Here is a 57,671-nt window from a genome sequence, read left to right as displayed (position 1 = left end):
GACGGGGCCGACTCGGGCGCGAGCCGCATCACCACCGGCAGTAGCGGATCCCCGCCCGGCCTGAAGCCCAGGACGCCGGCCTGCGCCGGGGCGTCCTCGGGGGCGACCCGGCCCTCCGCGAGATCCGTGAGGAAGTCACCGCGCCCCCGCGCCGCCACCTCGTCCTCCTGGCGGGCCTGCATCAGCACGACCGCCAGGATGCCCGCCGCCCGCTCGGCGGCCATCCGGTGCACCGGCACCAGCGGGCCGGACACCGCGAGCAGCACCAGCCGGGCCCGTACGGAACCCGCCCCGTGGCCGCCGCCCGGCACCTCCACCAGGACCGCGTCGGCCGGTGGCGCCTCGCGGGCCGCACGCGCCCCGCGCAGCCCCTCCCAGACCTGCAGCGGATCGGCGCCCACCGGCCCGGTGCCGCTCCCCGCGGCGAACAGCAGCCGGCCGTCCGGAGTCTCCAGGAACACCGGGTTCGCGGCGAAGTCCGCCAGGATCCCCAGGACCTGCGGCACCCCGCCGCCGCCGAGCACCGCCTCCGTGCAGCGCCGGTGGACCTCCTCCGCCCGCTGGAGCAGGGCGTAGTGGCCGTTGACGATCTCGGTGTGGATCTCCTCGGTCACCGCCACGAACGGCACCTCACGGTGCAGCTGCACCAGCGGCAGCCCCGCCGTCCTGGCCGCCTCCACGATCGCCGCCGGCAGCCGGTCGAAGCGCGGGCCGAGCTCCACGACCAGGGCGGCGATGCCCCGGTCGGCCAGCTTGCGGACGAAGGCGCGCTGCTCGGCGGGGCGGGAGCCCAGGCCGAGCCCCGTCGTGAGCAGCAGCTCCCCGCCCTTGAGGAGGGCCGGGATGTTCGGCGCCTCACCGGCGTGCACCCAGCGCACCACCCGGTCCAGCCGGTCCGCGCAGGTCAGTACCTCCGGGAGCCCGCCGCGCAGCCCCGGCAGCTCCAGCGCCCGCCGCACGGTGATCCCGCCCTCTGTCTCCACCGGCTCCGGCCTCGTGCTTCCGTGTCCGCGCGTCCGCGCTCGTGTCCCGTGTACGGGGGACGCGTGACGGCCCCCGTCAGGAAGTTACCGGCACCCGCCCGGGCACGTCACACCACGGCCACGGCCGGCTTGACGTTGTGGTTCAGGTGGAACACGTTCTCCGGGTCGTAGTCCGCCTTGACGCGGGACAGCCGTTCGTAGGCGTGCTCCCCGAAGCCCGAGACCACCCGCTCCTGGCCCTCCCGCCCGATGAAGTTGAGATAGACCGCACCGCTCGCCCACGGCATGACCGCGCCGCGCACCCGGCGCACCCACTCCCTGGTCCGCTCGTCGTCCTCCTCGCTCTCCCAGACGCCGAACGGATGCACGGCCCAGGGGGAGGAACGCCAGGGCAGCGGATAGTCGGCGCCGCCCCGGGCCACCTCACCGCCCATCGGGAACAGCACGTGCTGCGTACCCGAGGGGACGGGCATCGTGGCGGCGCCGGAGCAGTAAGCGGCCACGGCCTCGTCGGGAAGGCCGTCCAGGTACTCCGCCGACCAGTAGTTCCGCATGCCGGGCGGGTCGTCGAGCATGCACTGCAGGTCCGCGTACGGGATCTCGGTGATCACGTCCGCCTCGCGCTCCAGCGCCAGCAGCGGAGCCGCCACGTCGCGCAGCTCCGCCTCCGTGCCGGCGTAGGTGACCAGGACCCCGCAGACGAGCCGGCCCACCAGGGACTCCGGCACCCACTCCTCGGGCGGCCCGGTGATGTAGATGCAGGCACCGCCCGCCGCGTCCGGGGCGGACTCCATCACGTCCCGGTACGTACGGACCGCTTCCGGGCCGTTCTCGGGGCGGAGGAGGAGCAGCGCGATGCTCATCGCCGGCAGCTCGTGCAGCCTCAGCGTCAGGGAGGTGACCACGCCGAAGTTGCCGCCACCGCCGTGCAGGGCCCAGAAGAGCTCCGGGTTCTCGTCCGCGCTCGTGTGTACGGTGCTGCCGTCGGCCGTCACCACGTCGGCGGCCAGCAGGTTGTCACAGGCCAGTCCGAAGGCCCGCTCCAGCCACCCGGATCCGCCGCCCAGCGTGAAGCCTCCGACGCCGGTGGTGGAGACCCGGCCGCCCGTCGTCGCCAGGGCGTAAGGCTGGGTCGCGCGGTCCAGGTCGCTCATGACGGCTCCACCGCCGACCCGGGCCGACCGGGCGTCCGGGTCGACCTCCACGGTGCTCATGCGGCGCAGGTCGATCACCAGGCCGCCCTCGCTCAGCGCCATGCCCGCCACGCTGTGCCCGCCGCCGCGCACGGCGACCTCCAGGTCCTGCTCGCGTGCGAGCCGCAGCGCCCGCGCGACGTCCGTCCCGGAGGCACACTGCGCCACCACCGCGGGTCTGCGGTCGATCATGCCGTTGAAGACGGTGCGGGCCTCGTCGTAACCCGGGTCGCCGGGGACATGGATGTCACCGGTGAACTCGGAGCGGAAGCCGGTCGGAACGGCCTCCGTCGCAGGGGTGCGGGTCGTCATGACGACCCCCTTCGCAGGGCGTGACAGGTCCCTTCCATCGTAGGTCCGGCCGCCGGCGTCGGCCGTTCCGCGGAGGTCCTGTCACGCCCGGCGCGTCAGCCGACGTACGCCCCGCTGGCCGTCAGCCGCAGCGCCGTGTCGATCAGCGGCACATGGCTGAACGCCTGCGGGAAGTTGCCCACCTGGCGCTGGAGCCCGGAGTCCCACTCCTCGGCCAGCAGGCCCAGGTCGTTGCGGAGGGACAGCAGCTTCTCGAAGAGCCTGCGGGCCTCGTCGACCCGGCCGATCATCGCCAGGTCGTCCGCCAGCCAGAACGAGCAGGCCAGGAATGCGCCCTCGTCGCCCTCCAGACCGTCGACGCCCGCGTCGTCGCCCTCGGTGGGGTAGCGCAGGACGAAGCCGTCCTCCGTGGACAGCTCCCGCTGGATCGCCTCGATCGTCCCGATGACGCGCTTGTCGTCGGGCGGGAGGAAACCCATCTGCGGGATCAGCAGCAGGGACGCGTCCAGCTCCTGGGACCCGTAGGACTGGGTGAAGGTGTTGCGCTCCTTGTCGTAGCCGCGCTCGCAGACATCGCGGTGGATGTCGTCACGCAGCTGGAGCCACCGCTCCAGCGGTCCCTCCGCGTCCCCGGACTCGATCAGCTTGATCGTGCGGTCGACGGCGACCCAGGCCATCACCTTGGAGTGGACGAAGTGCCGGCGCGGCCCGCGCACCTCCCAGATGCCCTCGTCCGGCTCGTCCCAGTGCTTCTCCAGATAGCTGATCAGCTTCAGCTGGAGGCCCATGGCGTAGTCGTTGCGGGTCAGACCCGTCATGTGCGCCAGGTGCAGCGCCTCGGTGACCTCGCCGTACACATCGAGCTGGAGCTGGTTCGCCGCGCCGTTGCCGACCCGGACCGGGCCGGAGTTCTCGTACCCCGGAAGCCAGTCCAGCTCCGCCTCGCCGAGCTCACGCTCGCCCGCGATGCCGTACATGATCTGGAGGTTCTCCGGGTCGCCCGCGACGGCCCGCAGCAGCCACTCGCGCCAGGCCCGGGCCTCCTCGCGGTACCCCGTGCGCAGCAGGGACGAGAGCGTGATCGCCGCGTCCCGCAGCCAGGTGTAGCGGTAGTCCCAGTTCCGCGAGCCGCCGATGTCCTCCGGCAGGGAGGTGGTCGGCGCCGCCACGATGCCGCCCGTCGGCGCGTAGGTGAGCGCCTTCAGCGTGATCAGGGAACGGACGACGGCCTCCCGGTAGGGGCCGTGGTACGTGCACTGCTCGACCCACTCGCGCCAGAAGTTCTCCGTGGCCTCCAGGGAGGCCTCGGGCTCCGGCATGGCGGGCGGCTCGTGGTGGGAGGGCTGCCAGCTGATGGTGAAGGCGATCCGGTCGCCGGGGGCCACCGTGAAGTCGGAGTACGTCGTCAGGTTCTGGCCGTACGTCTCCGCGTCCGTGTCCAGCCACACCGAGTCCGGGCCCGCGACGGCGACCGTGCGGCCGTCGACCTTGTGGACCCAGGGGGTGACCCGCCCGTAACTGAAACGCATCCGCAGCTCGGAGCGCATCGGCACCCGGCCGCTCACGCCCTCCACGATGCGGATCAGCTGGGGGGCGCCGTCACGCGGCGGCATGAAATCGGTCACGCGGACGGTGCCGCGGGGGGTGTCCCACTCCGATTCGAGGACGAGGGAGTCGCCGCGGTAGCGCCGCCGGTCCGCCGCCAGAGGCTCGGCCCCCTCGGGACGGGCGGGTCCCAGCCGCCAGAAACCGTGCTCCTCGGTGCCGAGGAGCCCGGCGAAAATCGCGTGCGAGTCGAAGCGGGGGAGGCACAGCCAGTCCGCTGTGCCGTCCCGGCAGACCAGGGCTGCGGTCTGCATGTCTCCGATGAGTGCGTAATCCTCGATGCGCCCGGCCACGTGCGTCTCCAGTCGAACGGCCATGTCGCCCCGCAGGGCGCTTACTGCTGGTCAAGGGGTCGTTGTAATAGAACCGACGAGCTCTTGCACGGGTGAGCGGGCTGGGGTGGAGCCGCTGGGCCGGCCAACTCGGCAGCGAGTGTCCGAGCAGGATACGACGCACCTGGGGGTTCCGCGCGACTGTCCGCCAGTTGTCCGCCGCCTGTCACGGGCGAATGGGTGGGACCTGAAACGGACGTGGTGATCTTGTGTCCGTACCGGAGGAGGCATGGCCGGAAGCGGCCTCCCTTCGTCGCTGTTACCCTGGTAGCCCGTGGACCGGTGGTCGTCCCGACAGTGGACGAGGCCCCCGAACCGCAGCGACGGCACCTGAAGAAAATCTTCGTAGGCACGCCGGTACGCACCTCACGATCGCGACCACGGGAGCCCCCTTTGGCTATGCAGCCCACATCCACGACGACCAAGCACATCTTCGTCACCGGGGGTGTCGCCTCCTCCCTCGGCAAGGGTCTGACTGCCTCCAGCCTGGGTGCCCTGCTGAAGGCACGTGGCCTGCGGGTCACCATGCAGAAGCTCGACCCCTATCTCAACGTCGACCCCGGCACGATGAACCCCTTCCAGCACGGTGAGGTGTTCGTCACCAACGACGGCGCCGAGACCGACCTGGACATCGGCCACTACGAGCGTTTCCTCGACGTGGACCTCGACGGCTCGGCCAACGTCACGACCGGCCAGGTCTACAACACCGTGATCGCCAAGGAGCGGCGCGGCGAGTACCTCGGCGACACCGTCCAGGTCATCCCGCACATCACCAACGAGATCAAGCACCGCATCCGCCGCATGGCGACCGACGACGTGGACGTCGTCATCACCGAGGTCGGCGGCACGGTCGGCGACATCGAGTCGCTGCCCTTCCTGGAGACGGTCCGCCAGGTCCGCCACGAGGTCGGCCGCGACAACGTCTTCGTCGTGCACATCTCGCTGCTGCCCTACATCGGCCCGTCCGGCGAGCTGAAGACCAAGCCCACCCAGCACTCCGTCGCCGCCCTGCGCAACATCGGTATCCAGCCGGACGCCATCGTGCTGCGCGCCGACCGCGACGTCCCGACCGCCATCAAGCGCAAGATCTCGCTGATGTGCGACGTCGACGAGGCCGCCGTGGTGGCGTGCGTCGACGCCAAGTCGATCTACGACATCCCCAAGGTGCTGCACACCGAGGGTCTGGACGCCTATGTCGTCCGCAAGCTCGACCTGCCGTTCCGCGACGTCGACTGGACCACCTGGGACGACCTGCTGGACCGCGTCCACAACCCCGACCACGAGGTCACCGTCGCCCTGGTCGGCAAGTACATCGACCTGCCCGACGCCTACCTCTCGGTCACCGAGGCCATCCGGGCCGGCGGCTTCGCGAACAAGGCCCGCGTCAAGGTCAAGTGGGTCGCCTCCGACGACTGCAAGACCCCTGCCGGCGCGCAGAAGCAGCTCGGTGACGTCGACGCCGTCTGCATCCCCGGCGGCTTCGGCGAGCGCGGTGTGGTCGGCAAGGTCGGCGCCATCCAGTACGCCCGCGAGAACAAGGTGCCGCTGCTCGGCCTCTGCCTCGGCCTCCAGTGCATCGTGATCGAGGCCGCGCGGAACCTCGCCGGGATCCCCGACGCCAACTCCACCGAGTTCGACGCCGCCACCTCCCACCCCGTCATCTCGACGATGGAGGAGCAGCTCGCGTACGTCGAGGGCGCCGGCGACCTGGGCGGCACCATGCGGCTCGGCCTGTACCCGGCCAAGCTCGCCGAGGGCTCCCTGGTCCGCGAGGCCTACGCCGACGAGCCGTACGTCGAGGAGCGCCACCGCCACCGCTACGAGGTCAACAACGGCTACCGCGCGGAGCTGGAGAAGAAGGCCGGACTGGTCTTCTCCGGCACCTCCCCGGACAACAAGCTCGTCGAGTACGTCGAGTACCCGCGTGAGGCCCACCCCTACCTGGTGGCCACCCAGGCGCACCCGGAGCTGCGCTCCCGCCCCACCCGCCCCCACCCGCTCTTCGCCGGGCTGGTGAAGGCCGCCGTGGAGCGCAAGGTCGCGGCGCAGGGGACCGGCGCCGAAGCATAAGGCGATACGGTTGACCGGGGTACGGATCCTTGACGGGATGCGTGCCCCGGTTTCTGTTTGTTCGTGGGAGGACGTACATGGGTTTCCAGGACACGCCCGAGGAGTGGCAGGTCACCGCGACGGTGACCCCCTTCACCGGTAACAAGACCAGCGTCCGCACCGACGACGTCGTGATGCCCGACGGGAGCGTCCACAGCCGCGACTACCAGGTCCACCCCGGTTCGGTGGCCGTGCTGGCGCTCGATGCGGACGGCCGGGTCCTCGTCCTGCGGCAGTACCGTCACCCGGTGCGCCACAAGCTGTGGGAGATCCCGGCGGGGCTGCTCGACATCCCCGGCGAGAACCCGCTGCACGCCGCGCAGCGCGAGCTCTACGAGGAGGCGCACGTCAAGGCCGAGGACTGGCGGGTGCTGACCGACGTCTACACCACGCCCGGCGGCTGCGACGAAGCCGTGCGCATCTTCCTCGCCCGGGACCTCTCCGAGGCCGAGGGTGAGCGCTTCGAGGTCTCCGAGGAGGAGGCCGACATGGAGCAGGCGCGGGTGCCCCTCGAAGAGCTCGTACGGCGAGTGCTGGCCGGCGATCTGCACAACAACTGCCTGGTCGTGGGCGTCCTGTCGCTCACCGCGGCGCTCGCGGGCGGCGGTGTGGACTCGCTGCGCCCGGCCGACGCGCCCTGGCCGGCCCGCCCGTTCGAGGCCTGATCCGGTCCGTCCGGCTGTCTGTCCGACGGTCCCCCCGATGGTCCGTCCGATTGGTCCGTCCGGCGGTCCCTCCGACGGGGATGGGCCGCCGGGCCGATCATGGGCCAGTCGTACGAAACGCTGATCCGATCGAGGGACGTCTCCGCCGTGCTCGGCCGTGATCGTCCGCACCACTGAACTACGCTCGAAAGGCCCCGACCGGACTTCCGGCGGGCAACCGCGTGCAGCGAAGTGGAGCGTGGCCCGTGACCGATCAGGCGGTGGACACCAGCGGCCCGGCCGGAGTGGCGGGGACGGCGGGAGCCAAGGAGCCGCCGGATCTCACTCCACGTCAGTTCTTCGGCCGCGAACGCGAGTTGAGAGCACTTCAGGAAGACATCGAGCGCGCCGGGCTGGACACCTTGGCGGGCCGCAAAGCGGCTCGCGCCCGGGTGCTCCTGATCGCCGGCCGGCCCGGATCCGGACGCACCGCACTCGCCGCCGAACTGGCCCGCCGGCTCGTGGAACCCGGCGACTACCCCGACGGGGTGTTCCGGGTCTCCCTCACCGAACCCGGCGGCGGGCGCGTCCCCGCCGAACGCACCGCACGCGCGCTCCTGGACCTGCTCTCCGTCACCACCCCGCCCGGGGCCGACGAGGACGAGCTCTCCGAGATGGTCCGCGAGGCGTTCGCCGTACGCCGCGCCCTGATCCTCCTCGACGACGCGGTGGACGCCGAGCAGGTCGATCCGCTGCTGCCGGACAACCCCGACTGCCTGGTCGTCGCCACCTCGAGCGGCCCGCTCACCGGCATCCCCGGCGTCCGCCCGTGCACCATCGGCGGGCTGGACGCGGGCTCCGCGGTCCAGCTGCTCGCCCGCACGATCGGCCAGGTCCGCATCACGGTCGACCCGCGGACCGCCGAGTCGCTCACGGAGGCGTGCGGGGGACAGCCCGCCGCCCTGACCCTGGTCGCCGGATGGCTCGCCGCCCGCCCCGGCGCGTCCGTCGCCGATGTCGCCAAACAGCTGCGCGACCAGGAGGACGGCCCCGAACAGCCCGCCGCCGCACGGCCGTTGACCCGCGCCTTCCGGCTGGTCCACGACTCGCTGCCCCCCGCCGCCGCCCGGATGCTGCGCCTGCTCGCACTCGCCCCCGCCGGGCTGGCCGACGCCCACACCGCCTCCGCGCTGGCCGGGTGCTCCGTGTCGGACGCCCAGTCGGCCCTGGAGGACTTCGTCCGGTACGGGCTGCTCGGGACCAACGGCGCCGAACAGCCCCAGTACGAGGTGCCCGGCTGCCTCGCCCCGCTGATCCGCGCGGTGCTGGAGGAGCGGGAGCGCCCCGCCGAGATCCAGCTGGCCCGGGCCAGGATGCTGGAGCGGACCGTGCGCCGGCTCCAGGCCTGCCGTGCGGTCACCGACCCGGAGGACTCCCCGGCCCGCCGCCGCCTCGCCGGCCTGCCGCGCTCGCTGCGGTTCCCCGGCCCGGAGGCCGCCGCCGAGTGGCTGCGGATGCGCGAGCCCGCGCTGCTGGCCTCCGCCCGTGCGGCCGTGGGCGACGGCGACCTGGACACCCTCGCCCGGCGGCTGGTGGCCGCGCTCGTCCGCGCCCTCGCCGTGCACCGGGGCACCGAGACCGCGGCTCCCGTGCTGTACGGGCTGCACGGCCTGGTCCTCGATGTGGCCGAGCGCCGGGACCTGCCCCGGGAGAAGGCCGCCGCGCTGCTCAATCTCGCCGATCTGGACGCCAGGACCGGCCGTACGCGTGAGGCGCTGGCCCGCTACCGGGCGGCGCTCGACGCCGGCCGCGCCGCGAACGACCTCTACGCGACCGGCCGGGCGATGGAATCCGCAGGCGGCGCCTACGCGGAGCTCGGGGACTTCAACCGCGCCTCCGACTGGTACGGCCGGGCGCTGGCCCAGCGGCTCACCCAGGGGGAGCGGGCCGACGCGGCCCGGCTGTACGGCCGGCTCGGCGCGGTCCACACGTACGCCGGGCGCTACGGCGAGGCGCTGCGCGACTGGCGTGCCGCGGCGGCCGGTCACCGCAGGCTCGGGGACCTCCCGGCCCAGGCCCGTGCGCTCAGCGAGGCCGCACGGGTGCAGGAGTACGCGGGCAGGCCGCAGGAGTCGCTGCACACCTGCCGGGAGGCGGTCGACCTGGCGCGCCGGGCGGGCGACGCACGCCTCCAGGCCGCGCTGGAGCTCAGGCTCGCGGACACCCTGGACCGGCTCGGGGACCCGGCGGCGGCCCGCCTGCACCGGGCGGCGGCCGACAGACTGCTGGGAGACGAGGGGTCGACCTACGAAATCCGTAGTAGTTCGATCAAAACTTAATGCTTTGTAAGGCTGGACAGCGAGAAGCCCTTCATTAATGATGGTGCTGCCGCGCAACCCTGCGGTGTCTCCCTCTATGCTTGATTCATACGGGTACATCCCGCTATGTCCGAGCGTTTCTCCGAGCCAAGGACCGTGATCGACGTGAAGGTCGGCATCCCCCGCGAAGTCAAGAACAACGAGTTCCGGGTGGCGATCACCCCTGCCGGAGTGCATGAGCTCGTCCGCCACGGCCACCAGGTCCTCGTCGAGCAGCACGCCGGCGAGGGGTCCTCCATCCCGGACGAGGAGTACGTCGCCGCCGGCGCGCGGATCCTGCCCACCGCCGACGAGGTCTGGGCCGCCGCCGACCTGCTGCTCAAGGTGAAGGAGCCGGTCGCCGAGGAGTACCACCGCCTCCGCAAGGGCCAGACGCTCTTCACGTACCTGCACCTCGCCGCCTCCCGCGCGTGCACGGACGCCCTGCTCGAGTCGGGCACGACCGCCATCGCGTACGAGACCGTCGAGACCGCGACCCGCGCGCTGCCGCTGCTGGCCCCGATGTCCGAGGTCGCCGGCCGCCTCGCCCCCCAGGTCGGCGCGTACCACCTGATGCGTTCGGTCGGCGGGCGCGGTGTGCTCCCCGGTGGCGTCCCCGGTACCGGGTCGGCCAGGGCCGTCGTCATCGGCGGCGGGGTCTCCGGCTGGAACGCCACCCAGATCGCCGTCGGGCTCGGCTTCCACGTCACGCTGCTCGACAAGGACATCAACAAGCTCCGCGAGGCCGACAAGGTCTTCGGCACGAAGGTGCGGACGGTCGTCTCCAACGCCCTCGAGCTGGAGAAGGCCGTCGTCGAGGCCGACCTCGTCGTGGGCGCCGTGCTGATCCCGGGTGCGAAGGCGCCGAAGCTGGTCACCAACGCGCTCGTCGCCAAGATGAAGCCCGGAAGTGTTCTTGTCGACATTGCGATCGACCAGGGAGGCTGCTTCGAGGACTCGCATCCGACGACGCACGCCGAGCCGACCTTCACGGTCCACAACTCGGTCTTCTACTGCGTCGCGAACATGCCGGGCGCCGTGCCGAACACCTCCACCTACGCGCTCACGAACGCCACGCTGCCCTACATCCTGGAGCTCGCGAACCGGGGCTGGGTCGAGGCCCTGCGCCGTGACGCCGCGCTCGCCAAGGGTCTCAACACCCATGACGGCCAGGTGGTTTACCGCGAGGTGGCCGAGGCGCACGGCCTCGACCACGTCGAACTGAGCACGCTTCTCGGCTGAGCGGTCAACCCGCTCCGTCAACCTCATACGTCCGGCCGGACCTTGCCCAGCAAGGTCCGGCCGGACGCATGAGCGGGCCCGGATCAACTCGCCGGACACGTAACCCTCTACCCTTTTTGCACCCCCGCGAAAGGTGCGCCCCGGACGCTCCGTGCTCTTGACAGAGGGGTGTTCGATTGCCGACACATCGGGCCGGGTCCGGCGGATTGTGTTGCTGCGAACCGGTGACACGCCATAGAGTCGCCAATCGTCGGCATGGTGCCACGCTGACCTATCGATAAGTTTCCTGGTCACATCCAAGGAGGTAAGACGACTTGTGAATGAGTCGACAATTACTCCCGGGGGTGGTCAACCAGGGATGCCTGCACGGGGTCTGAGCCCGATCGGGCTCGAAGCTGTCGGCTCCGTCGCTGTCCGCACCTTCGCCACCCACCAGCACATGACGACAGCCCCCCAGATGATGGACGGCCTACACGTGAACGCCATGGCCGGCAACGAAAGTGGCCGAGAGACCTCCCACTTCGCCGACTTCGCCGAGGTGCCCGAGGGGCACTTCTACGACCCCGATGCCGAATACGAGCCCGATCCGGAGTACGCGGCCACCCTCGCGCCCGACGCCGCCCGTCAGCGCCGCGAGCGGATCGGCCCGACCGGCCGGCCGCTGCCGTACTTCCCGATTCCCGGCCCCCTGACCGATCACGGCCCCGCGAAGATCATCGCGATGTGCAACCAGAAGGGCGGCGTCGGCAAGACCACGTCGACCATCAACCTGGGTGCCGCGCTCGCGGAGTACGGCCGACGGGTCCTGCTCGTCGACTTCGACCCGCAGGGAGCCCTGTCCGTCGGCCTCGGGGTCAACCCGATGGAGCTCGACCTCACCGTCTACAACCTGCTCATGGAGCGGGGCATGGCGGCCGACGAGGTCCTGCTGAAGACGGCCGTGCCCAACATGGACCTGCTCCCCAGCAACATCGACCTCTCGGCCGCCGAGGTGCAGCTGGTGAGCGAGGTGGCCCGGGAGTCGACGCTGCAGCGCGCCCTCAAGCCGCTGATGGCCGACTACGACTACATCGTGATCGACTGTCAGCCCTCGCTCGGCCTGCTCACCGTCAACGCCCTGACGGCGGCTCACAAGGTGATAGTCCCGCTCGAGTGCGAGTTCTTCGCGCTGCGCGGTGTGGCGCTGCTCACCGAGACCATCGAGAAGGTCCAGGAGAGGCTCAACCCCGAGCTCGAACTGGACGGCATCCTCGCCACGATGTACGACTCCCGCACGGTGCACAGCCGTGAGGTGCTCGCGCGCGTCGTCGAGGCCTTCGACGACCACGTCTACCACACCGTCATCGGACGCACGGTGCGCTTCCCGGAGACCACGGTCGCCGGTGAGCCCATCACCACGTACGCGTCGAACTCCGTGGGTGCCGCCGCCTACCGCCAGCTCGCCAGGGAGGTGCTCGCCCGGTGTCACGCCGAGTGAGTCTGCCGGGGGCCGACGAGCTGTTCCGTACGACCGGGGGCATGGGCCTTCAGGCCTCGTCCCCCGCCGAGCGGCGACGCAGGGCGAACGGCGAGGCGCGGGTACCCGCGCCGGCCGCAGGGAGCGACTCGGCACCGTCGGACACCGGCCAGGGCGGCACCCCGGGAAGTGGTGACACACCCGCCGGGGCGTCCCGGGAGGAGCACTCCGCGGCGGACGCCGACGGCGGCGGCTCGCGCAGCCGGACCGACGGGGACGACCGGGGGGACGCGGCCGCTCAGCCCCGGGCCCGTACCGCGCCGCCCCAGGAGGGGACCGCCACCGTCCAGCCGCAGCGCGGACGAGGGGGCGGCGGGCGGGGAGCGAACCGCCGGCCCAGCGGCCGGGAACGCCACGACGAGAAGATCACCGTCTATGTTTCGGCCGAGGAACTGATGGACCTCGAACACGCACGCCTCGTGCTGCGCGGTGAACACGGACTGGCCGTCGACCGGGGGCGCATCGTCCGGGAAGCGGTCGCCGTCGTGCTGGCCGACCTGGAGTCGCGCGGCGACGCGAGCATCCTCGTACGGCGGCTGCGGGGCCGCTGACCGGCGCGGCGCCGGTAGCCTGCCGGGGGAGGGCCGCCGTACGGACGGCCCCGCCCCGGGGCCCACCGCCCGCCTCCCGCCGCACCCCTGGACCCCAGCACATGCCGACTGCCGACGACCCGCCCCGTCCGACCCGCCGTGCCCTCGGCCGCGGGCCGGGGATACGGGCCGCGGAGGCTCCTGCGGCGCCCGGGAGCCCGTACGAGGCCCCGGTGGCGCCTCCCGGGCCCCCGGAGCGGCCGGAGCCCGCGGAACCCCCAGAGGCGCCGGTGGAGGCTTCCGGGCCGTCCGAGGCCGCTCCGGAGGCCCCCGAGGCTGTCCCGGAGCCCGCGGAGGCCGGTCCCGGGGCCGGGGACGACCGGCGGTTCACCGTGCGGCTGGTCAACTTCGAGGGCCCTTTCGACCTCCTCCTCCAGCTGATCTCCAAGCACAAGCTCGATGTGACCGAGGTCGCGCTGTCGAAGGTCACCGACGAGTTCATGGCGCACATCCGGGCCATGGGGGCGGACTGGGACCTCGACCAGACCACCGAGTTCCTCGTCGTCGCCGCGACCCTCCTCGATCTGAAGGCCGCCCGGCTGCTGCCCACCGCCGAGGTGGAGGACGAGGCGGACCTGGCGCTCCTGGAGGCGCGCGACCTGCTCTTCGCGCGGCTGCTGCAGTACCGCGCGTACAAGAGGATCGCGGAGATCTTCAGCGACCGGCTGGAGTCCGAGTCCCGCCGCTACCCCCGCACCGTGGGCCTCGAACCCCAGCACGCCGAGCTGCTGCCCGAGGTCGTGATCAGCATCGGCCCCGAGGGGTTCGCGCGGCTCGCGGTGAAGGCGATGCAGCCGAAGCCGAAGCCGCAGGTGTACGTCGACCACATCCACGCCCCGCTGGTCAGCGTGCGCGAACAGGCGGAGATCGTGGTGGCGCGGCTGCGGGCGGAGGGCGAGATCAGCTTCCGGGAGCTCACCGAGGACGCGGAGGACACCCTCACGGTCGTCGCCCGCTTCCTGGCGCTCCTGGAGCTCTACCGGGAGAAGGCCGTCGCCCTCGACCAGGAGGAGGCGCTCGGCGACCTCCTGGTGCGCTGGGCCGGCGGCGAGGGGACCGAACCGGTGGTCACGGACGAGTTCGACCAAGAGGCGCGCGAGCCGGAGGAGGACGTACAGGCATGAGTACAGACGACGAGGGGCGCGACGCCCTGGTTGCCGGGCTCGACCTCAAGCCCGCGCTGGAGGCGGTCCTCATGGTCGTCGACGAGCCCGCCACCGAGGAACACCTCGCCAAGGTCCTCCAGCGGCCCCGCAGGGCCGTCTCGGATGCCCTGCGGGAGCTGGCCGACGAGTACACCGTCCAGCGCCGTGGATTCGATCTGAGGCTCGTCGCCGGGGGCTGGCGCTTCTACACCCGCCCGGAGTACGCGGAGGCCGTCGAGCGCTTCGTCCTGGACGGCCAGCACGCCCGGCTCACCCAGGCCGCGCTGGAGACGCTCGCCGTGGTCGCGTACCGTCAGCCGGTCAGCCGTTCGAGGGTCTCGGCGGTACGCGGAGTGAACTGCGACGGCGTCATGCGGACCCTCCTCCAGAGGGGTCTCGTGGAGGAGGCGGGCGCGGAACCCGAAACAGGTGCGATCCTGTACAGGACGACGAACTACTTTCTGGAGCGCATGGGCCTGCGAGGCCTGGACGAGCTCCCGGAGCTCGCGCCCTTCCTCCCGGAGGCGGACGCGATCGAGGCTGAGACGCTAGAGGGTGTGCCGTCGTTCGATCCGGACGCACCGGACACCCCGGATACTCACGCACACGACAAGACGGATTTTTGATGCGAAGCAGTGGCAGGAACAGCGGAAGCGGCAGCGGCGGCAACAGTGGCGGCCGCAGCGGTGGCGGCGGCCGGAGCGCCAGGAACAACGCCGGCACCGGCAGGAACAGCAACCCGAACCCCCGGGTCTCCGGCTCCGGACGCGACGACAAGCAGGAGCAGCGCCCCCGCCGGCCCCGTCCCGAGGAGCGCCGCTACGACGTGGGATCCGACAAGCCCGGCGGCGACGGCGGCCCCCGCAAGGGCCGTGGCGCGGCCGCGCGCGGCGGTGCCAAGGGCGGCCCGAAGCCCGCACAGAACGTGAGCAAGGGCGGCCGGCGCCAGGGCGCGCCCGCCCGCCCCCGTGAGCTCGACGCCAAGATCGAGCAGCGCAACCGCGACCGGTACGCGGAGAAGCCCGAGATCAGGACGCCGAAGACGCACCCCGGCGCCGAGCAGGAGGGCGAGCGTCTGCAGAAGATCCTCGCCCGGGCCGGCATGGGCTCGCGCCGGGCGTGCGAGGAGCTGATCGAGCAGGCGCGTGTCGAGGTCAACGGCGAGATCGTCCTGGAGCAGGGCAAGCGTGTCGACCCGCAGAAGGACGAGATCAAGGTCGACGGCCTGACCGTCGCGACCCAGTCGTACCTCTTCTTCGCGCTGAACAAGCCCGCCGGCGTCGTCTCCACCATGGGTGACCCGGACGGCCGTCAGAACCTCGGGGACTACGTGAACAACCGCGAGACGCGGCTGTTCCACGTCGGACGGCTCGACACCGAGACCGAGGGCATCATCCTGCTCACCAACCACGGCGAGCTGGCCCACCGTCTGACGCACCCCAGGTACGGCGTGAAGAAGACCTACCTGGCCGCCATCCAGGGTCCGCTCCCGCGCGACCTCGGCAAGCGGCTCAAGGACGGCATCGCGCTGGAGGACGGGTACGCCCGCGCCGACCACTTCCGGGTCGTCGAGAACACCGGAAAGAACTACCTGGTCGAGGTCACCCTCCACGAGGGCCGCAAGCACATCGTCCGCCGGATGCTGGCCGAGGCCGGCTTCCCGGTCGAGCGCCTCGTACGGACGTCCTTCGGGCCCATCCCGCTGGGCGACCAGAAGTCGGGCTGGCTGCGCCGCCTGACCAACACCGAGGTGGGCATGCTGATGCGCGAGGTCGGTCTGTAGCCACCACCTTCCCGAACGGCCCGCGGCCGGTTCCTCGTTCATCTTTTCGAACAGGAACCGGCCGCAGGCCTTTTGCGTGCGCCGATTCTTCTTTATAGTCAGAGTGACTATTAAGAAGGAGGCGGCGGCGTGACGCTCGCGGACATACTCGATCCCCTGCAGCAGCCCCTGGTGACGGTCCTGGACACCCCGGTCAGCTGGACCGAGGTGCTGGGCTTCGGCAGTGGCGCGCTGTGTGTCTGGCTCGTGGCCCGCCAGCACCTCGCCAACTGGCCGATCGGCATCGCCAACAACCTGTTCTTCATCCTGCTGTTCGCCCAGTCCGGTCTGTACGCCGACGCCGGCCTGCAGATCGTCTTCATCTCCCTCGCCGCGTACGGCTGGTGGACCTGGACCCACGGGGGTGGACCAGGGACATCCGTCCTGCCGGTGCGGAGCACCACCCGCACCGAATGGACCTGGCTGCTCGCGGCGGGGGCGGTGGGGACCCTCGGTCTCACCCTGCTGCTGTCCCGGGTCACGGACTCGACCGTGCCGTTCTGGGACGCCCTCACCACCTCGCTGTCGCTCATGGCGACGTACGGGCAGTGCCGCAAGCGCGTCGAGTCCTGGTGGCTGTGGATCGCCGCCGACGTGGTCTACATCCCGCTGTACGCGTACAAGGAGCTCTACCTCACCTCCCTGCTGTACCTCGGCTTCCTCACGCTCTGCCTCGTCGGGCTGCGCAACTGGAACCGCGACCTGGCCGCCGGCCGGCGCGAGGACGCGGTGGTGCCGGTATGAAGCGCCACGGGCACGGACTGGTCCTCGGCAAGTTCTATCCGCCGCACGCCGGCCACCACCACCTCGTGCGCACCGCACGGGACCGCTGCGAGAGGCTCACCGTCCTGGTCTGCGCCGCCTCGGTCGAATCCGTACCGCTCGCCGACCGGGTCGCCTGGATGCAGGACGCCCACCCCGACGTCCGGGTGGTCGGCGCCGTCGACGACATCCCCATGGACGTCACCGACGCGGCGGTCTGGGACGCCCACATGGACGTCTTCACCGCGGCCGTGCCCGAACGGGTCGACGCCGTCTTCACCTCCGAGGCGTACGGCGAGGAACTGGCCCGCCGCTTCGGCGCGGAGTCCGTCCTCGTCGACCCCGGCCGTACCCTCTTCCCCGTCTCGGGCACCGCGGTCCGCGCCGATCCCATCGGCTGCTGGGACTACCTGGAGCCGCCCGTGCGGGCCGGGCTCGCCCGCCGGGTCGTCGTCCTCGGCGCGGAGTCCACGGGCACCACCACCCTGGCCCTGGCGCTCGCCGAGCACTACCGGCGGCGCGGTGGGATCTGGGCGCGGACGCGTTATGTCGCCGAGTACGGACGGGAGTTCAGCGAGGCGAAGCTCGCCGCCCTGCGCGAGCGGTGGCCGGGCGCCCAGTGGGAGGACGTCTCCTTCACCACCGACGACTTCCCGCTCATCGCCGAGACGCAGAACGCCAGGGAGGAGGCCGCCGCGCGGGCGGGGTCCCCGGTGCTCTTCTGCGACACCGACTCCTTCGCCACCACCGTCTGGCACGAGCGCTACATCGGCGGACGCAATCCGCTCGTCGAGAAGACCGCCGACCGGGTCACCCACCACCTCTGGCTGCTCACCGGCCATGAGGGGGTGGCGTTCGAGGACGACGGGCTGCGCGACGGGGAGGAGCTGCGGCCCTGGATGACGGACCGCTTCCGCGCCGAACTCACCCGTACGGGAAGGCGGTTCGTCGAGGTCACCGGGGACCGGGCCGAACGCCTCGACGCGGCGGTCGCCGCCGTGGACGAACTCCTTGCCGACGGCTGGCACTTCACCGCGCCCCTGCCGGAGCGCCGATGAGCACCGCGCCCGAGGGGTACGACCCCCACGCCTTCGTCCCCTTCGCCGTCACCGTGGACCTCGCCGTCTTCACGGTCCGCGAGGCACGGCTCCACGTGCTGCTCGTGGAGCGCGGCGAGGCCCCCTACAAGGGGCGGTGGGCGCTGCCCGGCGGGTTCGTCCTGCCCCGGGAATCCGCCGAGGAGGCCGCCCGCCGCGAGCTCGCCGAGGAGACGGGTCTCACGAAGAAGTCCGTGTGCTCCTTCCACCTCGAACAGCTGCGCACCTACAGCGATCCGGACCGCGACCCCAGGATGCGGGTCGTCTCCGTCGCGTACGCCGCACTCGTGCCCGACCTCCCCGAACCTAGGGGCGGCGGCGACGCGGCCCACGCGCAGTGGTGGGACGCGGGCACCGCCGGGCCGCTCGCCTTCGACCACGACCGCATCCTGGCCGACGCGCACGACCGGATCGGCGCCCGGCTGGAGTACTCCTGCCTGGCCACCGCGTTCTGCCCCGCCGAGTTCACCCTCGGGGAGCTCCAGGAGGTCTACGAGACCGTCTGGAGCGTCGAGCTGGACCGGCCCAACTTCCGGCGCAAGGTCCTCACCACGCCCGGCTTCGTCCAGGCCGTGGACGGACCGCCGCGCCGCACCGGCGGACGGGGAAAACCGGCCGCCCTCTACCGGGCGGGTGCCGCTACCGCCCTGCACCCTCCATTGCTGCGCCCGGAAGGACGCCCGGAAGGACGGACATCATGATCCCGACACGGATTCTCACCAAACAAGCGGCCACGGGCACGCTGACCGGGCTCGCGCTCGGCGACGCGCTGGGCTTCCCCACCGAGTTCAACGACGTCCCCGCGATCCTCGCGAAGTGCGGGCCCTGGCGCGGAATGCGGCTCCCGGAGCCCGCGTTCGTCAGCGACGACACCCAGATGACGCTCGCCCTGGGGCGCGGCATCCGTACCGCCATGGACCAGGGGCTCCTCACCCCGGAGCGGATGACGGGCCCGGTCCGCGAGGAGTTCGTCCGCTGGAACCGCTCACCCGACAACAACCGCGCCCCCGGCCGCACCTGCCTGGAGGCGTGCGCGCTGCTGGAGGGCGACCGGGTCTGGCAGGAGGCCAGCCGGACCGGTTCCAAGGGCTGCGGCGCCAACATGCGCGTCGCGCCCATCGGCCTCGTGCCCGGCCTCAGCGACGAACAGCGCGCCGGGGCCGCCCAGCTCCAGGCGGCCCTCACCCACGGCCACCCCACCGCCCTGGCCGCCTCCGACCTGATGGCCCGCGCGGTGTACCTCCTCGCCCAGGGGGCCGAACCGCTCGGCCTGGTGGGCCAGTTGCGCTCGTACGCGTACGAGAACCGAGGCCGCTACCTCCACCGGTGGCTCGGTGACCTGTGGCGGTACACCCACGACGCCTCGCCCGAGGCGTTCATCGGCCGGGGCTGGGACGAGTGCCTGGCCGTGCTGGCGAACGTCCAGGACGCCCTGCGCAGGCCGTCGCCCGAGACCGACCCCTGCGAGGCCACCGGCGACGGCTGGATCGCCGAGGAGGCACTCGCCACCGCCCTGCACTGCTTCCTGCTCTTCCCCGAGGAACCCCTGACCGCCCTGCGCCGTGCCGCCTGCACCCGGGGCGACTCCGACTCCCTCGCCTGCCTCACGGGCGCGCTGGCCGGAGCGCACCTGGGGTCGGGAGCCTGGCCCAAGGAGTGGTCGGAACGCATCGAGTACCGCAGCGACCTGCTGTCGCTGGCCGCGCTCTGGGACGCTTGACCGATGCACAGTGCGCCTGACAGCCCGGGGATGGCCGCCCCATCAGCGTTCGCGCAGGTGGGAGCGGCGGCCGTCCCGGTCGAAGATGCCGAGGACCTCGGCCGGGCCGCCGACGGAGCCCAGCGCGTGCGGGAGCATCGTCGTGAACTCGGCCGCCTGCCCCTCCTCCACCCGCAGCCGCCGTTCCCCCAGCACCAGCAGCGCCGTGCCGGACAGCACCGTGAACCACTCCCGGCCGGGATGCGCCTTGAGCGCCGAGGGGCCTTCGGGCGGCGGGCCGGTCAGCCGTATCCGGGCCACGGTGACGCCGGGATCGCCGCGCATCGCCCACTGGGTCAGGCCTCGCGCCAGATCGCGCGTGGGGTTCATCACGACGTCCTCGGCGTCCGTCTCGACGAGCTGGTCGAGCGACGTACCCAGCGCCCGGGCGATCACGGTGAGCTGGTCGAGCGCGATCCTGCGGTGGCCCGTCTCGATCCTGCTGAGGGTGGAGGGGCTGAGGTGGCAACGGGCGGCGAGATCGTCGAGCGACCAGCTGTGCGCGGCGCGCAGGGCCCGGATCCGCATGCGTACGAGGCCGTCCAGATCACTACCTTCTTGCGTCATGGGCAAGACAGTATGCGGTGGGCGCAAAGATTCGTAGGCTCGGTGGCATGACATCCGCCGCTTCCCCCTCGCACTCCCACGCCCCCACCCCGCACCACCACGGTCCCGGCCATCACCACGATCACGGCAGCGACCACGATCACGGCCACGACCACGCGGACACCGGCCAGGACGACGTGCTCGCCGAGGTGCTCGACCTCGACGCCGCCGTCTTCGCCCCGTACCTCACCGCGCTGACCGGCCGGATCGCCGAGCTCGCCGGGGACGGTGTCACGCAGGTCGTCGACCTGGGAGCGGGCACCGGGGCCGGCACGTTCGCCCTGCTGGAACGCTTCCCGCGCGCCCGGGTGACCGCCGTCGACAGCTCTCCCGCGATGCTCGCCCGGCTCGTCGAGGCAGCCCGCGCGAAGGGCCTGGGCGACCGGGTGGACACCCTGGAGACGGACGCGGGCGCCGGGCTCGCCGGCCTCGGGGACGCCGACCTCGTCTGGGCCTCGGCCTCCCTGCACCACGTGGACGACCCGGCCGCCGCCCTCACCGGAGTCCGCGCCGCGCTGCGCCCCGGCGGACTGCTGGCCGTCGCCGAACTGGACGGCATGCCGCGCTTCCTCCCGGACGACGCCGTGGCCGGCCGCCCCGGCCTGGAGGCACGGTGCCGCGAGGCGCTGGAAGGCCTCCACGCCGAGCAGCTGCCGCACCTGGGCGCCGACTGGGGAGCCCTGCTGGCCGCCGCCGGCCTCACGGTCGAGGAGGAGCGCACGGAACGGCTGGAGCTGCGTGAACCGCTGCCCGCCCGGGTCGGCCAGTACGCCCACATCGTGCTCGGCCGCATCCACGCCGCCCTCGACGGCCGGGCGGACCCCGCCGACCTTGCGGCGCTCTCCACCCTGCTCGACGGCGGCCCCGCGGACGTACGCCACCGGGACGACCTGGTCGTCCGCTCGACACGTCAGCTCTGGGTGGCGCGACGCCCCGCGGACCCCACCGCCTAAGGGCTGTCCCGTATTCCCTGGTGGATCAGCGCACGGCGTCAGATGCGGTGCATCGCAAGGCGGAGGGACGTCCGCATACTGGATGTATTCGGGCGTTCCGACAACGCGGCGAGGTGCCGTAGCTGTCGTCGTGCGCCCGCCAGGGATTGCGGGACAGCCCTTAGCCGCTCGCCGATGCCCGACGGGTCCGTACGAGGAAGGCCTCCACCCGTTCCCGGTCGGGCTCCGGCGGCAGCGGGGAGCGGGCGGCCGCCTCGTCGTTCTCCTCGGCCAGGCGCGTCATGCGCCGCTCCACCTCGGCCCACGGGACCTCGCCCCGCTTCACCGCCAGCAACTCCTCGCGCGCGTCCCCGACCTCGATCCGCAGCTCGCCCGTCCGCAGCAGATCCCGGCCGGACGCCAGCAGCCGCAGCAGATGCATGGCGTGCTTCCAGCGCGGAGCGCCGTGCGTGCGCACATCGGCCTCCAGCTTCCGCCGCTGGCCCAGCGCGTAGCGCACGAACGTCCCGTGGGCCTGCCGGGACAGGAAGGCCCCGCGCAGGCCGAGCAGCTCCCGGCCCGTGGCGTCGATCCGCTCCACGAGCGGGGAGTGCAGGCACTCCAGCACATTGGGGTTCGCCCGCAGCGCCAGCTCGCAGAAGCGCTCCAGCTCCCAGGAGAACTGCTCGTCGGCCGGGCCCTCGACATGGGTCGGCGGCTTCGTGAAGCCCCAGAACAGCGGGGTGGGCGCGAGGAAGACCCCGCGCCGGTCCGTGTCGCTGTCGTCGGTGGCCAGCCCGAAGGCGCGGGAGCCCATCACACAGGAGTAGACGGTGTGCTCCCGTACGAGCCGCCCGCCATCAGGGGTGATCATGCGCGCGAGGGTACGCGGCCTACCCGAGGCGGATGCTGTCGCCCTCGACGGTGATCCGCTCGGCGGGCAGCGGGCGCGTCGCCGGGCCGTGCTCGACCGCCCCGTCCTCGATGCCGAACCGGCTGCCGTGGCACGCGCAGTCGATGGTGCCGTCGGCGACCGAGGACACGATGCAGCCCGCGTGGGTGCACACCGCGGAGAAGGCCTTGAACTCGCCGGCGGCAGGCTGGGTCACCACGACCTTCCGGTCCGCGAAGATCGTGCCGCCGCCCACCGGGATCTCGGACGTCCTGGTCAGCTCCGCCTCCCCGGACGCGGGCGGGGAGCTCTCGCCGCCCCCGCCCCCGCCGGACGAGCCGCAGCCGGTCACCAGGGTCGCGGCTCCCGCCGACAGGACCGTCCTTCGCCGTGCGTTCATGACTCTCCTCGCAGGGATCGATGCGTATGGACGAACGAGAGGCATCGTGACCCCGCCGGGCGTCCCGGCCGCGCAGACACGGCGGCACGCACACCCGCCGTGTCTCACGGACAGAGCACGGTGACCGGCGCCGCCGCCGCACCTCTAGGGTGAAAGGGCACGCAGCACGAGGCGACGAGGGGTACGACGTGGCGGTACGAGCAGTCCGTGGAGCCGTCCAGCTGGACCGGGACGAAGCCGGTCACATGGACGAGCGGGTGAGTGAACTCCTCACCGCGGTCCTGGAGCGCAATCAGCTCGTCGCCGACGACCTGATCAGCGTCTGGTTCACGGCCACCCCCGATCTGCACAGCGACTTCCCGGCCGCCGCGGCCCGCGGACTCGGTATCGTCGACGTACCGCTGATCTGCGCCCAGGAACTCGACATCGCGGGCGCCATGCCCCGCGTGGTCCGCATCCTGGCGCACGTGGAGACGTATCTCTCCAAGTCCGAGATCAGCCACGTCTACCTCGGCGCCACCGGCGCCCTCCGCAAGGACATCGCCCAGTGAGAACAGCCCTCGTCATCGGCACCGGCCTGGTCGGCACCTCCGCCGCCCTCGCCCTCGCGGGGCGCGGCGTCCAGGTGCACCTGGCCGACCGCGACCCGTCATCGGCGCAGACCGCCGCCGCACTCGGCGCCGGCACGGACGAGGCGCCCGAGGGCCCCGTCGACCTGGCGATCATCGCCGTACCGCCCGCCCACACCGCCTCCGTGCTGGCCACGGCCATGCGTGACGGGATCGCACGCGCCTACCTCGACGTCGCCAGCGTCAAGGGCGGCCCGCGCCGTGAGCTGGAGGCGCTGGGCGTCGACCTCACGCCGTACATCGGCACGCACCCCATGGCCGGCAAGGAGCGCTCCGGGCCCCTCGCGGCCACCGCCGACCTCTTCGAGGGCCGCCCCTGGGTGCTCACCCCGACCCGGGAGACCGACACCGAGGTCCTCAACCTCGCCCTGGAGCTGGTCGCGCTCTGCCGGGCCGTCCCGGTCGTCATGGACGCCGACGCCCACGACCGCGCCGTCGCCCTGGTCTCCCACACCCCGCAGCTGATCTCCTCGATGGTCGCCGCCCGGCTGGAGGAGGCCGACGAGACCGCCGTACGCCTCTGCGGCCAGGGGATCAGGGACGTCACCCGCATCGCGGCCTCCGACCCCCGGATGTGGGTGGAGATCCTCTCCGCCAACCCCGGACCCGTCGCCGACGTGCTGGCGGGTGTCGCCGCCGACCTGGACGAGACGGTCCGGGCGCTGCGCGGCCTGCAGTCCGCCGACGAGGACAAGCGCCGCACCGGCACCGAAGGCATCGAGGACGTCCTGCGCCGCGGCAACGCCGGCCGGGTCAGGGTCCCCGGCAAGCACGGCGCCGCCCCGGCCTCGTACGAGATCGTCGCCGTGCTCATCAGCGACCGCCCGGGCGAGCTGGCGAGCATCTTCGCCGACGCCGGACGGGCCGGCGTCAACATCGAGGACGTCCGCATCGAGCACGCCACCGGCCAGCAGGCCGGACTGGTCCAGCTGATGGTCGAGCCGAGCGCCGCACCCGCGCTCGCCGCGGCCCTCGGCGAGCGAGGCTGGTCGATCCGCCCGTAGCGGGCCGGGGGACGGGCCCGGAGACAGGGGTACAAAGGCGCTTCGCGCACTCGGTAACCTTGGGGGAGGCCGCCCAGGTCTGCCCTGCCCCGCTCCGCCCGTCCCCGTGTACCAGGAAGGTGTCCACCACCGTGGAAACCGTAAGCGCCGCCGCCCGGACCGCCCCGGCCGCAGTGATCGTCGCCATCGACGGTCCCTCCGGCACAGGCAAGTCGAGCACCTCCAAGGCCGTCGCCGCCCAGCTCGGCCTGAGCTACCTGGACACCGGCGCCCAGTACCGGGCGATCACCTGGTGGATGCTGAGCAACGGCATCGACGTGCAGAACCCGGCCGAGATCGCCACGGCCGCCGCCAAGCCGGTCATCGTCTCGGGCACGGACCCGTCCGCCCCGACGATCACCGTCGACGGCGAGGACGCCTCGGGCCCCATCCGCACCCAGGAGGTCACCTCCAGGGTCAGCGCCGTCAGCGCCGTGCCCGAGGTGCGCGCCCTGATCACCGAGCTGCAGCGCTCGATCGCCAAGGAGGCGGAGCGGGGCATCGTCGTCGAGGGCCGCGACATCGGCACCACCGTGCTCCCCGACGCCGACATCAAGATCTTCCTGACCGCCTCCCCGGAGGCGCGCGCCGCCCGCCGCAGCGGTGAGGTCAAGGGGTCCGACCTGGCCGCCACCCAGGAGGCGCTGATCAAGCGGGACGCCGCCGACTCGGGCCGCAAGACCTCGCCGCTGGCCAAGGCCGGTGACGCCGTCGAGGTCGACACCACCGACCTGACCCTCACGCAGGTCATCGAGTGCGTCGTCACCCTCGTCGGGGAGAAGCAGGCCGCGAAGTGACCGGAGCCACCACCGCTCCGACGCTGCGCGGAGCGGCCGTCGGGCGCGGGATCGGCATCGGGCTCATGTACGGGCTGTTCAAGCCCCGTGTGCTCGGTGCGTGGCGCGTCCCCACCACGGGACCCGTCATACTCGCGGTGAACCACGCGCACAATCTCGACGGACCGATGCTGATGGGCACCGCGCCCCGGCCCGTCCACTTCCTGATCAAGAAGGAGGCGTTCGTCGGCCCCCTCGACCCGTTCCTGCGCGGAATCGGGCAGCTGAAGGTGGACCGTACGACCGTCGACCGCAACGCCATCACGCAGGCACTCGGCGTGCTGGACGACGGCGGCGTCCTCGGGATCTTCCCCGAGGGCACCAGGGGCGAGGGCGACTTCGCCTCCCTGCGCGCGGGGCTCGCGTACTTCGCGGTGCGCGGCGGGGCGCCGATCGTGCCCGTCGCGGTCCTGGGAAGCACCGAGCGCCGCGGACGGTTGATATCGGCACTGCCTCCGCTGCGCAGCAAGGTCGACGTCGTCTTCGGCGACGCCTTCCAGGCCGGCGACGGCAGCGGGCGGCGGACCAGGAAAGCACTGGACGAGGCGACGCTGCGCATCCAGGGTGAGCTGACCGCCCACCTGAGGAACGCCAGGCGTCTCACCGGACGCCTGTGACACTTGAGTAGTGGGCCGCGCGATCGTGGCCCATCGATGATGATGCAAAGAGGAACGGACTTCATGAACGACCAGATTCACTCCGACGGCTCGGACCACGAGCACGGAGCACTTGGCGATGCCGAGTACGCGGAGTTCATGGAGCTCGCCGCGCAGGAGGGGTTCGACCCCGAGGAGGTCGAGGGCGCGATCGGTGCGGCCGGTCACGGACCGCTTCCGGTGCTCGCCGTAGTCGGCCGCCCGAACGTCGGCAAGTCGACCCTGGTGAACCGGATCATCGGCCGCCGTGAGGCCGTCGTCCAGGACAAGCCGGGTGTCACCCGTGACCGCGTCAGCTACGAGGCCGAGTGGGCCGGGCGCCGCTTCAAGGTCGTCGACACCGGCGGCTGGGAGCAGGACGTGCTGGGCCTCGACGCCTCCGTCGCCGCCCAGGCCGAGTACGCGATCTCGACGGCCGACGCGGTCGTCTTCGTCGTCGACGCGACGGTCGGCGCGACCGACACCGACGAGGCCGTCGTCAGGCTGCTGCGCAAGGCCAAGAAGCCCGTCGTCCTGTGCGCGAACAAGGTCGACGGACAGAGCGGCGAGGCCGACGCCACCGCGCTCTGGTCGCTCGGCCTCGGCGAGCCGCACCCCGTCTCCTCGCTGCACGGCCGCGGCACCGGCGACATGCTGGACGCCGTCCTGGAGGCCCTGCCCGAGGCCCCGGCACAGACCTTCGGCACCGCGCTCGGCGGCCCCCGCCGCATCGCGCTCATCGGCCGCCCGAACGTCGGCAAGTCGTCGCTGCTGAACAAGGTCGCCAACGAGGACCGTGTCGTCGTCAACGAGCTGGCCGGCACCACCCGAGACCCGGTCGACGAGCTGATCGAGCTCGGCGGCGTCACCTGGAAGTTCATCGACACGGCCGGCATCCGCCGCAAGGTCCACCTCCAGGAGGGCGCGGACTACTACGCCTCGCTGCGCACCGCGGCCGCCGTGGAGAAGGCCGAGGTCGCCGTCATCCTGATCGACTCCAGCGAGTCCATCAGCGTCCAGGACCAGCGCATCGTCACGATGGCCGTGGAAGCGGGCCGTGCGGTCGTGCTCGCCTTCAACAAGTGGGACACCCTCGACGAGGAGCGCCGCTACTACCTGGAGCGCGAGATCGACACGGAGCTCGCGCAGGTCGCCTGGGCCCCGCGCGTCAACGTCTCGGCCGTCACCGGACGGCACATGGAGAAGCTGGTCCCCGCGATCGAGACCGCGATCGAGGGCTGGGAGACCCGCATCCCCACCGGCAGGCTCAACGCCTTCCTCGGCGAGATCGTCGCCTCCCACCCGCACCCCGTGCGCGGCGGCAAGCAGCCCCGCATCCTCTTCGGCACCCAGGCGGGCACCAAGCCGCCGCGGTTCGTGCTCTTCTCGTCCGGCTTCCTGGAGCACGGCTACCGCCGCTTCGTCGAACGCCGTCTGCGCGAGGAGTTCGGTTTCGAGGGCACGCCGATCCACATCTCGGTGCGGGTGCGCGAGAAGCGCGGCCGCAAGAAGTGAGCTGACCGTACGACGAAGCCCCGGACCACCCGTGCGAGCGGGTGGTCCGGGGCTTCGTCGTGTCCCTCAGGCGTCCGTGGACCCCGGCGGCAGCGCCGCGGGCCTGGCGCGCCCGGCGTGCCGTCCGACCCGCTGCCAGGAACCGGGGTTGGACCCGCCCGCGCTGTGGCTTCCCTGGGCGTTCGCCGCCGTACGGCCGCTCAGCGGTGCACGGCTGCCGAACATCCCGATGCCGAACGTTCTGAAGCCGAGATTCTCCTCACCGGTGCGGTCCCCGGGAAGCGCCCGGAACGACCGCCTGTACTCGGAGTACAGGGCGTCGTAGATCGGGGTGGGGGACTTACCGCCCGAGGGGTCCTGCGACGGGCGCATGCCCGGAATCGGGGTCGGCTGCTGGCGAGAAGGGTCGTATGAGTGCACGTAGGTGCCAACGACCTCACCGCCCGTCGGATGCGGGCCGGACGGAGAAAACGCTGTTCGACGGGCGGGGGAGGGCCGCGGCGGCACCGTCAGGTCCCGGCGAGCGGCATCGTCGCGGCGACCAGGAGGCCGTTGACCGCGGCCTTGTCCAGCGCGTCGCGGAGCAGGTCCTCGCGCGGCTGCTGGCCGATGGAGCCCGCCGGGGCGGCGAAGACCAGCACGCTCTGCGCCTTGTTGGCGGCCGTCCGCCAGCCCTCGGTGACCTGGAGCGGCTGATGCGCCTGCCACCAGGCGACCGGGCTGCCGCCGCCGGCGCCCGGCTGGAGCACCGCGTGCAGCTGGCCCATGGCGAGGAGGACCGACCAGCCGGGGAGGACACCGGGCAGCCGGTTCAGGTGGGGCGTGGGCTGGAAGCCCTGCTCCAGCAGGAGCTGGAGGAACTGGTCGCCGCCGCTGCCGTCCGTGCCGGGCCGGGCGATCGGCCCGGTCGGTTCGACGACCAGGGCGGGGCGGAGGTCGTCCTCGATCAGGACGAGACCGCTGGTGATGCCGAGGACGGCCTGTTCGGGCATGAGGCCCTCCGGATTCTTCTGCTCGCTGCCGGTGATGGACCGCACGGCGCCCTGGAGCTGGTCCTCCGCGACCTGGACGACCTGCGAGGGGATGCAGGTCGCGTGGGCGAAGGCGAGCACGGCGGTCTCCTCGCCCACGAACAGCACCGTGCTGGTGCGCTCCTGGTCGGAATCCCCGGGGGTGCGGCATGAGGTGCAGTCGTAACTGCCTGGGGCACTGTCGCCGACGAGCAGCCGGTCGGCTTCGGCATCGCCGATCTCGGCGCGTACGTCCTCGCTGACGTCGAGCATGCGCGGCACGGGTGGCTCCTCGAACTCGGTGCGTGGGCCGGGTGGTTCCCGGCTCATGAAGAGACAACGGAAGACCCGGGGCCGGGGTCACGCGCGAATCGGAGGGATTAGGCGCCGGAGCCGGCGGACCGGTGAAGCCGCAGATCGCGCAAACGATCCGGAGCCGAACATTCCGCGTAAGGGCCCCTGACGTGCGGAATCCCGTTCGAAACGTCACAGGTTTGTGCGACTCCTGTGCGAACGCTGTGTCGACACATGACGCCACGTAAGGTCCGTTGCAGACCAGTCGAACAGGGGAAACGACTACGTAATGCACATTTCATTCCTGCTCCACAACGCGTACGGCATCGGGGGAACGATCCGTACCACCTTCACGCTCGCCGGGACCCTGGCGGAGCAGCACGACGTCGAGATCGTCTCCGTCTTCCGGCACCGCGACGACCCGAAGCTCGGCGCACCCGCCGGCGTGCGGATGAGTCACCTCGTCGATCTGCGCAAGTCGAGCCCGGGGTACGAGGGGACATCCGCCGAACACGCCAGGCCCGCAGCGGTCTTCCCGCGTGGTGACACCAGGCACCGGCAGTACAGCCGGCTCACCGACAGCCGCATCGCGGCCCATCTGGGCGCGCTGGAGGCCGATGTCGTCGTGGGCACGCGTCCCGGTCTCAACGTCCACATCAGCCGGCAGGCGCGGCGCGGTCCGGTGCGCGTCGGCCAGGAGCACCTCACGCTGGAGAGCCACGGCTACCGGCTCCGCCGGGAGATAAGCCACCGGTACACGCAGCTCGACGCCGTCACGACCGTCACCGAGGCGGACGCCCGGGACTACCGCACCGGTCTGCGGCTGCCCGGCGTGCGGATCGAGGCCATCCCGAACAGCGTGCCGGAGCCCGCCGGCCCGCCCGCCGACTGCGACGCCAAATGGATCGTGGCGGCGGGCCGGCTGCACCGGGTGAAGCGCTACGACGTACTGATCCGGGCCTTCGCCGAGATCGCGGCGGTGCGCCCGGAGTGGCGGCTGCGGATCTACGGCGCCGGGGACGCCTCCGGCAACGAGCAGCAGCCGCTGCGCACACTCGTCGACGAGCTCGGCCTCCGGGAGCGGGTGTTCCTCATGGGGTCCGCCGACCCGATGGAGGAGGAGTGGCCCAAGAACTCCATCGCCGCCGTCACCTCCGAGCGGGAGTCGTTCGGCATGACCATCGTGGAGGCGATGCGCTGCGGGGTGCCGGTCGTGGCGACCGACTGCCCCCACGGGCCCGCCGAGATCATCGACGACGGCACCGACGGACGGCTGGTGCCGCTGGGGGACACCGGTGCCTTCGCCAAGGCCCTGCTCGGTCTGATCGACGACGACGCCCTGCGGCACCGGATGGGCCGCGCCGCACGGGCCTCCGCCGCGCGGTTCGATCCGGCGCCGATCGCGGAGCGGCACGAGAGGCTCTTCGCCGAGCTGGCCGCGCAGGGCGGAGGAGCGGGATCGCAGGGCCTTCTGCGCAGCGCGTACCACCGGTCCAGGGGGAGCGTGCTGGACGGCGCGTACGCGCTGCGTTACAAGGCCGCGGGAGTGATCCGAAGAGGCCGGGCCTGAGGCGGAGCGGCACCCGGACCCGGCGTCAGGGCCCGGGTGCCGCATCCCGGACGGTTGTATTCCGGGTGGTCCGACGGCCCGGGGGCCCTTGGGCCGGAGGGCCCCGCCGGGCCGCGGGCGCGGGAAAAGTAAGGCACGCATAAGGGCGAGTGAATTCGGGATGGCGTGCCCGTATATTCCTCTTTCCGGGGGACGCCGGAAAAGGCGGCCGCGCACAGGATCCGCCTTCTGCGTTTCCCTCCCGAGGACGCCCCGTCGCGCATTCGCCGGGCGCCCCCGTAATTCGGGAGATGTGCCGTCCGGGTGAAGTGGGCGGGCGTAAACGGGCGTGGGATCCTGTGACACAAGTGTGACCGCCGGGGTACACGGGGATGCATCGGGACCCGTGGCCGCCATCGCTTCCGTCAGGGCGCGGGGCGGCCTACGGTGAGGGGTATGGCACCTGTACCGACTCCGGACGCCCAGCCGGACGACACCCCCGAGTCATACGTCGGCCTCGACGCCGACGCCGCCGAACGGCAGGCCAGAGCCCGTGGCTGGAGCACGGTCCGGGCCCTTCCGCCGGGCACCGTCATCACCATGGAGTTCCGTGGCGGGCGCATCAACTTCGAGGTGGACGCCTCGACCGTGACCCGCTGCTGGGTCGGCTGAAACCGGCCCCGACGAGCGAAGGCCCCGACGGGAGTCGGGGCCTTCGCTCGTGCGCGTGTGGGTCAGGGGGCCACCGGACCGCCCGCCACCGGGCGGGACGGGCCGGTGCTGTTTCTCGGGGAGCGGTCCGCGTGCGGCGGGCGGCGTGAGCCGGCCGGAGCCAGCGGCGTCCGCTCCGGACGTACGGCGTGCGCCCGTGCCCTGGCGGCCGCTCCCGGGTGACCCGCGGTCCCGGGCGCCTGGCCCCTGCTCGCGGCCTCCTGGGCGCCCTCGGTGGCCGCCGCCGCCCCGCCGCAGAGCGCCTGCGGGAGCAGGACCGGCTCCGGCGCCACGGGGGCCGGCGGAACCGGAGCGCGGAGCCCGCGGCGGTTCCTCCACTGCTCGCGCACCGACAGGATCCAGACCTCGGTACGCGTGATCAGCGGCTCGAACCAGGGTAGCGCGAGCAGGATCAGCAGACCGGCCGCCCAGCCCAGCAGGACGTCGCTGAGCCAGTGGGTGCCGATGTACACGGTGGTGAGTCCCACGCCCAGGGAGACGAAGGCCGATACGGCCGACAGATAGCGCCTGGCCCGCGGCGTGGTCGCCAGGTAGGCGAGGATTCCCCAGGTCACGACGGCGTTGGCGGTGTGTCCCGAAGGAAATATATCGCCGCCGGCGTAGAGCTCGGCCGAGCCGATCTGGGTGGCGTAGTGCGGGCCGAGCCGCCCCAGGCCGAGCTTGACCGCTCCCACCGACAGGTTGAGCAGCAGCAGGGAGGCGCCCAGCGTGAGCAGCGGGCGCAGCGTGTGCTGGCGCCAGGAGCGCCAGCCGAGCCAGGAGGCAACCATCACGGCCGTGGGGCCACGCTGGCCGAGCACGACGTAGTAGTCGAGGAAGGCGTGGAGCTCCGGCCACTGCTGGTAGGGCCGGAACAGCATGACCTTCCAGTCGAGGGCCACCAGCCAGGACGAGACCAGCACGGCAACGACGATGGCGAGATAGAACGCCAAAGTCCCGCCGAAGAGAGCGATGCGGTGGCGACTCATCCGCGGGATCTCTATCTTCGGCGGTTCCGGCTCCCGGTCCAGACGGGCAAAGATGTCGGTACGCACGCAATGGACGTTACAGCGAGTGAGTGTGTGATCCGGCCGATCCCGCGTCTTTGTGATGACGATGTGATGTGGACTTTGTCTCAGACAGGTATCTATTCGCTGTGTGCCGGGGAATGGTTTCCGGTCCCCGCCCATTAGTACCGGGCGCTATTCGTAGAAATGTTTGAGTGTCGATGAAATGGCTCGGCGTCACCGTGCGCAGGTGGCGGTGGAGCCATTCGGGTGAGCCGCCGGCCGGCACGCGGGCTCGTCGCCGCGGCCCCGGCGTGACGGCCCCGGCGTCACCCCGCGTGCGGGGAGCGGAGTGGCGTACGCCACTCGTCACCCCGCGTGCGGGGAGCGGAGTGGCGTACGCCACACCCGGTGGCCGGTGAACGTATGAGCTGCACCACGCGTGACCACCTGGAACTCGCGTACGCTGACGGCTCACTCGCCCGTCGATGCCGGGCCCGGGGGACGCCACCAGCGGATCCCCAGCAGGTCTGCCGAGCGCGAGGGACTCATTGTGGGAGGTACGTACATGACTGGGACGTCCACGGCCGTGAGCAGGCTGCGCGCAGCGGCCGACGGTGCCAACCGCTGGGTCGTCCTGGTCGTCCTCTGCCTCAGTCTGCTGCTCGTCGCGCTCGACGCGACCGTGCTGCACGTGGCCGTCCCCGCCGTCACCGAGGACCTGCGGCCCAGTGCCGTGGGCCTGCTGTGGATCGTGGACGCCTACCCCCTGGTCTGTGCCTCGCTGCTCATCCTCTTCGGCACGCTCGGTGACCGGATCGGCAGACGCCGTGTCCTCCTCATCGGTTACGCGCTCTTCGGCATCGCCTCCGCACTCGCCGCGACGGCCGGCTCGCCCGGTGTGCTGATCGCTGCGCGTGCCCTGCTCGGTGTGGGCGGCGCGATGATCATGCCGGCCACGCTGTCGATACTCCGCCAGGTCTTCCCCGACCGCCGCGAGCGGGCCCTGGCCATCGGCATATGGACCGCGGTCGCCGCCGTGGGAGCCGCGACCGGGCCCGTCATCGGCGGCTTCCTCGTCGAGCACTACTGGTGGGGCTCCGTCTTCCTGATCAACATCCCGCTCATGGCGCTGATGCTCCCGGCCGGGCGCTGGCTGCTGCCCGAGTCGCGCGGTGAGGACGACGGCCCCTGGGACGTGCTCGGCGCGCTGATGGCCGCGGCCGGAGTGCTCGGAGTGGTCCTCGGGATCAAGCGGGTCGGCGGTGGCGAAGGACTGCTGAACCTCGCCACCCTCGTGCCGCTGCTCGCCGGAGCCGCCCTGCTCGTCCTCTTCGTACGCAGACAGAAGCGGCGTACGCACCCGCTGATCGACATCGCGATGTTCTCCCGTCCCGCCTTCACCACCGCGGTCGGCTGCATCGTGCTCGCCATGCTGGCCCTGGTCGGCCTGGAGCTGATCGCGGTCCAGTACCTCCAGCTGGTCCTGGACCTGAGTCCGCTGGAGACCGGCCTGCGGCTGCTGCCGCTGACCTTCGCCGCGATGGCGGCCGGCGCCACGGGCTCGTACACCCTGAGCCGCATCGGTCCCCGGCGGATGGTCGGCTGGGGCTTCGTGCTCACGGCGGCCTCGGTGCTCCTGCTGACCTTCATGGGCCAGCACGACCGGCCGGTGCTGCTGACCGCCGGCTTCGTCCTGCTGGGCTTTGGGCTCCAGTCCACGCTCTTCGGGGCGTACGAGTCGATGCTGAGCGAGGCCCCGGCCGAGCGGGCCGGCGGCGCGGCCGCGATCGGCGAGACCTCGTACCAGCTTGGCGCGGGCATGGGGATCGCGCTGCTCGGCAGTGTCATGAACGCGGCCTACGCCCCGGGGCTCTCCCGGCTCCACGAGGAGGGCGTGCCCGCCGCCGCCGGGACGGCCGCCTCACGTTCGCTGGGCGAGGCCTACCAGGTGGCCGGCCGGCTGGGCGGCCCCGCGGGCGACCTGCTGCGGAACACGGCCCGCCATGCCTTCGTCGACGGGCTGCACATCACGCTGCTGGTCAGTGCGGGTCTCCTGCTGCTCGGAGCGCTGGCCGCGCTGCGTCTCCCGCGCGTCATGGACTGTCCGCCGGTGAAGGCGGCCTGCCGGGAGCAGACGGCCGCCGTCCCGGAGCAGGCGTCGAGGCCCGCGAAGGCGGGGTCCACGCCGCCGGGCGAGCCCCGTCAGCTCCCGGCGCCGGACGCCCCGGCGCGCCGGGTCCCCCTTCCCGCCCGGCGTGAACCCGCCGAGGCCACGGGCTCTGGACGATCAGCACGCTGAGCCGTAACGTCGGCCAGGCGCGCCGTAACTACCACTGCTAGTTTTAGTACCGTGGCGCGTTCTCTGTACCGTGCGAGCCGCCGGAGGCACCCATGTCCACCACCGAGTCCGCGAAGCCGTCAGGCCCCCCGAGGAGCCGGCCGTTCGATCCGGGTGACCCCCTCGGCATCGACGACCTCCTCGACCCCGAGGACCTCGCGATCCGCGACACCGTGCGCACCTGGGCCACCGACCGGGTCCTCCCGCACATCGCCGAGTGGTACGAGAACGGCGAGCTCCCCGGTATCCGCGAGCTCGCCCGCGAGCTGGGCTCGCTCGGCGCACTGGGCATGTCCCTGCAGGGGTACGGCTGTGCCGGGGCGAGCGCCGTCCAGTACGGCCTGGCCTGCCTGGAGCTGGAGGCCGCCGACTCCGGCATCCGCTCCCTGGTCTCCGTCCAGGGCTCCCTCGCCATGTACGCCATCCACCGCTTCGGCTCCGAGGAGCAGAAGCAGCGCTGGCTGCCCGGCATGGCGGCCGGCGAGATCATCGGGTGCTTCGGCCTCACCGAACCGGACCACGGCTCGGACCCCGCCGGGATGCGGACGTACGCGGAGCGGGACGGCGACGACTGGGTCCTCACGGGCCGCAAGATGTGGATCACCAACGGGTCGGTCGCCGGGGTCGCCGTCGTATGGGCGCAGACCGACCAGGAGGGTGGCGGCTCGGGGATCCGCGGCTTCGTCGTGCCGACGGACAGCCCCGGCTTCTCCGCGCCAGAGATCAGGCACAAGTGGTCGCTGCGTGCCTCGGTCACCAGCGAGCTGGTCCTGGACGGCGTGCGGCTGCCCGCCGACGCGGTCCTGCCCGGGGCCACCGGGCTGCGCGGCCCGCTCAGCTGCCTCAGCCACGCCCGCTACGGAATCGTCTGGGGGGCCATGGGCGCCGCGCGCGCCAGTTTCGAGGCGGCGCTCGACTACGCGAAGTCCCGTGAGCAGTTCGGCAGGCCCATCGGCGGATTCCAGCTCACCCAGGCCAAGCTCGCGGACATGGCCCTGGAGCTCCACAAGGGCATCCTGCTCGCCCACCACCTGGGCCGCCGGATGGACGCCGGCCGGATCCGCCCCGAGCAGGTCAGCTTCGGAAAGCTCAACAACGTGCGGGAGGCCATCGAGATCTGCCGCACCTCGCGCACGATTCTCGGAGCCAACGGAATCTCGCTGGAATACCCCGTGATGCGGCACGCGACGAACCTGGAGTCGGTGCTCACCTACGAGGGCACCGTGGAGATGCACCAGCTGGTGCTGGGCAAGGCGCTCACCGGCCTGGACGCCTTCCGGTAGGGCTGTCCGGCGAGCGCCCTGCTCAGCTCTGGTTGAAGAAGCCGTCGGCCGGCCGGCCGACGGTTTCGCCGTTGACCACCTGGGTGTGGGCCGGGGTCAGGAGGAAGACCCTGGTCGCCACGCGCTCGATCGAGCCGCGCAGCCCGAAGGTCAGTCCCGCGGCGAAGTCCACGACGCGCTTCGCGTCGGTGGGGTCCATCGACGTGAGGTTGACGATCACCGGCACACCGTCCCGGAAGAGCTCGCCGATCCCGCGCGCGTCCCGGAAGCTGTCCGGGGTGACGGTGGCGATCCGGCGGCCCGTGTCCTCGGCCTTCTCGGAAGCCACCTGTACGCGGGGGTCGGTCACCCATGGCTGATTCGTGCCGGTCTCCGCATCCTCGGAGTACTCGTCGTCGTAGTACCGCTCGTCGTTGTCCTCCACGAGGCCCAGCCAGGCGCTCGCCTTGCGCACCGATCCCATGGACGCCTCCTCTCACCGCGGTTCGTTGGTGTTCCGTATCTCTTTCCTATCCCTATGGTCGTCCATGATGCGGATACAGCGCCAAGGGGATAGGCGCCGTGCGCGCGATTCGTGACGCTACTGGTGCAGAAGATGTGGCGATTCGTCAGGGTTCGTACCGCATAGGGGGGCTTGCGGAAGGAAAATATGATGCACCCGTCCGTACGGGTGACATGGGGCGCGTACGGGTGAACGGAACGCTCGATACGATGCGAGCCGCGCCGGATCACGGGCGCGGCTCGTCAGGTGAACGGCTCCCGGGGGATCGTCGTGTTCGGAATCGTGAGGCCCTGTACCCATCGGCTGTCCGAGGGGCTCAAGACGGAGTGGATGGCTCATCTCTGCGGGCTCTGCCTCGCGCTGCGCGCGGACCACGGACAGTTCGCCCGGGTCGTCACGAACTACGACGGCCTGATCGTCTCGGTCCTGACGGAGGCTCAGGCCGGGCGCACCGCCGGACAGCGGCGCACCGCGGGGCCGTGCCCGCTGCGCTCCATGCGGACGGCCCCGGTCGCCCGGGGCGAGGGGGCCAGGCTCGCCGCCGCCGTGTCGCTCGTCCTGGCGTCGGCGAAGGTGCGTGACCATGTCGCCGACCGCGACGGGCTGTTGAAGCGACGCCCGGTGGCCGCCGCCGCGCGCCGCGTCGCCGCGGGCTGGGACAGGGCGGGGGCGCGCACCGGGGCCGAGCTCGGCTTCGACACCGCGGTCCTGGTCGACGCCGTCGACCGGCAGACCGGCATCGAGTCCCTCGCCGGACCCGGCACCTCCCTGCTGACCGTCACCGAGCCCACCGAGACGGCGACCGCCGCGGCCTTCGCGCACACCGCCGTACTCGCGGGCAAGCCGGGGAACGCGGAGCCGCTCGCCGAGGCGGGGCGGCTCTTCGGGCGGCTCGCGCATCTGCTGGATGCCGTGGAGGACCGCGAAGCTGACGCCGCGTCGGGTTCCTGGAACCCGCTCACCGCGACCGGCACTCCGCTCGCCGAGGCCCGCCGGCTGTGCGACGACGCGCTGCACGGCGTACGCCTGGCGCTGCGGGACGCGGAGCTCACCGACCGTGCGCTCGCGCATGTGCTCCTGGTGCACGAGCTGCGGCGCGCCGTGGACCGCGCCTTCGGATCCACGGCGTGCTCGCACCAGGCCGGCGGGCAGCCCTCGGGGGCCTTCGGCCCGCCGCCCGGCAACCCGTACGCCCCGACGCCCGGCGGTCCGTACGGTCCTCCGGGACCGCCGCTCCCGCCCGAGCCGCCCCGCAACCGCCGTGGCCTCATCGCCGGCTGCCTGGTCTGGGCCGGCCTCGCCTGCACCTGCCAGATGTGCTGCGCCGGCAGCTTCAACGACCCGTGGAGCGGCCAGGAGCGCGAGGGGCTCTGCCACAAGGCCGACTGCTGCGACTGGTGCGAGGGCTGCGGGGAGGGCTGCAGCTGCTGCGGCAACTGCTGCAGCTGCTGCGAGAGCTGTGACTGCGGGTGCGACTGCTGACCTCGCGTCAGACAGCCGCACCCGGCGGGCTCACTTGATCTCGGGCGGCGAGATCTGCGAGGTCTCGATCGCCGACCCGGTGGTGCCCCACTTCTTCAGGATGCGGTCGTAGGTCCCGTCGGCCTTGAGGCTGTTGACCGCGGCCTGGAAGGCCGGAGCCAGCGGGGTGCCCTTCTTGAAGACGAAGCCGACATCGAGGCGCTTGTACTCGTTGAGGAAGCGCAGCCCCTCCAGCTGGGCCACGCCGTAGCGCAGTCCGTTGATCGTGTTCATCACGATGTCGCTGCGGCCCTGCTGGAGCGAGATCCAGACGGCGGAAGGATCGCCGTACGTCTTGACCTCGTACGGCTTCTTGCCCGCGTCGCCGCACAGGTGCTTGTTCTCCTCCAGGGTCGCCTCGAAGGTCGTCCCGGCCCCGGTGCCGATGGTCAGGCCGCAGAGCTGCGTGAGGTCGGTGACCTTCTTCAGATCGCTGTCGTCACGGACGGCGAAGCCCTGACCGTCGTTGATGTAGGTGACGAAGTCGATGGTCTTGCGGCGCTCGTTCGTCACCCCGAAGTTGCCCGTGCCCACGTCGTACTTGCCGCTGCCGAGAGCCGGCAGGATCGCCTCGAAGGCGGCGATCTCCCGCTTCAGCTTCAGCCCGAGCGCCTTGGCCACCGCGTCCGCGAAGTCGATGTCCGCACCCGTGAGGGTCTTCCCGTCCTCCAGGTAGGCGGCGCCACCGGGAGGTGAGCCGGTGGCGGACGCGATCGTCAGGGTGCCGGCGGCGCGCACCTTCTCGGGCAGCAGCTTCGCCGCGTCCTCGTTCTTCTTCACCGACGAGACCACGTCGGTGGTCGGGATCTTCCCCTTGGCCGAGGATTTCGCGCCGGCCGGCGAGGTGGCGGGGTCGCCCGATCCGCAGGCGCTGAGCGAGAGGGCGGCCACGGTGATCAGCGCGAAGGCAGCGGTCTGCCGGGTTCGGGGCATGACGGAGTTTCTCCGGATTCGTCGACCCCGCTCCGGGGCCAGGGCAGCACGGAGCGTCGGGGCGGGAGATCAGCTGTTACGAGGGGAGGGCCGAGCGATGTCGTGTACGCGAAGGAACGCAAGGGACTCCGCTCCAGCGCCGGCAACGGCGCGAGCGGGAGAAAAGGGAACGCAGGGCGTCAGCTCAACAGGAACAGGACCACACGCGACCGAAGTCGATGTGGGAGCGGGTGACCAGCCACTGCTGCGAATACATGGCCCAAGTTGAACAGGCATCCGTTGGCGCGTCAACTGAAGTGAGACGTACAGCTCACACTGTGGACAAGCTTGACAACAGCACCGCGTGGCGCTTTTCTCAGAAGCGGACCGGCGCTGAGGGGCCCGGTCCACGTTGTGTTCCGCGCTGAAGGCACGCCCCGTGTTCGATCTCTGCATCCACGGAGCCTTCGCATGTCCGCGCAGACAGAAGTCCCTGCCCCGTCATTTTCCGTCCCACCGGGTGAGCACGCCGAGAAGGACGAAGCCCCTCTCATCGTGCCCGTACGCCGAACCGGCCGGTGGGCGGCGGCCGTTGTCGTACTCCTCCTCCTCGCGGGAGCGCTGGTCTCCGTCGTCCGCAACGACGCCTTCCAGTGGGACGTCGTCGGCGCGTACCTCACGACCGACTCCGTGCTGCGCGGCCTCGGCCTCACCCTGTGGCTCACCGGCCTCGTCATGGTGCTCGGCTTCGCCCTCGGCACCCTGCTCGCCGTGTTCAGGCTCTCCGACAACCCCGTCCTCCAGGCGGTGAGCTGGGGCTACATCTGGCTGTTCAGGTCCACCCCGATCCTGGTCCAGCTGCTCTTCTGGTTCAACATCGGCGCCCTCTACCCGCAGATCCTCGGCGTCGACACCGTCAACCTCCTCAGCCCGATCGCCGTCGCCGTCATCGGACTCACGCTCCACGAGGCCGCGTACGCCGCCGAAGTGGTCCGCGGCGGCATCCTCTCCGTCGAGCGCGGACAGCTGGAGGCGGCCCAGTCGCTCGGTCTCGGCCCCTGGCGCCGGCTCCGGCGGATCGTGCTGCCGCAGGCCATGCGCTCCATCGTGCCGCCCGCCGGGAACATGCTGATCGGGACGCTGAAGGGCACCTCGATCGTCAGCATCATCGCCGTGCAGGACCTGCTGTACTCCGCGCAGCTCGTCTACCACCGCACCTACGAGGTCATCCCGCTGCTGCTGGTCGCCACCCTCTGGTACGTCGCTGTCACCTCGCTGCTGTCCATCGGGCAGTACTACGTGGAACGCCACTACGCACGCGGCACGGCAGGTGCCCGGTGAGCGGCAACCCGACGCTCGTCGTCATAGGCGGCGGCCCCCGCGGCACCGGCGTCATCGAACGCATAGCCGCCAACGCCACCGAGCTGTACGGCGACCGGCCCCTGGACATCCACATCGTCGACCCGTACCCGCCGGGCGGCGGCCGGATCTGGCGGCAGGACCAGTCCCCGCTGCTCTGGATGAACTCCATGGCCGAGGACGTCACCATGTTCACCGACGAGACTGTCCAGCTGGACGGCCCGGTCAGCCCCGGCCCCGCCCTGCACACCTGGGCCGCCGACGTCCGCGAGGGGCGGACCGTCATCACCGCCGACCCCGCCGTCCTGGAGGAGATCCACGGCCTCGCCGGCCAGGGCTTCCCCAGCCGGCGGCTGCAGAGCGCCTACCTGCGCTGGGTGTACGAACAGGCGGTCGCCGCACTCCCGCCCGGCATCACCGTCCACGAGCACACCGGTCACGCCCTGCGCGTCTCCGGGCCCCGCGGCGGCCGGCAGCGCGTACGGATCCAGGGGCGCGCCGAGCCCCTCGTGGCCGACCTGGTCGTCCTCACCGTCGGCCATCTCGACGCCGAACCGGACGCCGAACAGCAGGAGCTGGCCGCCTTCGCCGCCCGGCACGGGCTGGTCCACCTGCCGCCCGACTTCACCGCCGACACCGACCTGTCCGCCGTGCCTGCGGGCGAAGCCGTCCTCGTACGCGGCTTCGGCCTCGCCTTCATCGACCTGATGGTGCTGCTCACCGAGGGGCGCGGCGGACGGTACGAGGACGGGGTCTACCTCCCCTCCGGCAGGGAGCCCGTCCTGTACGTCGGCTCGCGGCGCGGCGTCCCGTACCACTCCAAGATCGGCTACACCTGGCAGGGCGAACGGCCGCCCCTGCCACGCCACTTCGGCGCCGACCAGGTGCAGGAGATCCTCGCCGGGCCCGGCCCCGTGGACTTCCGGCGCGATCTGTGGCCGCTGATCGCCAAGGAGCTGGGCCACGCCCACTACCACCGGCTCTTCACCGCCCACCCCGAGCGCACCGCCGTGGACCTGACCGACTTCGAGGAGAAGTACGCCGTCGCCGAGCACGGCAGCCCCGAGCTCGCGGCCCTCGTCGCCTCGGCCGTCCCCGACCCGGCGGACCGGCTCGACCTCGACGCCCTCGACCACCCGCTCGACGGGGTGCGCCATGCCTCGTACGACTCACTGCAGGACGGGCTGCGCGCCCACATCACCGCCGACCTGGAGCGCCGCCACGACCCCGCACACAGCACCGACCTCTCCGTGTTCCTCGGACTGCTCTCCGTCTACGGGCAGTTGACCGGCGTCGGCGACATCGGCGCGTGGTGGCACGGCTTCTTCAACTACCTCGCCTCCGGCCCCCCGGGGCCGCGGCTGCGCCAGCTCCTCGCCCTCTCGCGGGCCGGGGTCGTCCGCTTCCTGGGCGCCGACATGACCGTCGAGTCCGACGAGGAGCACGGTGTCTTCCGCGCCCGCAGCACCACGGTGCCCGGGGCGTACACCGAAGCGCGCGCCCTGGTCGAGGCCCGGCTGCCCGACCCCTCGCTGCGCAGGACCCGCAGCCCGCTGCTGAGCGGGCTGTACGAGGACGGGGCGGCCGGCACCGACACGGGACTGCTCTCCGTCGACCCGTCCGACAGCCGGATCCTGGACACCGAGGGCCGCCCGCACCCGCGCCGCTTCGCCCTCGGCCCCTACACCACCGCGCGTTCCGCGGGCGCCTTCACCCGGCCCCGCACCGGCGGCGCGGCCTTCCGGCAGAACGACGCCACCGCCCGCACGGCCCTCGCGTTCCTGCGCGACCTCTCCTGTCGGGACCGCCTCACCGCCTGAGCACGGCCCCTCTACGTACCCCTGTCGCAGAAGGAACTCCCGCCATGTCGCTCACCAGCGATCCACCCATCCACCCACCCGTCGGGGCCGACCCCGGACCGAAGCCCGCCGCCGAGGAGCACGAGACCCTGGAAGTCGTCCCCCTGCGCCACCCCTGGCGCTGGGTGGCCGTCGCGGCCACGGCCGTACTGCTCGCCCAGTTCGTCAACGGCCTCGTCACCAACCCCGGCTGGGAATGGGACGTCTTCGCCCGCTTCATCACCACCGAGACGATCCTGCACGCCGTCTGGGTCACGCTCCAGCTGACCTTCTACGGCACGGTGGTCGGCTTCGCGCTCGGCATCGTCCTGGCCTTCATGCGGCTGTCCGCCAGTCCGTTCCTCAAGGCGGTCTCGTACGCGTACATCTGGGCGTTCCGCTCGATCCCGCTCATCGTCCAGCTGCTCTTCTGGTTCAACCTGGCCTACCTCTACAAGGAACTCGAATTCGGCATCCCCTTCGGGCCAGGCTTCATCTCCTTCGACACGATGAACCTCGTCGGCGCGATGAGCGCCGCCGTCCTCGGGCTCGCGCTGCACCAGGCGGCGTACGCGGCGGAGATCGTCCGGGGCGGCGTACTGGCCGTGGACAGCGGCCAGTTGGAGGCGGCCGCCGCACTCGGCATACCGCGGCTGCGGCAGCTGCGGCGCATCGTGCTCCCGCAGGCGATGCGCTCCATCCTGCCGAACGCCGCCAACGAGATCATCTCCCTCTTCAAGGGCACCTCGATCGTCTCCGTGATGGCGATCGGCGAACTCTTCTACCAGGTCCAGGTCGTCTACGGGCGCAACGGCCGCGTGGTGCCCCTGCTCATGGTCGCCACGGCCTGGTACATCCTCCTGACCACCGTGCTCTCCGTCCTCCAGCACTACGTCGAACGTCACTACGCCAAGGGGGCCGTGCGATGAGCGCGACCGCAGAACCCGCAGAAGAAGCCACCGGAACCGACGCCATGGTCGAGATCCGCTCCGTCCACAAGAACTTCGGCCCGCTCGAAGTGCTCCGCGGCATCGACCTGTCCGTACGCGCCGGAGAGGTGACCGTCGTCCTCGGCCCCTCCGGGTCGGGCAAGTCCACCCTGCTGCGCACCATCAACCACCTGGAGAAGGTCGACCGGGGCTGGATCAGCGTCGACGGCACCCTCGTGGGCTACCGCAGGTCCGGCAACAAGCTGTACGAGCTGCGCGAGCGCGAGGTCCTGCGCCAGCGCACCGCGATCGGCTTCGTCTTCCAGAACTTCAACCTCTTCCCGCACCTCACCGTCCTCGAGAACGTCATCGAGGCCCCGATCGCCGCGCTCGGCCGTCCCCGCAAGGACGCCGTGGCCGCGGCCGAGAAGCTCCTGGCACGGGTCGGGCTCGCCGACAAGGCTGGCACCTACCCCAAGCAGCTCTCCGGCGGCCAGCAGCAGCGCGTCGCCATCGCCCGCGCCCTCGCGCTGGAACCGAAACTGCTGCTCTTCGACGAGCCGACCTCGGCGCTCGACCCCGAGCTCGTCGGCGAGGTCCTCGACGTCATCAAGGACCTGGCCCACGGGGGCACCACGATGATCGTCGTCACCCACGAGATCGGCTTCGCCCGCGAGGTCGCCGACACCGTCGTCTTCATGGACGAGGGCCGGATCGTCGAGCAGGGCCCGCCCGCCGACGTACTCGACCACCCCGTCCAGGAGCGCACCCGCGCCTTCCTCTCCAAGGTCCTCTGAAAGGCCCTCAGCCCCATGTCCCCGCACTCGTCCCCGCAGTCAAGGAGCACTCACATGTCCGTCCGCCGCACCCTCACCGCCGCCCTCGCCACGTTCACCGCCGCAGGGCTGCTCACCGCGTGCGGCGGCAGCGACGCCGCCGAGGACGTGATCAGCGCCAAGGGGCAGAAGGACACCGGTATCAACATCGGCCCCGACCAGAAGCGGATCAGAGGCAAGAAGGTCGACGCGATCGCGGCCAAGGTGCCGGCCGCCATCCGCGAGCGTGGCACGCTGCGGATCGGCGGAAGCGCCGACAGCTCGCCACCACTCGGCTTCTACGCGACCGACGACAAGACCCGGATCGGCGCCGACATCGACCTGGCGACGCTGCTCGCCGACACCCTCGGACTGGAGCCGAAGTTCGAGCAGGTCTCCTGGGAGAACCTCTTCGTCGGTCTCGACAGCTCCAAGTTCGACGCGGTCCTGTCCAACGTCACCGTGACCGAGGAGCGCAAGGAGAAGTACGACTTCGCCACCTACCGGCTCGACAACATCGCCTTCGAGGCGAAGAAGGGCTCCGGCTGGAAGGTGAAGGGACCGGCGGACGTCGCGGGGAAGACCATCGCCGTCTCCTCCGGCACCAACCAGGAGAAGATCCTCGTCGACTGGAGCGAGCAGAACGTCAAGGCCGGCCGGAAGCCGGTGGAGATCAAATACTTCCAGAACATCACCGACTACTACATCGCCCTCCAGTCGGGCCGCATCGACGCCTACTTCGGCCCGAGCCCCTCGGCCAACTACCACGTCGCCTCGGCCGGCCAGTCCGAGGTCGTCGGCACGCTGTCCGGCGGGGGTGACGCCATCCAGGGGAAGATCGCCGCCACCACCAAGAAGGACAGCGGCCTGGTCGAGGCGTACGGCGCCGCGATCGACCACCTCATCCAGGACGGCTCGTACGCCAAGGTGCTGAAGCGCTGGGGCCTGTCCAACGAGGCCGTCGAGAAGTCGGAGATCAACCCGCCCGGCCTGCCCAAGACCAAGAACTGACCCGAGAGGCCCCGCATGTCCGCCACCAGGCCACTCCACCTCGCCGCCGAGATCGGAGGCCCGCCGCGCTACGACGCCGGCTCCTACGCCGCGCTCGCCCGCCTCGCCGAAGGGGGCGCACTCGACTACGTCACCCTGAGCGACTCCTTCAACCGCCCCGGGCCCGACGCGCTCGCCGTACTGGCACGCGTCGCCCCGGCCACCACCCGGATCGGCCTCGTACCGACCGTCACCACCACCCACACCGAGCCCTTCCACGTCTCGTCCGCCGTCGCCACCCTCGACTGGGTCAGCAAGGGCCGGGCCGGCTGGCAGGCGGACGTGTCGACGACCGAGGCCGAGGCCCGGCTGTTCGGCCGGCGCCCGGCCGCCCCCGCCGCCGACCTGTGGCAGGAGGCGGGGGAGACCGCCGACGTCGGCGGCCGGCTGTGGGACAGCTGGGAGGACGACGCGGAGATCCGGGACGTCGCCACCGGCCGCTTCATCGACCGCGACAAGCTGCACTACGTCGACTTCGAGGGCAGCACCTTCTCCGTCCGGGGCCCGGCCATCGTGCCCCGGCCGCCGCAGGGCCGGCCCGTCACCGTCATCGACGGCACGAGCGGCCCCGCCAGGGAGGCCGCGGCACGGCACGCCGACGTCGTCCACGTCCGGGCCACCTCGCCCGAGCAGGCGGCCTCGCTCGCGGAGGACCTGCGCCGCAGCGCCGCGGCCCACGGCCGGGACCCCGACAGCCTGCGGGTCCTGGTCGCCCTCACCGTCGACCTCGGGGACGCCGAGAAGACACCGGAACCAGGGCTGGAGAGCGGCCCGCAACTGGCCGGGCGGGGAACCTACTTCAGGGGCGGCCCGGTCGACCTCGCCGAGGTCATCACCCGGTGGCACCGCGGCGGCGCCGTGGACGGCTTCCACCTCACCCCCATCACACCGGAGCGCGACCTGGAGAGGATCGTCAACGGAACGGTCGCCCTGCTCCAGCACCGCAGCCTGTTCCGGACCTTCTACCCGGGCGGCACACTCCGCGAGCACCTCGGCCTCGGCCGGCCCGCCAACCGTTACGCCCTCGCGAGGACCTCAGGGGGGAATTCATGAAGCAGATGCACCTCGCCGCCCACTTCCCGGGCGTCAACAGCACCACCGTGTGGACCGATCCCCGCTCCCGCAGCCAGATCGACTTCGCCTCCTTCGAACACCTGGCCAGGACCGCGGAGCGGGGGAAGTTCGACTTCTTCTTCCTCGCGGAAGGGCTGCGGCTGCGCGAGCACAACGGCCGGATCCACGACCTGGACGTGGTCGGCCGCCCCGAGTCCCTCACCGTGCTGAACGCCCTGGCCGCCGTCACCGACCGCCTGGGGCTCGCCGCCACGGTCAACGCCACCTTCAACGAACCGTACGAACTCGCCCGGCGCCTCGCGACGCTCGACCACCTCAGCGAAGGGCGCGCCGCCTGGAACGTGGTGACCTCGTCCGACGCCTTCACCGGGGAGAACTTCCGCCGGGGCGGCTACCTCGACCGGGCCGACCGCTACACCCGAGCCGCCGAGTTCGTCGCCACGGCACGGGAGCTGTGGGACTCCTGGACCCCGGACGGCACCTCGCGTCCGTTCACGCACTCCGGGCAGCACTTCGACATCTCCGGGGAGTTCACCGTCCCCCGATCGCCCCAGGGGCACCCCGTCGTCATCCAGGCGGGGGACTCCGGCGAGGGCCGGGAGTTCGCCGCGTCCGCGGCCGACGTCATCTTCACCCGGCACGGCACCCTGGAGGCCGGCCGGACGTTCTACGCCGACGTCAAGGCCCGCCTCGCGAAGTACGGCCGGCAGCCCGGCGACCTGAAGATCATGCCCGGGGTCACCGTCGTCCTGGGCGACACCGACGCGGAGGCCCAGCAGAACGCCGCCGAGATCCGCCACCAGCAGGTCTCCCCGCAGAACGCGATCCTCGCCCTGGAACAGATCTGGGGCCGCGACCTCTCCTCGTACGACCCCGACGGGCCCCTCCCGGACATCGATCCGGACCCCGGATCGAGCCTGGTCCAGGGCCGGGTCAGGGTCGCGGACCCGCTGGCCGTGGCCGCGAAGTGGCGCGCGCTGTCCGAGGCCAAGGGGCTCTCCATCCGCCAGACGGCCATCGAGTCCACGGCGCGGCAGTCCTTCATCGGGTCGCCCGCGACGGTCGCCGCCGACCTGGAGAAGTTCGTCACCGCCGACGCGGCCGACGGCTTCATCCTCGTACCGCACCTCACCCCCGGCGGCCTCGACGGATTCGTCGACCGGGTCGTCCCGATCCTCCAGGAACGCGGAGTCTTCCGCACCGAATACACCGGCTCCACGCTGAGGTCGCACCTCGGCCTCGCCGAGCCCGTATGGAAAAGTTGACCGCATGAGCACGGAAGCACAGCAGGACAGCGAGGAGTTCCACGCCTGGCAGCGCTGGCACGAGCGGCGCATCGTCGCCGTGGCCGCGCCGCACGGCCCGCTCTCCCTCACCGGCACCCACTGGCTCGCCGACCATCCGGAGGGTCGAATTCCGGCCGTACCCGGGCTGTGGCGCGAGGAGGACGGCGAGGTGGTGCTCACCGCCACCCCCGACGACGGGCTGACCGTCGACGCGAAGCCGCTGGCGGGCGAGGTCCGCCTGGGCGCCGACCGGGGCCCCATCGACTCGTCCCGGGTGGCCCAGGGCGAGCGCCGGCTGGTCGTCCTGAGCCGCGAAGGCCTCTGGGCGGTGCGGGACTTCGACCCGCAGTCCCCGGCCCGGCAGGCCTTCCGGACCATCGACGCCACCCCGTACGACCCGAAGTGGTCGCTGGAGGGCACCTTCCGCCCGTACGGATCCGACCGGACCGTCCGTGTCGAGAACGCCGACGGACGCGAGCGGGGGCTGGGACTCTCGGGCGAGATCGCCTTCACCCTGGACGGTGCGGAGCACACCCTCCAGGTGGCGGTCGAGCCCGACGGCTCGCTCTGGGCCGTCTTCGCCGACGCCACCAGCGGGAACGGCAGCTACCGCTTCCGCTTCCTGCGGCCGGAGGCGCCCGACAGGGACGGCAGGGTACGGGTCGACCTCAACCGCACGCTGCTGCCGCCGTGCGCCTTCGCCGACCACTTCATCTGCCCCTTCCCGCCGCCGGGCAACACCCTCCCGGTGGCTGTCCCGGCGGGGGAGCGGAACCGTATCGACGGCTGACCCGTCCCACCCCGGACGCGCGGGCGCCGGACCTCAGCAGCACAGCCGGCCCCGGTGGCCCCGCCGGTCCCCGTGGCCCCAGGGCTGCCGGGACCGGCGCCGCCGTGCGCCGTCGCGTCCGAAAAGGCACCCTTGCGCGCCGAGTTGTAACCCCTCGATACTCCCGAGCAGCGCCCGTCGGAGTACGACAGATCCGAAATTCGAACGCATTTCGGAACGCAGTCGTCCTCCATGACCGCGCCTCACGGGTCCGGCCACCCCACAGGCGGGCCCCCGATTCCCCTCGGGAGGAATGAAAAGTGAGGATCAAGCGCACCAACCCCCGCAACGGCAGGACCGCGAGACGCAGCCGGATCACGGCCGTCTCCGCAGGCCTCGTCGCCGTCGCCGCCCTCGCCGTCCCCGCGGCCAACGCCGGCCCGACCGGAACGTACAGCGCCGACCAGCTCAGCGCGGCGGGAGAAGCCGTGCTCGACGCCGACGTCGCCGGCACCGCCTGGAACACCGAACCGGCGACCGGACGGCTCGTCGTCACCGTGGACAGCACCGTCTCCCAGGCGGAGATCAACCACATCAAGGAGTCCGCCGGCGCCAACGCGGGCGCCCTGCGCATCGAACGTACCCCCGGGAAGTTCAGCAAGCTGATCTCGGGCGGCGACGCCATCTACGCCTCCAGCTGGCGCTGCTCCCTCGGCTTCAACGTCCGCAGCGGCAGCACCTACTACTTCCTGACGGCCGGCCACTGCACCGACGGCGCCGGCACCTGGTGGTCCAACTCGGCCCACACCACGGTCCTCGGCACGACCGCCGGATCGAGCTTCCCGACCAACGACTACGGCATCGTCCGCTACACCAACACCTCGGTCACCAAGTCCGGCACCGTCGGCAGCCAGGACATCACCAGCGCGGCCAACGCCACCGTCGGCATGTCCGTCACCCGGCGGGGCTCCACCACCGGCATCCACAGCGGCTCCGTCACCGGCCTGAACGCCACGGTCAACTACGGCGGCGGCGACATCGTCTACGGAATGATCCGCACCAACGTGTGCGCCGAACCCGGCGACTCCGGCGGCCCCCTCTACTCGGGCACCCGGGCGATCGGTCTCACCTCCGGCGGCAGCGGCGACTGCACCTCCGGCGGGACGACCTTCTTCCAGCCGGTCACCGAAGCACTGAGCGCGTACGGCGTCAGCGTGTTCTGACCCGTCCGGGCACCGCCGCACTCCTGTGAGCCCCCGCCGAACCCCGGCGGGGGCTCCCGTTCGGCCCGCGGCTTTTGAGAGGATGTCAGGACGGTCGGTCGCAGGCACCACGGGGGGCGGACGCTGTGCGGTCCGGAGGGATGCCCTCCGGGGGCCCCCGCAGACACAGGGGGTTCCAGGTCCGTGAAACGCATCGGAGTGACCGGTCACCGTTCCATCCCTCAGGAGGTCCAGGAGCATGTGCTGGAGGAACTGAGAGCGGCGCTGTGCGGACACGAAGGCTCGCTGGAAGCCCTCTCCAGCCTGGCCGTCGGGGCCGACCAGCTCTTCGCCGACCTCGCGCTCGCCCACGGCGCGGAGCTGACCGTGGTCATCCCCAGCGGGGACTACGAGGACGACTTCGCGGACGAGGCGGACCTCGCGCGCTACCGGGCGCTCAAGGCCAGAGCCGCCCGTGAGATCCTGCTGGCCTTCCCGCACTCCACCGACGAGGCCTACTACGCGGCGGGCGCCTACATCGCCGACCACTGCGACCGGCTGCTGGCGGTCTGGGACGGTCTTCCCGCGCGCGGCCTCGGAGGCACGGGCGACATCGTGACGTACGCCCGGAGCCTCGGACGGCCGGTCACCGTGATCTGGCGTGACGGCGTGGAGCGCGGCTGACCGCACACGGGCTCACATCCGGTGCCTGACCAGCCAGTCCGTGTGCTCGGGCGAGACGATCCGCTCGGTCTCGAAGACGGCGGCCGCCCACTGCCGCTCGGTCAGGGTGGTCTCCATCGCGGCCTGCATGTTCTCCAGGTCGTCCTCGACCAGGGAGTGCGCGGTCACCAGGGGGTGGTGACGGCGCATCTCGTTCCAGGCGAGACAGGCGGCAGCTGCGGCGGAGAACGTCCCGGTGAGCGCGAACGACCCGGCCTCCCCGAAGGTCCGCAGCACGGCGAGGACCAGTGCGGGGAGCGTGAGCGCGGCGATGGTGCTCGACCAGACGAGCGCACCGCGCCGTGACACCAGCCTGCGCCTGCGGTACCAGCGCCGCTGCTCGATCAGCCGGTCCCGGATGTACGTCTCCTTGCGTACGGTGAACGCCTTGTCCCGTAACTCCCGCATGGAAGCGGTGATGAGAACTCCGCCCGAGTCCGCCATCTCCTCCCTCGGGTCGTCCCACCCCACCTTCCGCAACTCCTGGAGCCCCTCCTCGAGCCGGCTGGCGAAGACCGCCTCGGGGTGCTGGACGGCGGAGTCGAAGGGGGAGCCGTGGACCGCGTAGCGCCAGCAGTTGGATTTGATGAACTCGGCTGCTGAGCGGTTGAGTTGCCAATGCGACTTTGCTTTGCGCCGGGAGGCCAGGTACGTCGTGATCAGGACACCGAGATACGCCAACACCGCGATACCATCCAGGAGTTGGATGTGGGACCCGACCTCGACGTGCCAGGGGAGGGCGGCGGGGGCGGTGCCCAGGACGAGCAGGGCGAGCTGGCCGCGGGTGGTGTTGACCGCCTCGCGCTGGCGTGCGACGGCGACGGCGTCGGTGTGGTGGAAGAGTGCGGGCAGATCAGCGCTCCTGAAGACCATGCTCCGCAGTGGTCCTGGAATCGCCGTCATGATCACTCCTGTATTCGATGTTGTGGTCTTCCCGGTCCGCACATGAATGGATTCCGGTTCATTTGGAGTAGTCCGTAAATCACTCGGGTTACGGCTGTACGAGTCGAGTTGCACACCGGGGCCATGAGAGTAAAGTCGTGCCGCCGGACACTGCAATGGTGCAGGTGCCGGTGCTGTTTCCGTGTCCGGAACGAGCCCATCAAGGACGGCCGTGAAGACCTACGAATCCACCCCGAGCTTCGCTGTCGCGAAGCGTCGTGTGCCGCTTGCGAAGATCGACGCATCCGGCAGTGCAGCAGCCAGGAAGATGGGCAGGGTGCTCGCGACGGCAGGCGGCCGCCCGACGCAGATCTCGACATTCAACTCCTCGCTGTAAGAACTGCGAGGCCGTCGGCGCCGTAAAGCGGCAGTGAATTCCACTCGTTCGGCCGGTAGGCTCCTGTTGCCGTCGGCCGGATTCCAGGCGCGGCTGGACTAGAGTGGTGGAATGACAGGCCCCGCGGTCCCGTTCCGCGAAATCGTTCTGAAGGTTCACAGCAGGTGTGACCTCGCCTGCGATCACTGCTATGTCTACGAACATGCTGATCAGAGCTGGAGAACCCGGCCGAAGACGGTTTCTGATGACGTCATCTCCAGGACGGCACAGCGCCTCGCTGAGCACGCGAAGACACACGCACTGCCCTCCGTGTCAGTGATCCTGCACGGAGGGGAGCCTCTCCTGGCCGGCCCCGCCCGTCTGCGGCGCGTTTGCGAGGAGTTCGGGTCGGCCCTGTCGGGCGTCGCCGACCTCGACCTCCGGATCCACACCAACGGCCTGCAACTGAGCCCCCGTTATCTGGACCTCTTCGACGAGTTCGACGTCAAGGTGGGCATCTCCCTGGACGGCGACCGTGCGGCCAACGACCGGCACCGGCGCTTCGCCGACGGACGCAGCAGCCACCCCCTCGTGCTGAAGGCGGTCGAGCTGCTCCGGCAGGAGCGCTACCGCCACCTCAATCTCGGGCTCCTGTGCACCGTCGACATCGAGAACGACCCGCACGCGGTGCTGGACGCCCTGGTCGCGCTCGATCCCCCGCTCATCGACTTCCTGCTCCCGCACGCCACATGGGACGAGCCGCCGCCCCGCCCCGACGGATCGCCCACGGCCTACGCCGAGTGGCTCCTCGCGGTCTTCGACCGCTGGCAGGAGGAGGGCGGCCCCGTGCCGGTGCGCCTGTTCTCCTCGGTGCTCTCCACGCTGAGCGGCGGCCCCAGTCTCACCGAGTCGCTCGGCCTCGCCCCCACGGACCTCGTGGTCGTCGAGACGGACGGCCAACTGGAGCAGGTCGACTCCCTCAAGAGTGCCTACGAGGGCGCGGCCGCCACCGGGTTCGACGTGTTCTCGCACTCCTTCGACGACGTCGCCGCCCACCCCGGGGTCCGGGCGCGGCAGCTCGGCCTGGCGGGCGTCAGCGAGACGTGCCGCCGCTGCCCTGTCGTACGTTCGTGCGGCGGGGGGCTGTACACGCACCGGTACCGCTCGGCGAACGACTTCGACAACCCCTCCGTCTACTGCGCCGATCTGGAGGCGCTGGTCCGGGGGATCCAGGCGCGCACGAGCGCCGCCACCGTGTCCCCGGTGCTGGCCGACCGGCGTGAGCTGGTCGCGGAACAGCACGACCTGACCCGTACGCTCCTCGCCGGCCTCCATGAGGCACTGGACGGCCGCGGCGGCGCCCGGTGGGACGAGGCCTGGGAGCTCGCGGGCGTTCTCGAGTCCTCCCGCGAGGGCGCCGCGGGCCTCGATCACGTCCTGGCGCACGCGTACACGCGCACCTGGCTGCTGGACGTCCTGGAAGGGCTGCACGCCGAACGGCCCGAAGCCGTCGGCCAGGCGCTGCGGCTGCCGTCGTACGTGGCGGCCGCGGCGGTGCGGTCCGGTCTCGACCTGGAGGTGCCCGCGGACCACCGGGACGGCAGGCTCTTCCTCCCCACGCTCGGCGAGCTGCGGGTCGCCGGGCCCGGAGAGGCGGGCCGGGTCCGGGTCCGGGCCGACGGCGAACGGTTCTCGGTCCGGGGGGAGAGCGGCGGTGAACGGATCGTCCCGAGGGGGGCGGACGGTCCCGACTGGCTCCCGGTGCGGTACGTCACCGCGGGGGGCGCGCCACGGTTCGCCCTCGACGACCTGGACCCGTACCGGGACTGCTTCGAGGCTCCGGCAGCGCCCCGCCTGAGCCGAGCCGGCGCGGAGGCCTGGACCGAGGCCGTCGGCCGGGCGTGGGAGCTGGTGGAACGGGCCGCACCAGGACAGGCGGCGGACGCCAGGGAGACGCTGACCACCCTGACCCCGCTCGTCGCCGGCCGTAACACGGCGCGGCCGCACGGCTACGGGGCCGTCGGCCTCGTGATGACGGGGGACACCCAGGAGCTCGCCCTCGCGTTGCTGCGCGGTCTGCGGCGGGCCGGGCTGCGGGCCCTCCTGGACGTGACGGACCTCTACGCGCTGGACGGAGCCTGGGAGTACCGGCTTCCCTGGGAGCGGAATACAAAGGTCCCTTTCTCCGGCCTGCTTGCCGGAACGTACGAACGCGTGGGACTTTCCTTCCTCGTTCCCGGATTCATGGACGGGGTGTCGGAGGCACTCGACATGATGGACGGGGCGGCCGAGCCGACCGTCGGAGGAATGCGGCTGCTGAGGTCGCTCCGGGACGAGGTGAGAGGTGTACATGGGACAAGTGGGATGAACATCCTCAGGAATGCAGTGGATCACGAACCTGTTCGATGATTCCTGGGTATGGATGACTGAAAAGCGGCGTTGATTGACCGAACGCCGTGGGGGTGGAGCACAGTCCGCTCCGGAATGATGAATTCGCTCGCACCCCCTCCACAGTCCTGGGATGCGGGTGCTCACACAGGACGGGGGTCGTGTGCACGCATGACGCAACAGCGAGCGGACCATCGGCCGTACTTCTTTCTGAGTTACGCGCACACACCGGGGTACGGCGGTGGATCGGACCCAGACATGTGGGTCGAACGGCTTTTCCAAGATCTCTGCGGTCATGTGATGGCCATGACCAATCTTCCCGCGGGATCACCGGCCGGATTCATGGACCGGGAGATACGCTCCGGCGAGGGCTGGTCCGAGCGGCTGGGCAATGTCCTGGCCAACTGCCGGGTCTTCGTCCCGCTCTTCTCCCCGCGCTACTTCGCCAGCGAGATGTGCGGCAAGGAGTGGTACGCCTTCGAGCAGCGCGCCATCCACCACCGGGCCCGGTTGAACCAGCCGGCCGAGGCGATCGTCCCGGCGCTCTGGGTGCCGGTGCAGCCGAGCCAACTACCGGGTCCGGCCGAGCGGTTACAGTTCAACCACCGGGACTTCGGGGACCGGTACGTCAGTGACGGGCTCTACGGGCTGATCAAACTCACGCTGTTCGCCCAGGATTACGAACAGGCCGTCTACCACCTGGCCAAACGCATCGTCCATGTCGCCGACACCGTGCAGATCGGTTCGGGCAGGCCCCTCGACTTCCGCCTCGTCCCCAGCGCCTTCGGTGCGCCGGGCAGCGGAGCGGGCGCCCCGAGGCCCATGCGGATCACCATCGCCGCCCCCACGCGCCACGACCTGCCGGAAGGCCGGAACCCCGAGTACTACGGCGACAACCCGCAGGAGTGGAACCCGTACCATCCGGCTGCCGCCAGACCCCTGGCGTACGTCGCCGAGGAGCTCGTGCGCTCCCTCAACTACCAGGCCGTCATCACGTCGTTCGACGAGGAACCCGGGCAGCGGGAGGGCAAGCAGTCGCCCAGCACCCCGGAGATCCTCCTGGTCGACCGCTGGGCGCTGCAGGACGAGGACCTGAGACGGCGGCTCGCCGCCTTCGACCGGGAGAACCGGCCCTGGGTGACCATGGTCGTCCCCTGGTGCAGGGAGGACCATCAGAGCAGGGCGGCCGAAGCCGAACTGACCGAGAAGCTCGAGCAGACGATGCCGGTCAAGATGCGGCAGGGGCGGGCCTTCTGCCGTGTCGCGGCCAAGGGGGTACCCAGCATGGAGGCGTTCGGCCAGATCCTTCCCCAAGTGGTCGAGGTGGCCGCTCAGCAGTATCTGCGGCACGCCACGGTCTATCCACCGGCCGGTGGACGGCACAGCGAACGGACGCGGCTGATGGGACCCATGGGCAACACCCAGTTCATACCCGACATGCACGACCCTGCGACGGATGCGGAGGACGTATGACAGCCGGTCGTGACGGGCGCATCGTCACTTTCTACTCGTACAAGGGCGGCACGGGGCGCACCATGGCCCTGGCCAACACCGCCTGGATCCTCGCGGCCAACGGCAAGCGGGTGCTGGCCGTCGACTGGGACCTGGAGGCCCCGGGACTCCACCGGTTCTTCCACCCCTTCCTCGACCCCTCGACGCTCGGGGCCACCACCGGCGTGATCGACCTGATCACCGAGTACGCCTGGGCCGCGACCAACCCCGCCCAGCGGGCCGACGACTGGCACCGGGACTACGCCCGCATCCAGCCGCACGCGGTCTCGCTCACCCCGGAGGCGCTCGGCTGGGAGTTCCCGCGGGGCGGCACCCTCGACTTCGTGTCCGCGGGGCGGCAGAACCGCGAGTACTCCGCCACCGTCTCCACCTTCGACTGGGACAACTTCTACGACCGGCTCGGCGGCGGGCACTTCTTCGACGCCCTGCGGGACGACATGAAGGCCAACTACGACTACGTCCTCATCGACAGCCGCACGGGCCTCAGCGACATCGCCGACATCTGCACCGTCCACCTCCCGGACGTGCTCGTCGACTGCTTCACCCTCAGCGACCAGTCCATCGACGGCGCGGCGTCCGTCGCCCGGCAGATCGCCGAGCGCTACACCGGCCGGCCCATCTCGATCTTCCCCGTCCCGATGCGGATCGACGAGGGCGAGAAGGAGAAGGCCGACGCCGGACGGGCGCTGGCCCGGCTGAAGTTCGACCGGCTGCCCCGTGACCTCTCGGGCGACGAACTCACCGCCTACTGGGGCGCGGTGGAGATCCCCTACCGCCCCTACTACGCGTACGAGGAGACCCTCGCCACCTTCGGTGACGAAGCCGGGCTCAGCAACTCGCTCCTGTCCGCGTTCGAACGCCTCACCGCGGTCGTCACCCAGCAGGAGATCACCTCGATGCCCCCGGTGGGCGAGGAGGTCCGGCTGCGCATCCGCGACGCGTTCACCCGGCGCAGGCCCGCGCTGCCCGCCGATCTCTTCCTCAGCTATGTGGCGGAGAACCGCATGTGGGCCGACTGGATCGAATCGGTCCTCACCCGCGCCGGGTTCCGGGTGGTCCCGCGCGACGTCTCCGCCGATCCGGGGCCCGCGGACGGCGCACAGGTGGCCGAGTCCGCGACCCGTACGGTCGTCCTGCTCTCCAGCGCCTATCTCAAGTCGCAGCGGGCCGTGGACCTCTGGGAACGGGCGGTCTCCGAGGACCCCGGTGGCGGGCGGCGCCAGCTGCTGCCGCTCAGGGTCAGTGACGTCCGGCTCTCCGCGCCGTACATCGACCGCAATCCGGTCGACCTGTTCAGGCTGGACGAGGTGCACGCCACCACGGCCCTGATGCGCGCCCTGGACCGGCCGGTGCAGCTCGGCGACGGGGTGTCGCCCGGCCCCCGTTTCCCCGGAACCGTGCCCCGGATCTGGAACGCGCCGCCCCGCAACCCGGGCTTCACCGGCCGCTCCCTGGTCCTGGAGCGGATGCGTGACCAGCTCGGTGGCGGCATGGCCGTCGTGCTGCCGCAGCCGCAGACCCTGTACGGCCTCGGCGGCGTCGGCAAGACACAGGTCGCCCTGGAGTACGTGCACCGCTTCATGGCCGACTACGACCTGGTGTGGTGGATATCGTCCGAGCAGATCGACGACGTGGTGGCCAGCCTCGCCGAACTCGCCGTACGGCTCGGTGCCCAGGGCGGCGACGACATGGCGGCCGCGTCGCAGGAGGCCGTGGACCTGCTGCGGCGGGGCGTTCCCTCGGAACGCTGGCTGCTGGTGTTCGACAACGCCGACGACCCGGAACGCCTCCGCCGGTACTTCCCGCAGGGCGGCTCGGGCCACATCCTCGTCACGTCCAGGAACCAGTCCTGGTCGCAGCACGGTGACGCGCTGCCCGTCGACGTGTTCCTGCGGGAGGAGTCGATCGAGCACCTGCAGCGCCGGGCTCCCGGGCTCAGCGTGGAGGATGCCGCCCAGGTGGCCACCGCCGTCGGTGACCTGCCACTGGCGGTCGAGCAGGCGGCGGCCTGGATCGCGGAGACCGCCACTCCCATCGACACCTATCTGGAGCAGCTGGCCCAGCAGGCCCCGGAGGTCCTGGCCCTGAACCAGCCGGCCGGGTACCCGCAGCCCGTCGCGGCCACCTGGAACATCTCCATCGAACGCCTCAAGGAGCGCTCACCGGCCGCGGTGCGGCTGCTCCAGCTCTGCGCGTTCTTCGCACCCGAGCCGATCTCGGCCAACCTCCTCTACAGCAAGGAGATGATCGAGGCACTGAAGCCCTACGACTCCTCGCTCCAGGAGAAGCTGGTCCTGGGCCGTGTCATCCGGGAGATCGGCCGCTTCGCCCTCGCCAAGGTCGACCAGGTGTCGAACTCCATCCAGGTGCACCGTCTGGTGCAGGCGGTCATCAGGGCCCAGCTCAGCGAGGAGGAGCAGCGGGAGGCGAGGCATGTCGTCCACCGCATCCTGGCCGGTGCCAGGCCGGATGACGACGAGCCGATCGACAACCCGGAGACCTGGCCGCGCTTCGCCACGATCTGGCCGCACCTCGGGCCGTCGGACGCGCGCAACTGCAAGGACCCGGAGACCCGCAGGCTGTTGATCGACCGGGTGCGCTACCTGTGGAAGCGGGGGGACGTCCGGACGGCGGGCCGGCTCGGGGACGAACTCCGCGACGCCTGGCGGGAGATGCTGGGCAACCAGGACCTCCAGTACCTCTACCTCTGCTTCCACCTCTCCAACATCATGCGTACCCGCGGCCGGTACGTGGAGGCCAAGGAGCTCGACGAGCTGACCCTGGGCAGGCAGCGGGCGGTGCTGGGGCCGGAGCACCCCCACACGTACATGACCACCAGCAGCCTGGCCATCGACCTGGGGCTCCTCGGTGACTACGGCAAGGCGATCGAGCTGGCGACCGCGGCGCACGAGGGGTTCAGCCAGATCTTCCACGACAGGCATCCCCGTACGCTGGCCGCGGCGAACAACCTGGCGCTGAACCTGCGGAGCGTCGGGCAGTACGCGCGCGCCAGGGAGATCGACCAGGACGTCTACGACCTGCGGTCCGAGGTCCTGGGCCCGGAGCATCCGTACAGCCTGTCCTCCGCCATGTGTCTGGCCCGTGACCTGCGCGAGGTCGGGCGGTACGAGGACTCGGTCGGCCTGCTCAGCCGGACGTACGACAGCTTCAAGGCCACGCTGGGCCGGACCTACCCCACCACGCTCAGCGCCGCCAAGAGTCTGGCGGTCTCGCTGCGCAGGGCGGGGCAGCTGGAGGACGCGCGGAGGCTGACGGTGGCCACCCGGGCCAGGTACCGGGCCAAGTACACCTCGGCCAACCCCGAGTCACTGGCCTGCGACCTCAACATGGCGGCCGACCTGTTCGCCGCAGGGGAGGCCGT

50 protein-coding genes (2 of these 50 only partly in view) are annotated in these 57,671 nt (G+C 71.3%); 38 read left to right on the top strand and 12 right to left on the bottom strand.

From position 1 onward, the window contains the following. From ACIRD8_RS23315 to ACIRD8_RS23305, 3 genes are all read right to left on the bottom strand, one after another. Positions 1-983, bottom strand: the 5' portion of a protein-coding gene (locus ACIRD8_RS23315; RefSeq protein ID WP_403994656.1) for a PucR family transcriptional regulator. 646 nt of this gene lie to the left of the window's left edge; the window shows 983 of its 1,629 coding nt (coding positions 1-983); it begins with the start codon at positions 981-983; its stop codon lies beyond the left edge, outside the window. Between the two features lie 107 nt (positions 984-1,090). Next, entirely contained in the window at positions 1,091-2,488 is a 1,398-nt protein-coding gene (locus tag ACIRD8_RS23310; protein WP_403994653.1) for an FAD-binding oxidoreductase, read from the bottom strand. Between the two features lie 95 nt (positions 2,489-2,583). Then, positions 2,584-4,386, bottom strand: a complete 1,803-nt coding sequence (locus ACIRD8_RS23305) for a glycoside hydrolase family 15 protein (RefSeq protein WP_403994716.1) — start codon at positions 4,384-4,386, stop codon at positions 2,584-2,586. A gap of 438 nt (positions 4,387-4,824) precedes the next feature. On the opposite strand from ACIRD8_RS23305, the gene ACIRD8_RS23300 reads away from it, so the two are divergent. The 13 genes from ACIRD8_RS23300 to ACIRD8_RS23240 all read left to right on the top strand — a co-directional run bounded on the left by ACIRD8_RS23300 (position 4,825) and on the right by ACIRD8_RS23240 (position 19,429). Then, complete coding sequence (locus ACIRD8_RS23300; protein WP_403994650.1) at positions 4,825-6,495, top strand: CTP synthase; 1,671 nt, start codon at positions 4,825-4,827, stop codon at positions 6,493-6,495. Between the two features lie 77 nt (positions 6,496-6,572). Next, positions 6,573-7,199: an NUDIX domain-containing protein gene (locus ACIRD8_RS23295; RefSeq protein WP_403994647.1), complete on the top strand. Its 627-nt coding sequence runs from the start codon at positions 6,573-6,575 to the stop codon at positions 7,197-7,199. A 245-nt stretch (positions 7,200-7,444) separates the two neighbouring features. Further along, a complete protein-coding gene (locus ACIRD8_RS23290; RefSeq protein ID WP_403994644.1) occupies positions 7,445-9,517 on the top strand; it encodes a tetratricopeptide repeat protein in 2,073 nt (690 codons plus the stop codon). A 144-nt stretch (positions 9,518-9,661) separates the two neighbouring features. Further along, positions 9,662-10,777: an alanine dehydrogenase gene (gene ald, locus ACIRD8_RS23285; protein ID WP_403994713.1), complete on the top strand. Its 1,116-nt coding sequence runs from the start codon at positions 9,662-9,664 to the stop codon at positions 10,775-10,777. A 358-nt stretch (positions 10,778-11,135) separates the two neighbouring features. Continuing rightward, positions 11,136-12,254 carry a ParA family protein gene (locus ACIRD8_RS23280; protein ID WP_033305452.1) on the top strand — a complete coding sequence of 373 codons (1,119 nt, stop codon included), beginning with the start codon at positions 11,136-11,138 and terminating at the stop codon, positions 12,252-12,254. Next, positions 12,239-12,844, top strand: coding sequence for a hypothetical protein (locus tag ACIRD8_RS23275; protein ID WP_403994640.1), 606 nt, complete (start codon positions 12,239-12,241; stop codon positions 12,842-12,844). The genes ACIRD8_RS23280 and ACIRD8_RS23275 overlap by 16 nt, the downstream gene beginning before the upstream one ends. A 101-nt stretch (positions 12,845-12,945) precedes the next feature. Further along, positions 12,946-14,007, top strand: coding sequence for a segregation and condensation protein A (locus ACIRD8_RS23270; protein ID WP_403994637.1), 1,062 nt, complete (start codon positions 12,946-12,948; stop codon positions 14,005-14,007). Beyond that, positions 14,004-14,654 (top strand): SMC-Scp complex subunit ScpB, encoded by a 651-nt coding sequence (gene scpB, locus ACIRD8_RS23265; protein WP_403994634.1) that lies wholly within the window; start codon positions 14,004-14,006, stop codon positions 14,652-14,654. The genes ACIRD8_RS23270 and scpB overlap by 4 nt, the downstream gene beginning before the upstream one ends. Continuing rightward, entirely contained in the window at positions 14,654-15,811 is a 1,158-nt protein-coding gene (locus ACIRD8_RS23260; protein ID WP_403994631.1) for a pseudouridine synthase, read from the top strand. The genes scpB and ACIRD8_RS23260 overlap by 1 nt, the downstream gene beginning before the upstream one ends. A 129-nt stretch (positions 15,812-15,940) precedes the next feature. Then, positions 15,941-16,594, top strand: a complete 654-nt coding sequence (gene pnuC, locus ACIRD8_RS23255; RefSeq protein ID WP_403994628.1) for a nicotinamide riboside transporter PnuC — start codon at positions 15,941-15,943, stop codon at positions 16,592-16,594. Then, complete coding sequence (locus tag ACIRD8_RS23250) at positions 16,591-17,670, top strand: AAA family ATPase (protein ID WP_403994625.1); 1,080 nt, start codon at positions 16,591-16,593, stop codon at positions 17,668-17,670. Before pnuC ends, ACIRD8_RS23250 begins: the two co-directional genes overlap by 4 nt. Further along, positions 17,667-18,410: an NUDIX hydrolase gene (locus tag ACIRD8_RS23245; RefSeq protein WP_403994622.1), complete on the top strand. Its 744-nt coding sequence runs from the start codon at positions 17,667-17,669 to the stop codon at positions 18,408-18,410. The genes ACIRD8_RS23250 and ACIRD8_RS23245 overlap by 4 nt, the downstream gene beginning before the upstream one ends. Beyond that, on the top strand, positions 18,407-19,429 hold the full coding sequence (locus tag ACIRD8_RS23240; protein ID WP_403994619.1) for an ADP-ribosylglycohydrolase family protein: 1,023 nt from the start codon (positions 18,407-18,409) through the stop codon (positions 19,427-19,429). Before ACIRD8_RS23245 ends, ACIRD8_RS23240 begins: the two co-directional genes overlap by 4 nt. 42 nt (positions 19,430-19,471) lie before the next feature. Here ACIRD8_RS23240 and ACIRD8_RS23235 read toward each other — a convergent pair whose 3' ends face one another. Beyond that, entirely contained in the window at positions 19,472-20,035 is a 564-nt protein-coding gene (locus tag ACIRD8_RS23235; protein WP_403994616.1) for a helix-turn-helix domain-containing protein, read from the bottom strand. A gap of 47 nt (positions 20,036-20,082) precedes the next feature. Between ACIRD8_RS23235 and ACIRD8_RS23230 the strand changes: the two genes are divergently transcribed. After that, positions 20,083-21,027, top strand: a complete 945-nt coding sequence (locus ACIRD8_RS23230; RefSeq protein ID WP_403994613.1) for a class I SAM-dependent methyltransferase — start codon at positions 20,083-20,085, stop codon at positions 21,025-21,027. 160 nt (positions 21,028-21,187) lie between these two features. Here the strand turns inward: ACIRD8_RS23230 and ACIRD8_RS23225 are convergent, their stop codons facing one another. Both ACIRD8_RS23225 and ACIRD8_RS23220 read right to left on the bottom strand, forming a co-directional pair. Then, positions 21,188-21,880 (bottom strand): DNA polymerase beta superfamily protein, encoded by a 693-nt coding sequence (locus ACIRD8_RS23225; RefSeq protein WP_403994610.1) that lies wholly within the window; start codon positions 21,878-21,880, stop codon positions 21,188-21,190. A 19-nt stretch (positions 21,881-21,899) separates the two neighbouring features. Next, entirely contained in the window at positions 21,900-22,298 is a 399-nt protein-coding gene (locus ACIRD8_RS23220) for a Rieske (2Fe-2S) protein (RefSeq protein ID WP_403994607.1), read from the bottom strand. Between the two features lie 188 nt (positions 22,299-22,486). Here ACIRD8_RS23220 and aroH point away from each other — a divergent pair, with 188 nt between their 5' ends. The 5 genes from aroH to der all read left to right on the top strand — a co-directional run bounded on the left by aroH (position 22,487) and on the right by der (position 26,956). Further along, complete coding sequence (aroH, locus tag ACIRD8_RS23215; protein WP_124279503.1) at positions 22,487-22,849, top strand: chorismate mutase; 363 nt, start codon at positions 22,487-22,489, stop codon at positions 22,847-22,849. After that, positions 22,846-23,931, top strand: a complete 1,086-nt coding sequence (locus ACIRD8_RS23210; RefSeq protein WP_403994604.1) for a prephenate dehydrogenase — start codon at positions 22,846-22,848, stop codon at positions 23,929-23,931. The genes aroH and ACIRD8_RS23210 overlap by 4 nt, the downstream gene beginning before the upstream one ends. 119 nt (positions 23,932-24,050) lie before the next feature. After that, a complete protein-coding gene (cmk, locus tag ACIRD8_RS23205) occupies positions 24,051-24,767 on the top strand; it encodes a (d)CMP kinase (protein WP_403994601.1) in 717 nt (238 codons plus the stop codon). Then, positions 24,764-25,423 (top strand): lysophospholipid acyltransferase family protein, encoded by a 660-nt coding sequence (locus ACIRD8_RS23200; RefSeq protein ID WP_403994598.1) that lies wholly within the window; start codon positions 24,764-24,766, stop codon positions 25,421-25,423. Before cmk ends, ACIRD8_RS23200 begins: the two co-directional genes overlap by 4 nt. 63 nt (positions 25,424-25,486) lie before the next feature. Continuing rightward, positions 25,487-26,956 carry a ribosome biogenesis GTPase Der gene (gene der, locus ACIRD8_RS23195; protein WP_403994596.1) on the top strand — a complete coding sequence of 490 codons (1,470 nt, stop codon included), beginning with the start codon at positions 25,487-25,489 and terminating at the stop codon, positions 26,954-26,956. Between the two features lie 66 nt (positions 26,957-27,022). On the opposite strand, the gene ACIRD8_RS23190 is transcribed toward der, so the two are convergent. Together ACIRD8_RS23190 and ACIRD8_RS23185 are read right to left on the bottom strand one after the other, a co-directional pair. Beyond that, on the bottom strand, positions 27,023-27,328 hold the full coding sequence (locus tag ACIRD8_RS23190) for a hypothetical protein (RefSeq protein ID WP_386862053.1): 306 nt from the start codon (positions 27,326-27,328) through the stop codon (positions 27,023-27,025). Between the two features lie 137 nt (positions 27,329-27,465). Continuing rightward, positions 27,466-28,248 (bottom strand): hypothetical protein, encoded by a 783-nt coding sequence (locus ACIRD8_RS23185; RefSeq protein ID WP_403994710.1) that lies wholly within the window; start codon positions 28,246-28,248, stop codon positions 27,466-27,468. Positions 28,249-28,549: 301 nt separating this feature from the next. On the opposite strand from ACIRD8_RS23185, the gene ACIRD8_RS23180 reads away from it, so the two are divergent. Together ACIRD8_RS23180 and ACIRD8_RS23175 are read left to right on the top strand one after the other, a co-directional pair. Then, complete coding sequence (locus ACIRD8_RS23180) at positions 28,550-29,830, top strand: glycosyltransferase family 4 protein (protein ID WP_403994593.1); 1,281 nt, start codon at positions 28,550-28,552, stop codon at positions 29,828-29,830. 435 nt (positions 29,831-30,265) lie between these two features. After that, positions 30,266-30,481 (top strand): I78 family peptidase inhibitor, encoded by a 216-nt coding sequence (locus tag ACIRD8_RS23175; RefSeq protein WP_403994590.1) that lies wholly within the window; start codon positions 30,266-30,268, stop codon positions 30,479-30,481. Positions 30,482-30,543: 62 nt separating this feature from the next. On the opposite strand, the gene ACIRD8_RS23170 is transcribed toward ACIRD8_RS23175, so the two are convergent. Further along, positions 30,544-31,575, bottom strand: coding sequence for a phosphatase PAP2 family protein (locus tag ACIRD8_RS23170; RefSeq protein WP_403994588.1), 1,032 nt, complete (start codon positions 31,573-31,575; stop codon positions 30,544-30,546). Positions 31,576-32,095: 520 nt separating this feature from the next. Between ACIRD8_RS23170 and ACIRD8_RS23165 the strand changes: the two genes are divergently transcribed. Further along, positions 32,096-33,829: an MFS transporter gene (locus ACIRD8_RS23165; RefSeq protein WP_403994585.1), complete on the top strand. Its 1,734-nt coding sequence runs from the start codon at positions 32,096-32,098 to the stop codon at positions 33,827-33,829. 92 nt (positions 33,830-33,921) lie between these two features. Continuing rightward, entirely contained in the window at positions 33,922-35,151 is a 1,230-nt protein-coding gene (locus ACIRD8_RS23160) for an acyl-CoA dehydrogenase family protein (protein WP_403994582.1), read from the top strand. A gap of 22 nt (positions 35,152-35,173) precedes the next feature. Here the strand turns inward: ACIRD8_RS23160 and ACIRD8_RS23155 are convergent, their stop codons facing one another. Further along, entirely contained in the window at positions 35,174-35,614 is a 441-nt protein-coding gene (locus ACIRD8_RS23155; RefSeq protein ID WP_403994579.1) for a cell division protein SepF, read from the bottom strand. Between the two features lie 309 nt (positions 35,615-35,923). On the opposite strand from ACIRD8_RS23155, the gene ACIRD8_RS23150 reads away from it, so the two are divergent. Further along, the gene (locus tag ACIRD8_RS23150; protein WP_403994576.1) at positions 35,924-37,135 is read left to right on the top strand and encodes a DUF5685 family protein; all 1,212 of its coding nucleotides are present in this window, start codon (positions 35,924-35,926) and stop codon (positions 37,133-37,135) included. Positions 37,136-37,165: 30 nt separating this feature from the next. On the opposite strand, the gene ACIRD8_RS23145 is transcribed toward ACIRD8_RS23150, so the two are convergent. Next, complete coding sequence (locus ACIRD8_RS23145; protein ID WP_403994573.1) at positions 37,166-38,107, bottom strand: ABC transporter substrate-binding protein; 942 nt, start codon at positions 38,105-38,107, stop codon at positions 37,166-37,168. A gap of 450 nt (positions 38,108-38,557) precedes the next feature. On the opposite strand from ACIRD8_RS23145, the gene ACIRD8_RS23140 reads away from it, so the two are divergent. The 10 genes from ACIRD8_RS23140 to ACIRD8_RS23095 all read left to right on the top strand — a co-directional run bounded on the left by ACIRD8_RS23140 (position 38,558) and on the right by ACIRD8_RS23095 (position 49,092). Next, the gene (locus tag ACIRD8_RS23140) at positions 38,558-39,427 is read left to right on the top strand and encodes an amino acid ABC transporter permease (RefSeq protein WP_403994570.1); all 870 of its coding nucleotides are present in this window, start codon (positions 38,558-38,560) and stop codon (positions 39,425-39,427) included. Next, positions 39,424-41,265 (top strand): FAD/NAD(P)-binding protein, encoded by a 1,842-nt coding sequence (locus ACIRD8_RS23135; protein WP_403994568.1) that lies wholly within the window; start codon positions 39,424-39,426, stop codon positions 41,263-41,265. Before ACIRD8_RS23140 ends, ACIRD8_RS23135 begins: the two co-directional genes overlap by 4 nt. A 44-nt stretch (positions 41,266-41,309) precedes the next feature. Further along, complete coding sequence (locus tag ACIRD8_RS23130; protein ID WP_403994565.1) at positions 41,310-42,212, top strand: amino acid ABC transporter permease; 903 nt, start codon at positions 41,310-41,312, stop codon at positions 42,210-42,212. 44 nt (positions 42,213-42,256) lie between these two features. Beyond that, complete coding sequence (locus ACIRD8_RS23125; protein WP_403994707.1) at positions 42,257-43,009, top strand: amino acid ABC transporter ATP-binding protein; 753 nt, start codon at positions 42,257-42,259, stop codon at positions 43,007-43,009. 54 nt (positions 43,010-43,063) lie between these two features. Next, positions 43,064-44,038: an ABC transporter substrate-binding protein gene (locus ACIRD8_RS23120; RefSeq protein WP_403994562.1), complete on the top strand. Its 975-nt coding sequence runs from the start codon at positions 43,064-43,066 to the stop codon at positions 44,036-44,038. Between the two features lie 15 nt (positions 44,039-44,053). Then, entirely contained in the window at positions 44,054-45,130 is a 1,077-nt protein-coding gene (locus tag ACIRD8_RS23115) for an LLM class flavin-dependent oxidoreductase (protein WP_403994560.1), read from the top strand. Next, entirely contained in the window at positions 45,127-46,416 is a 1,290-nt protein-coding gene (locus ACIRD8_RS23110) for an NtaA/DmoA family FMN-dependent monooxygenase (protein WP_403994557.1), read from the top strand. The genes ACIRD8_RS23115 and ACIRD8_RS23110 overlap by 4 nt, the downstream gene beginning before the upstream one ends. A 4-nt stretch (positions 46,417-46,420) precedes the next feature. Beyond that, entirely contained in the window at positions 46,421-47,227 is an 807-nt protein-coding gene (locus tag ACIRD8_RS23105; RefSeq protein WP_403994554.1) for a DUF1684 domain-containing protein, read from the top strand. Positions 47,228-47,526: 299 nt separating this feature from the next. After that, a complete protein-coding gene (locus ACIRD8_RS23100; protein ID WP_403994551.1) occupies positions 47,527-48,429 on the top strand; it encodes a S1 family peptidase in 903 nt (300 codons plus the stop codon). Positions 48,430-48,612: 183 nt separating this feature from the next. Beyond that, positions 48,613-49,092 carry a hypothetical protein gene (locus ACIRD8_RS23095; RefSeq protein ID WP_403994548.1) on the top strand — a complete coding sequence of 160 codons (480 nt, stop codon included), beginning with the start codon at positions 48,613-48,615 and terminating at the stop codon, positions 49,090-49,092. A 12-nt stretch (positions 49,093-49,104) separates the two neighbouring features. Here ACIRD8_RS23095 and ACIRD8_RS23090 read toward each other — a convergent pair whose 3' ends face one another. Then, a complete protein-coding gene (locus ACIRD8_RS23090; RefSeq protein ID WP_403994545.1) occupies positions 49,105-50,034 on the bottom strand; it encodes a DUF4231 domain-containing protein in 930 nt (309 codons plus the stop codon). Between the two features lie 211 nt (positions 50,035-50,245). Here ACIRD8_RS23090 and fxsA point away from each other — a divergent pair, with 211 nt between their 5' ends. The 4 genes from fxsA to fxsT form a co-directional block, all read left to right on the top strand. Then, positions 50,246-50,410 (top strand): FxSxx-COOH cyclophane-containing RiPP peptide, encoded by a 165-nt coding sequence (gene fxsA, locus ACIRD8_RS23085; protein ID WP_099177920.1) that lies wholly within the window; start codon positions 50,246-50,248, stop codon positions 50,408-50,410. Between the two features lie 111 nt (positions 50,411-50,521). Next, positions 50,522-52,798 (top strand): radical SAM/SPASM protein FxsBH, inactivated beta-hydroxylase extension form, encoded by a 2,277-nt coding sequence (fxsBH, locus tag ACIRD8_RS23080; RefSeq protein WP_403994541.1) that lies wholly within the window; start codon positions 50,522-50,524, stop codon positions 52,796-52,798. A gap of 150 nt (positions 52,799-52,948) precedes the next feature. Beyond that, positions 52,949-54,250 carry an FxsC protein gene (fsxC, locus tag ACIRD8_RS23075; protein WP_403994538.1) on the top strand — a complete coding sequence of 434 codons (1,302 nt, stop codon included), beginning with the start codon at positions 52,949-52,951 and terminating at the stop codon, positions 54,248-54,250. Then, a protein-coding gene (gene fxsT / locus ACIRD8_RS23070; RefSeq protein ID WP_403994535.1) for an FxSxx-COOH system tetratricopeptide repeat protein crosses the window boundary here: on the top strand, positions 54,247-57,671 show its 5' portion. 505 nt of this gene lie beyond the right edge of the window; 3,425 of the gene's 3,930 nt are visible here — the first part of the coding sequence; its start codon is at positions 54,247-54,249; its stop codon lies off the right edge, out of view. The genes fsxC and fxsT overlap by 4 nt, the downstream gene beginning before the upstream one ends.

Origin of the sequence: Streptomyces sp. NPDC102451, from assembly GCF_044765485.1 — a bacterium.
Classification (GTDB): Bacteria; Actinomycetota; Actinomycetes; order Streptomycetales; family Streptomycetaceae; genus Streptomyces.
This window is presented reverse-complemented; position numbering and strand designations above follow the sequence as displayed.

Coding starts and splice junctions, on each gene's coding strand:
- scpB (WP_403994634.1), top strand. CDS start 14,004: ATGAGTACAGACGACGAGGGGCGCGACGCCCTGGTTGCCGGGCTCGAC.
- ACIRD8_RS23310 (WP_403994653.1), bottom strand. CDS start 2,488: ATGACGACCCGCACCCCTGCGACGGAGGCCGTTCCGACCGGCTTCCGC.
- ACIRD8_RS23160 (WP_403994582.1), top strand. CDS start 33,922: ATGTCCACCACCGAGTCCGCGAAGCCGTCAGGCCCCCCGAGGAGCCGG.
- ACIRD8_RS23090 (WP_403994545.1), bottom strand. CDS start 50,034: ATGACGGCGATTCCAGGACCACTGCGGAGCATGGTCTTCAGGAGCGCT.
- ACIRD8_RS23300 (WP_403994650.1), top strand. CDS start 4,825: ATGCAGCCCACATCCACGACGACCAAGCACATCTTCGTCACCGGGGGT.
- ACIRD8_RS23220 (WP_403994607.1), bottom strand. CDS start 22,298: ATGAACGCACGGCGAAGGACGGTCCTGTCGGCGGGAGCCGCGACCCTG.
- ACIRD8_RS23230 (WP_403994613.1), top strand. CDS start 20,083: ATGACATCCGCCGCTTCCCCCTCGCACTCCCACGCCCCCACCCCGCAC.
- ACIRD8_RS23125 (WP_403994707.1), top strand. CDS start 42,257: ATGGTCGAGATCCGCTCCGTCCACAAGAACTTCGGCCCGCTCGAAGTG.
- fxsBH (WP_403994541.1), top strand. CDS start 50,522: ATGACAGGCCCCGCGGTCCCGTTCCGCGAAATCGTTCTGAAGGTTCAC.
- ACIRD8_RS23145 (WP_403994573.1), bottom strand. CDS start 38,107: ATGCCCCGAACCCGGCAGACCGCTGCCTTCGCGCTGATCACCGTGGCC.
- ACIRD8_RS23165 (WP_403994585.1), top strand. CDS start 32,096: ATGACTGGGACGTCCACGGCCGTGAGCAGGCTGCGCGCAGCGGCCGAC.
- ACIRD8_RS23250 (WP_403994625.1), top strand. CDS start 16,591: ATGAAGCGCCACGGGCACGGACTGGTCCTCGGCAAGTTCTATCCGCCG.
- ACIRD8_RS23270 (WP_403994637.1), top strand. CDS start 12,946: ATGCCGACTGCCGACGACCCGCCCCGTCCGACCCGCCGTGCCCTCGGC.
- ACIRD8_RS23225 (WP_403994610.1), bottom strand. CDS start 21,880: ATGATCACCCCTGATGGCGGGCGGCTCGTACGGGAGCACACCGTCTAC.
- ACIRD8_RS23110 (WP_403994557.1), top strand. CDS start 45,127: ATGAAGCAGATGCACCTCGCCGCCCACTTCCCGGGCGTCAACAGCACC.
- ACIRD8_RS23180 (WP_403994593.1), top strand. CDS start 28,550: ATGCACATTTCATTCCTGCTCCACAACGCGTACGGCATCGGGGGAACG.
- ACIRD8_RS23260 (WP_403994631.1), top strand. CDS start 14,654: ATGCGAAGCAGTGGCAGGAACAGCGGAAGCGGCAGCGGCGGCAACAGT.
- ACIRD8_RS23120 (WP_403994562.1), top strand. CDS start 43,064: ATGTCCGTCCGCCGCACCCTCACCGCCGCCCTCGCCACGTTCACCGCC.
- der (WP_403994596.1), top strand. CDS start 25,487: ATGAACGACCAGATTCACTCCGACGGCTCGGACCACGAGCACGGAGCA.
- ACIRD8_RS23190 (WP_386862053.1), bottom strand. CDS start 27,328: ATGCGCCCGTCGCAGGACCCCTCGGGCGGTAAGTCCCCCACCCCGATC.
- ACIRD8_RS23140 (WP_403994570.1), top strand. CDS start 38,558: ATGTCCGCGCAGACAGAAGTCCCTGCCCCGTCATTTTCCGTCCCACCG.
- ACIRD8_RS23295 (WP_403994647.1), top strand. CDS start 6,573: ATGGGTTTCCAGGACACGCCCGAGGAGTGGCAGGTCACCGCGACGGTG.
- ACIRD8_RS23155 (WP_403994579.1), bottom strand. CDS start 35,614: ATGGGATCGGTGCGCAAGGCGAGCGCCTGGCTGGGCCTCGTGGAGGAC.
- ACIRD8_RS23240 (WP_403994619.1), top strand. CDS start 18,407: ATGATCCCGACACGGATTCTCACCAAACAAGCGGCCACGGGCACGCTG.
- ACIRD8_RS23235 (WP_403994616.1), bottom strand. CDS start 20,035: ATGACGCAAGAAGGTAGTGATCTGGACGGCCTCGTACGCATGCGGATC.
- ACIRD8_RS23245 (WP_403994622.1), top strand. CDS start 17,667: ATGAGCACCGCGCCCGAGGGGTACGACCCCCACGCCTTCGTCCCCTTC.
- ACIRD8_RS23105 (WP_403994554.1), top strand. CDS start 46,421: ATGAGCACGGAAGCACAGCAGGACAGCGAGGAGTTCCACGCCTGGCAG.
- ACIRD8_RS23175 (WP_403994590.1), top strand. CDS start 30,266: ATGGCACCTGTACCGACTCCGGACGCCCAGCCGGACGACACCCCCGAG.
- ACIRD8_RS23115 (WP_403994560.1), top strand. CDS start 44,054: ATGTCCGCCACCAGGCCACTCCACCTCGCCGCCGAGATCGGAGGCCCG.
- ACIRD8_RS23130 (WP_403994565.1), top strand. CDS start 41,310: ATGTCGCTCACCAGCGATCCACCCATCCACCCACCCGTCGGGGCCGAC.
- ACIRD8_RS23280 (WP_033305452.1), top strand. CDS start 11,136: ATGCCTGCACGGGGTCTGAGCCCGATCGGGCTCGAAGCTGTCGGCTCC.
- fsxC (WP_403994538.1), top strand. CDS start 52,949: ATGACGCAACAGCGAGCGGACCATCGGCCGTACTTCTTTCTGAGTTAC.